We start from the raw sequence: 57,671 nt of genomic DNA on the forward strand, positions 1-57,671 counted from the left end.
AACCCCGATCAGCCCGCAGCGGGTCAGGCCCGGCCTGCACCTGATGCTGAACACCCTCGGCCACGTGCCTGCCTTCGTCCTCGGCCGCCGTGCCGACGTCCTGGCCTCCAACCGCCCTGCCCGCGAGGTCCTGACCGGCGTCGCCCGACCGGAGTCTTCGTCCCCCTACGTCCGGTGGCTGCCCTGTTCACCCCCGCCGGGCCGAGTACGCCTGCGCGGAGCTGAGGCGCTTCGCCACCCGCCCGTCACGGACACCGCCCCTCCCGCCCCCACCGTCCCCGATCCCAAAGTCCATCACGAGGCCCCAGTAGTACCCGGATGAGGCTCAACACCGTCCGTCGCCCACGATCGCAAAGCCGCCGCCCGGCAGAAGGCGACGAACTCGTCCTGCCGCCCTCGCACCAGGACCGCCCCCGCATTCCCCGCACCGGCGGCAAGCCCGTAGACCAGCGGCGGCAGCCGACTCGGACCGACTTCTGGGTCGCTTCGCCCCCGCTTGACCCCAGCTCCTGCGGCAGCACCGTGGACCGAACGCCTGGCGACCGAGCCGGACGTCACTTCTCGCACGACCAGGTCACCAGCAGCGCACGAGGCAGGATCAGCCAGGCTGGACGCGTCCGCGCCAGGCGCCGGATTCGGTGCCTCGGTTCTCGATGTATTCCTTGAAGCGTTGCATGTCTCCCTTGATGCGCCGGTCGATCACACCCAGGGTGTCCCCGACCTTCTCGGCGACCCCGCCGGGCTCGACGTCCATGGAGAGCTCGACACGGGTGTGCGTGTCGTCCAGGCGCTGGAAGTGGACTGTCCCTTTCTGCCGGGTGTCGCCGGTGGTGGTGCGCCAGGTGATCCGTTCGTCGGGGAGCTGGTCGATGATCTCGGTGTCGAATTCCCGCTGGACTCCGCCGATCTTGGTGGTCCAGTGGTTGTGCCGGTCATCGAGCTGCCTGATCTCCTCCACTCCCTCCATGAACTGCGGGAATGTCTCGAACTGCGTCCACTGGTTGTAGGCGGTGCGGACGGGAACGTCGACCTCGACCGCTTCCTTGACCATGCTCATCTGTGCGCCTCCTTCTCTCTGGACGGCTGCGACAGGCGGGCCCATCACGTGGGCCTCGGCACAGCGGACGCATACCCCAGACTTGCCCGTTTCAAGCCATTTTGCGGCGATACATAATGATGCCGCCTCCTGGCGTGTCGGCCATCCCATGACCACCGGGCGCGATCCGGTCAGTTGCTCGCCGCGCGTGCCGCCGAGGCCGACCCTCGCGATGGGCTACGCATGACGGTCCGCCCCGATGCCGATCCAGGTCTTCCCGGCACGTTCGGCGGCTCCGGCGAAGGCCTGTCGGGCCTCGTGCAGCGCGAAGCGGGCCTCGATGACCACCCCGGGCCGGGCCTCGGGGAGTTCGGTGATCGCGGTGGTGAAATCGCCGGGGTGGTCGTAGATCATCGAGCCGCGGAGCACCAGCTGACGGCGGACCACCTCGTCGGTGGTCAATGGAAGCCGGTGGGGATTGAGGCCGATCAGGATGACGGTGGCGCCCGGTGCGGCGCGGTACACGGCCGGGCGCAGGGCCGGTGTGTGGCCTGAGGTCTCGAAGACGTAGGTGAACCCGGTGCGGCCGTCGTCGGCTGTCGCGCCCAGCCGTTCGGCGCGGGCGAGCCGCTTCGGGTGCGGTTCGGTGACGACCGGTTCGATGCCGAGGCGGGACAGGATCAGGCAGACCAGCAGGCCCTGTGCTCCGGCGCCGACGACCAGACAGCGGTCCGCGGCCGTGACGCCGCTGCGGCGTACGGCGGCCCGGGCCACGCTGTACGGCTCGGTGGCGGCGAGGTCGGCGCCTGTGGTCCCGTCGGGGACGGGGTGAGCGAAGTGTGCGGGAAGGGACACGCGTTCGGCCAGGACGCCTGGGGTGTTCAGGCCGACGATGTCCCGGTGTGCGCAGGCCGAGGTGAGGCCGGTGAGGCAGTCCGCGCACTTCAGGCAGGCGTAGTTGGGTTCGATGACGACCTGCTGGCCCACGGAGCGGTCCCGTACGGCGCTGCCGACGGCGGCGATCCGTCCGAAGCCCTCGTGGCCCATGATCCAGGGCATCGTGGGCGGCCGGCGCCTGCCGTGGAAGACGGCCAGGTCGCTGCCGCACAGACCGACACCTTCCATCTCCACGACGACGTCGTACGGGCCGTGGCCGGGCTCGGGCCAGTCGTCGACGGTGTCGATCCGGCCCGGTGCCGTGAGGACAGCTGCTTTCACCAGAACTCCTAGCGGTCCACTAGACGGAACAATCGATCCGCAATGCGGTCAGAATACGGCGTGGGGGGGGCCCCAACAAGACCGGGGGTGCCGCCGACCTCGGCTTCGGTCGGCGGCACCCCCGGGAGGAAGACGCGGGGAACTCAGGCGGTCGCGCTCTCCGTCGCCGCGCTGTGCGGCCGTACCGCCTTGGGGACTCCGGCCGTTTCGTCGCCGCCTCCCATCCGCAGCGCGACCAGGAAGGAGATGGCGCAGCCGAGGGCGAAGTAGCCCGCGACCAGGTACCAGGAGCCGTCCGCCCAGATGACCAGGGAGCCGGCGATGAGGGGGGTGAAGCCGCCGCCGATGGCGCTGGCGAGCTGGTAGCCGACGCCTGCGCCGCTGTAGCGGTACTCGGGACCGAACATGTCGGTGAACAGGGACTGCTGGACGGAGACGGCCATGTCGTGGGCGATGTTCACCAGCAGCACCGCGCAGGCGATGATCAGCACCAGCGAGCCGGTCTCCATGGCCCAGAAGTACGGCACGGCGCTCAGGACGCCGATCGCGGCACCCGAGCAGTAGATCCGGCGGCGGCCGAAGCGGTCGGCGAGATAGGCGAAGGCCGGGATGGTGATGATCGCGAGTCCGCCGACGGCCAGGTTGACGTTGAGCAGGCTGTCGCGGTCCAGGCCGAGTTCGTCGGTACCGTAGGCGAGGCCGAAGGTCGTGACGCCGTAGAAGGTGAACAGTTCCACGAAGCGCAGCCCGATGATGGCGAAGAAGCCCTTCGGGTTGGACTTCACGGCGGCGATCAGCGGCACGCGCGGCTTGACGTCCGCAGCCTTCGCGGCGACCTCCTTGGTGAAGACCTCGGACTCCTCGACCTTGGCCCGGATCACCAGGCCGACGATCACCAGGAACGCGCTGACCAGGAACGGGATCCGCCAGCCCCAGGCACGGAAGGCCGCGTCCGACGTGGAGCCCGACATGACCTTGGTGATCAGGGTGGCGAGCAGCAGGCCGACCGAGGCGCCGACCTGGACACCGCTGCTGTAGAGGGAGCGCCACTTGGCGGGCGCGTTCTCCACCGCCATCAGCGCGGCGCCGCCCCACTCGCCGCCGACCGCGAAGCCCTGTGCGGCACGCAGCACGACGAGGAGCACGGGTGCCCAGAGCCCGGCCTGCGCATAGGTGGGCAGTACGCCGATCAGTGTGCTGGCCACGCCCATGATCAGCATGGTCAGGACGAGCATCCGTTTGCGGCCGAGCCGGTCGCCGAAGTGGCCGAAGACGATGCCGCCCAGCGGCCGGAAGAGGAAGCCGACCCCGAAGGTGGCCCAGGCGGCCAGGGTGCCCACGGCCGGCGAGGCGCCAGGGAAGAACAGGTCGCCGAAGAGAAGGCCGGCGACGATGCCGTAGAGGAAGAAGTCGTACCAGTCGACCACGGCCCCCATGAAGCTCGCGACCGCCGCCCTCTTGGCGACACCGGACCCGGGAGTACCACCGGTATCACCTGCCGTGGCCGCGAATTCTGGGTACTGCTCATCTCACACACTCCATTGGATGCTGCGGCTCTTCCGGCCCGACAGTGCCGCGCGAGCGGCGCGCGGCACGACGAAGGACGGACACGGAGGGCGGCGGTGGGGACAAAAGACATGAACGGCGGCGGGCGCTCCTGGGTGCGGAGCCGACCGTTGCCGGCGAGCCGGGACGTCGCCGAACGGTGCGGGCGGCGACCCGCATCAAGGAGGTCCGTTCAATGGACCGTGCGAACCAAGTAGCGGAAACATACGAGCCACGGTTTCCGCACATCAAGGGTTACGACGAAATTTCTGAGGTTTTACGGTTCCATTGGTCCACCAGGCGGACTACGGTCGTGGTGAGCGTGACGGGCAGCGGTGCTGCGGGTCGCCGACGACCGGTATGGGGAGGACGTCCGTGGAGGACAGAGAAGCACAGGCCGAGACCGGCAGGGAACAGCCGGGCACGGGCGTACGCAGTGTGCGGCGCGCGCTGGACATCCTCAACCTGCTGAGCGAGGAGCGTCCGGTCGTCACCCTGCGCGAGATCACCGACGCCACCGGGCTGGCCAAGACCACGGCGCTGCGCCTTGTGCAGACCCTGGAGGAGAGCGGCATGCTGTGGTCGCACCCCTCCGGCTACACCGCGGGCCCCGGCCTGTGGCGCTGGGCCTACCTGGCGCGCAGTCAGTGGGAGGTGCCGCAGGAGACCCGCAAGGTCATGCGCGACCTCGCCGACCGGCTGGGCGAGACGGTCAACATCTTCGTCGCCCGCGACACCCACCGGGTCTGCGTCGCCCATGAGAAGAGCCCGCACCCCTTGCGCCATGTCGTCGACGTCGGCGACGAACAGCCCCTGTGGGCCGGCGCCTCCTCCAAGATCCTGCTGCGCGACGCCTCCGACACCCTGCTGCGCCGCGTCGCCGCCGCCTCCCCCGAGGGCGCGGCATACGCGGAACGGCTGCGGGACTGGGCGCGGGACGCCGCGCAGCGCGGCTACGCGGTCAGCAGCAGCGAGTGGGACGACGGCCTGACCGCCGTGGCCGTCCCGGTCACCAGCCGCTCCGGCACGGTCATCGCCTCCCTCTCCCTCAGCGGGCCCAGCCACCGCTTCCCGTACGAGGCCGTGGAGCGCTTCGCCACCGATCTCGCCGAAGCGGCCACACTCATCGCGGCCCAGGGCTTCAGCCATCCACTCGGCCAGGACGGCTGACCCCCGGTTGCCCGCGGCGCGCCCGCCGGCACGGTGGGCTCCGCGGCTTTCGCCCGCCTGTCGCGTCAGTTCCGAGCCGGTCTCGGGCCCGCCGTCCCGTCACCCTTCGCGCCCCTGTGTCGCCGGAGCCGTGTCGAGACGGAGGAGTACGGCGGTGTCGGGGCGGGGCAGTGAGACGGTGAGCTGCCCGAGGGCGGCGTCCCAGGCAGCCGTGGCGTCGGCGGTGGCCGGGTAGAGCAGCGTGGGACGCAGGTGGGTGCCGCGCAGGTGGGGGATCTTGAGGGTGCGGGTGCTGTCGTCGGTCCCGTGCTGGTCTCGCGGGCCCGGGACGTGCTCACCGGCGGTCGGCTCCCGTCGCCACAGCGTGAGCCAGGTGGCGTCGTGGCCACGCCGGCCGTAGGCGATCCAGGGGTCTTCCCACACGGGCAGCCCGAGCGGCCAGAAGGGGAGGCTGTCGGGGATCTGTGAGCGTATGGACTTGTGGACGGTGATGCCCTGGCGGACGAGGTCGAACTGCTCCGGGCTCATGCGGTCGAGGAACCCGGACAGGTGGATACGGCCCTGAAGCGCGCCGGTGAGGGTGAAGGCGATCTCGTCGGGGGTGAAGTGCGGCTGCGGGTAGGCCCACACCGCGGCCTGTTCGGGGGTGGCCCCGGTGGCTGCCGCCGCGGCGATCGGCGGATAGCGCAGCGGGTCCTGCTGGTCGCTGGTGGACTGCAGCTGGACGACCGCGAGCTGGGCGTAGTCCATGCGCAGGCCGCCCGAGGAGCAGTTCTCCAGGACCAGGTGGGGGTACCGGTCGAGGAGGGAGCCGAGCCAGTCGAGGTAGGCGCGGTGGTGCCCGAGCAGGCCGGCGCCCGCGCTCTCGGCGCCGCTCTCGGTGCCGGCACCGACGTTGATGTTGTAGTCGAACTTCAGGTAGCCCACTCCCCAGTCGCCCACGATCCGGTCGACGACCTGGTCGAGATGGGCGCGGGCGGCGGGATGGCGCAGGTCCAGGTGGTGGCGGCCGTGTTCCGTCACACGGACTCCGCCCCGGTGGAAGAAGGCCTCGGGCGGGAGGGCACGGGCCAACGGGCTGCGTACGCCGACCACTTCGGGCTCCAGCCACAGTCCCGGAGTCATCCCGTGCTCTCTGATGTCGTCCAGGACCCGCTGGATACCGCCCGGAAAGCGACTCCCCGAGGCTTCCCAGGCCCCGACGGCGTCCCACCATCCCTGGGCGTCGTCGTCGTACCAGCCGGCATCGATGACGAACACCTCGGCGCCGGCCGCTCCCGCCGCTTCGACGAGCGGCAGGAGTCTGTCGGCGGTGGGGTCGCCCATCAGGGTGTTCATGTAGTCGTTGTAGATCACCGGGAGTGCCGTGTGGTCCGGGTGACCGCGGCGGATACGGCGGCGGTAGGTGGTGAGTTCACCGAAGGCGGCGTCCAGACCGCCCGCCTCGACCCCGACGAGGACGGCCGGGACCGTGGTGAACTCCTCGCCGGGGGTCAGGGTCTCGCGCCACTGGTGGTGGGCGTCGTCGGGGCCGAACAGAGCGACGTAGGCGGCGCCTTCCCGTTCACCGGTCTCGTAGCGCCAGCCCGTGCCGGACTCGATCTGCCAGAGCCAGGCGCGGCCCGCCCCATCGGTGAGCGCGGCGGTCGGCAGGTGCCGTCCCGTCGACCAGCTTCCCTGTGAGTACCGCTCGAAGCAGCCGCGCCCTTCGTGGCCGTGGGCGGAGCGGCTCAGGGGGACGATGTGGTCACGGAACGGGGCCTCGCGCCAACGGCACTCGGCGAGCCAGTCGTTGTCCGCCCAGTGCAGGGCCAGGCCGTCCAGGGCTCCCGAGGCGTCCACGATGCCGCCGAGGGCCAGGGTCGACACGCTCTCCAGCCGAAGCGGGGTGCTCCCCTCGTTGACCAGGCGCACCTGCGAGCGGAGGAAGCCCGCGCCGGGGCAGGTCCGCAGGGTGATGTGGGCGGCGAGGCCGGTCTCCGGGTCCGCCAGTCTGATGGTGGTGCACTGCCAGTTCCCGTCCTGGCCCGTCTCGTGGCCGAGGTAGGTCAGTCGGTCGCCGATGGCGGTGTCGATGAAACGCTCTCCCGACCAGGTGCGGCCGTGACCGGTGGCGGTGACCTCGACCAGGGGGAGCAGGCGGTTCCAGTCCTGGCCCGGTGCTCCCAGCCTGACCGACCCGGCGGGATCCGCCATGACGTGCAGTCCGAGGGCCTCGTGGGACCAGAGAAGAGACCTCTCGGCTGCTTCGACGGCAGTAGTCAACGCGGTTTCCCTTCCGTGGAGTGCGATCTTTCGCGGCCTGTCGTAGGCCCGTCGTAGGCCTTCCGTAGGCCTACGACGGGCCTACGGAAGGCCTTTCGCCGACCGCCGTCCGGTGCCGCAGCGGCGGTGCGTGCGGTGGCCCTTGTGTGATCGCCGCGTAAATCCGCGGCTTCCATCTATTGACGACGGTCATGTGACCGGTCACAATCCTCGCATTAATGTGACCGGTCACACAAGCTCCGGCGGCATCCGGGGCCCCGGCCAGGAGCTGCGGAAGACCGCCAGTATTCGCGACGTCGCACAGGCGGCGGGCGTCTCCCACCAGACGGTCTCCAGGGTCATCAACGGCCACCCGAGCGTCCGCGAGGAGACCCGCGAGCGGGTCGAGGCGGCCATCGACACGCTGGGATTCCGGCGCAACGCCACCGCGTTCGCACTGGCCAGCGGTGTGACCCGGGCCGTCACCGTGCTGACCTCGAACACGACCCTCTACGGCTACGCGGCGACCCTGCGGGGCCTGGAGGAAGCGGCCCGCGGCGCGGGCTACACGCTGGGCGTGAAGGTACTGACGCCCGGGGACGACCTGGACCGCACGATCGCCTCGGCATCGGCCGCCGGCGGCGGCGGACTTCTGGTCATCGGATTCGACCGGCTCGGCGCGTCGGCTCTGCGCCGGGTCCCGGCGGACGTGCCGTGCGCCGCGGTCGTCGAAGCTCCCCCACACGGCCGGAGACCTCCCCGTCCAGCCGTGTGGGCGGACGACCGGGAGGCGGCCCGCGCCGCCACCGCGTATCTGCTGGGGCTCGGGCACCGGACCGTTCACTACGTCGCGATCCCGACGTCCGTCGGCGCCCGGCGCTCACAGGGTCCACGGGCGCAGGGCTGGCACAAGGCGCTTCAGGAGGCCGGCGTCACCCCGCCCGAGCCCCACGGCGGCAAGGGCTGGGACGCGCGGGCCGGTTACGAGGTGGGAGAAGAACTCGCCCGCGACCCGGGTGTCACAGCGGTCCTCTGCGGCAACGACGATCTGGCGCTGGGCGTACTGCGCGCCCTGCACCACGCCGGGCGCCGGGTGCCCGAAGACGTCAGCGTGATCGGTTTCGACGACGCCCCGCACTCGGGGTTCGTCACTCCCGCCCTCAGCACCGTCCGTATGGACTTCCGGGGGCTGGGCCGCGACGCCTTCGCGCTCCTGCGCGGCCAGGTGGAGAGCGACTACCCGCCTCCCGCGCGGACCTCCCTCGGTACCGAGCTCGTCGTCCGCGAAAGCTCCGGGGGCTGGGGCGCGTCAGCGGCGGCCGGATCGGTTCCTCCGCCGGACCCGCTGCCGGACCCGCTGCCCTCTCAGCGATCATCCGTCTTCCCGGCACGGCGCTGCCCGGGGCCGCGCCCGCCCGAGCCGTTACCTCAAGGTTCTACGCGGGATCTTGCGCCCGCGGCGGCCCGTGCTTACGCTCCCGACGCCCAATCGATCCGCATCGACGATGGCAGGAGGTTCCAGACCGTGTTCACCAGCAGGGATGTGGCGCGCCTCGCCGGCGTGTCGCAGAGCACCGTCTCGTACGTCATGACGGGCAAGCGCCCGATCTCGGAGGAGACCCGCAGGCGGGTCCAGGCCGCGATCGACCTGCTGTCCTACCAGCCGAACGCCGGGGCGCAGGCGCTGGCCAGCCGCCGTACGCGGGTCATCGGGCTGGTGGTCCCGGTCGGCGGGGATCTGGGCAACACGGGTGTCGTGCCGTTCCTGGAGACGATCACCCAGTGCGCTCGGGAGGCCGACCACGACGTGCTGCTGGTGACCGCGGACGAGGGCGCCGCGGGGCTGACCCGGCTCGACGGCCGGTCGCTGTGCGACGGGATCGTGCTGATGGTCATCACGGCAGACGACGAGCGTCTCCCGGTGATCCCCTCGCTGCGCGTACCGGTGGTCCTGATCGGCATCCCCGAGGACCCCGCGGATTTGTACTGCGTGGACATCGATTTCACCCAAGCCGGCCGGCTCGCGGTACAGGAGTTGGCCGGCACGGGCCACCAGCGCATCGTGGTGATCGGACATCCGCCGCACACGGTGGCCCGCGGCAACAGCTTCATCGGTCAGTTCCAGCGCGGTGTCGACGAGAGGCGGCCTCCGCCGGCATCCGCACCGGGCTCGTCCAGCTACCGGAATCCACGCCGTCGGGCGCCCGCATCGTGGTGGACCAGGCACTGAGCGGCGCCGAGCGGCCCGACGGGCTGATCGTGCCTCACACGTCGGCCATCCCCCATGTGCTGGGAGCCCTTCTCCAGCGGGGAATGGTGCCCGGCCGTGACATCTCGGTCGTCGGGCACTGCACCGACTCGGCGGCCGAGGCGATGGAACCGGCGGTCACGAACGTCTCCCACGCACCCCGTGAGATCTCCGTCGCGCGATGCGCGCCCTGTTCGCCTTACTCGACGACGAAGGCGGGACCCCGCCGCCGTACGGCGTCGAGCTGGTCCCTTCCCGGCTGACCCGCCGTAGGACGACCGTCACCACCCTCAGCCGCTGAACGGCGGACCCACGCCCCGGTAGGGGCGACCCACCGAACGGCTACCTCTGTCACGCCCGTCGTCGATACGGATCGACGACACCGCACACCGCTCCGCACACCGCCGCACACCGCCACTCATCGATCCATCATCGATACGCATCGACGAATCGTCGGCACAGCCCAGACGGCTCTCGGCGTCCGGATCACACCAGCGAACCCAAGTCACCGTCCAGCGAACCCAAGTCACGTCCAGCGAACCCAAGTCACGTCCAGCAAACCAAAGTTGCACTGCAGGTAAAGGAGCCACCAGTGTCCGACCACGACAGCAGAACCCCTTCCCGGCCCGCCCCGAAGCGGCGGTACCTGGCCGCGATAGCTCTCACGACGGCCACCGCTCTGACGGCTGCCGCCTGTAGCTCCTCGGGAGACTCGACCGATGCCGCGGACGGGCCGGTCGAGCTGACGTTCTGGGTGAAGACGCCGTTCCCCGACAGCAAGGTCCTGCTCGATCTGTGGAACAAGCAGCACCCCGACATCAAGATCAAGATGGACATCGTGGCGGCCAGCGGCAACACCATCCCGCAGGCGAAGCTGCTGCTCGACGTCAAGGCCGGCAAGGAGCCCGACGTCGCGGCCTTCGACACCCAGTACCTGCCGCAGTTCGTCACCACGGGGTCCCTGCTCGACCTGAACACCGTCGACGGAGGCAACGCCTCCGCGCTCTCCGCCAACTTCGAGTCATGGGCGTGGAGCACGGTCCACGTCGGCGACGGCCTGTACGGGCTGCCCGTCGACGCCGGCCCGCTGTCGCTGTACTTCCGCAAGGACATCTTCGAGAAGTACGGCCTGAAGGTGCCGACGACGATGGCCGAGTACGTGCAGGTGGCGAAGGACCTGCACAAGAAGGCCCCCGACGTGTACCTGGCCGACTTCCCCACCAACGACGCGTCCGTCTTCAATGCGATGGCCTGGGCCAATGGAGCGAAGCCGTTCAAGGTGAAGGGCGACACCTGGGTGGTGGACATCGCGGGGAAGGAGTCCCTGGAGGTCGCGAACACCATGCAGGAGCTCATCGACGACCAGGTCGTCATGACGCTTCCGCACTTCTCCAGCGAGTGGTCGCAGGCCTACAACACGGGCAAGCTCGCCTCCTGGATGAGCGCCGCCTGGGCGCCCGGCCCGCTGAAGTCGTTCGCGCCGAAGACCGCCGGCAAGTGGAGCGTCGCCCCCATGCCGCAGTGGACACCGGGAGTGGAGGCCAGCGGCAGCTGGGGCGGGTCCTCGACGGTCGTCTTCAAGAAGACCGAGCACCCCAAGGAAGCCCTGGAGTTCATCAAGTTCCTCACCACGAACCAGCAGGTGTGGTCGGACTACTGGATTCCCAAGATCACGGTCTATCCGACGAACCTGAAGGCCCAGAAGTCCGAGGCGCTCACCAAGCCGGACGACTTCTTCGGGGACAGAAGATCTACGACACGATCGCCGCCTCGAACCACGCCGTCGCCCGTGACTACAACTACGGGCCGGTGGCCAACGAATGGTTCACCACCGAGCAGGACTACCTCAGCAAGGCCGTGAACGGGGAGATGACCCTGGCCGAGGCGCTGAAGGCGACCCAGAAGTCGGTCGTGGCCTACATGCGCAAGCAGGGCATGAACGTGACCGAGGCATCCTGATGACAACCACCCTCGACAGCGCTCCTCGTACCCGCGGGTACGAGGAGCGGGGGAAGGGCCGGCCGCCGAGACTGCGCCAGGACCGCCGGCGCCTGCTGGCCGCCTACGGGTTCCTGGCCCCGTTCGCACTCGTCTTCGCCGGACTCTTCTTCTACCCGATCGGCTACGCCGTCTACACGAGCATGTTCCAGCAGGAGTTCAGCGGCCTCGGCTTCGGCGGGTCCGAGCTGAAGTTCGTGGGGCTGAGCAGCTACGTCACCGTCTTCACCACCCCGGAGTTCTACCAGGGCGTGCTGCGCCTCTTCGCGTACGGCGCCGTGGCGGTCCCCCTCATGCTCGGCCTGGCGACCGTGCTCGCGCTCCTGCTCGACTCCCGGCTGGTCGTCATGAAGCGGATGTTCAGGGCCATCTACATCCTCCCCTACACCGTGCCGGGCGTCATCGCGGCTCTGCTGTGGGGATTCCTGTACCAGCCGGGGCTGAGCCCCATCGACTCGGCCACCCGGGCCATGGGATTCGGCGAGGTGAACCTGGTCGGCACCGACCTGATCCTCCGCGGCCCCGCCCTCCTGGCTCGCCCACGAGCATCCCGAGACACTGCCCGTGGACGGCGAGGGCCGCCGGATCGCCTTCGGCTCCCGCTGCCACTACTGCCAGTCCTCACCGGTCTTCCGGCACTACGCGGCGCGGATCACCGAACGGCTGGCCGAGCGCTACGCCGGCCATCCCGCGCTGGCCATGTGGCACATAGGCAACGAGTACATCGGCTTCGGCTGTCACTGCGACGCCTCCGTCACGCACTTCCGCCGCTGGCTCGCCGACCGCTACGGCACGGTCGAGGCGTTGAACGACGCCTGGGGCACGGCCTTCTGGGGCCAGCGCTACGACTCCTTCGACCACGTCGGCACCCCCGCCGCCCGTTCCCGGACGGTGTCGGGCCCCAACCCCGGCCAGCTGCTGGACTTCGCCCGCTTCTCCGACGCCGCGGCGCTGGAGTGCTACCGCGCCGAACGCGACATCGTCCGGCGACACACACCCGAACTGCCGGTCACCACCAACTTCATGGGGTCCTTCAAGCACCTGGACTACTGGCGCTGGGCCGCCGAGGAGGACGTGGTCACCCTCGACGTCTATCCGGGGCCCCAGGACCAGGAGGGCCCGCTGCTCGCCGCCTGCAACTTCGACCTCATGCGCTCGCTGCGCGGCGGCAAGCCCTGGCTGGTACTGGAGTCCGCCACCGGCCGCAATCTCACCGACGTCCGCAACCACGCCCGCCCCGCAGGGCAGTTGCGGCCGCGCTCCCTGCAGGCGGTGGCCCGGGGCGCGGACTCGGTGATGTTCTTCCAGTGGCGCGCCTCGCGGGCCGGCGCCGAGCGCTTCCACTCGGCCATGGTCCCGCACGGCGGCACCCGCACCCGTACCTGGCGCGAGGTGACCACCCTGGGCAAGGACGTGGCACGGCTGGCCGAGCTGTCGGGGGGCGTCCGCGACCGCGCCGACGTGGCGGTGGTCCTGGACTGGGAGAGCTGGTGGGCTCTGGAAGGCCCCGACCACCCCGCCAACGACCTGCGCTTCACCGACCGCCTGCTCGACCACTACCGCCCGCTGTGGGACGCCAACATCGCGGTCGACTTCGTCCGCCCGCACAGCGACCTGAGCGCCTACCGGTTGCTGGTCGTGCCCAACCTCTACCTGGTCGACGACGCGGGCGCGGACAACATCACCGAGTACGTTCGCGCGGGCGGCCATCTGCTGATGTCGTACTTCTCGGGCATCGTCGACGAGCACGACCGGGTACGGTCCGGCGGCCACCCCGGCGCCTTCCGCGATCTGCTCGGTATCGAGATCGACGAGTTCGCGCCGCTGCGGCCCGGCGAGACGTGCGGGCTGCGTCACGCCGGCCACACCGGCACCGCCGTCGAATGGCAGGACGTCATCGACCTGGCCGGCGCCGAAGCGCTGGCCGCCTACACCGACGGCGAACTGAAGGGCGGGCCTGCCGTCACCCGGCACCGTTTCGGCACCGGCACCGCCACCTACCTCGGCACCTCGCCCGACCGCGAGACCCTGCGCCGCCTCGTCCTGGACTGTGTCACCGGCGCCGGGGTCACGCCCGCGCCGGCCACCCCCGAGGGCGTCGAAGCGGTGCGCCGCCGCGCCGCCGACGGCACCGAGCACCTCTTCCTGCTCAACCACACCACCGACGAGGTGACCGTCGACCTCGGCTCCGGGCTGTCCCAGCCCGTCGACCTGCTGGCCGACGACCCCCAGATCGCCGCCACCGGCCGCCTGCGCCTGCCTCCCTACGGCGTCGCCGTCGTGCGCGACGTCCCCCGCAACCAACCCTGAGAGAGGAAGCATGAGACGCCAAGTCACACTCGGCCTACTCGCTGGCATGCTCATGATCAGCGGAATCGTGTCCCCCACCACCAGCTACGCGGCCAACGCCCAACTGGCCGTCGATCTGTCGCAGACCACCGGAGACATCGCGCACGGCGCGTCGGGATTCCTCTACGGCATGGGCAACGCCGGCGTCACGACCGACAACGTGCTCCAGCCGCTGCACCCCCAGCAGGCCGCGCAGAAACCGCAGGGGGGACTTCAGCACCCCAGCGGCGACGCGTTCGACGTGGCTCCCCAGTACCTGCGGGCGGGGACCAAGGAAATCCAGATCTACATGCAGGACATCTACCGGTACTGGCCCTATGAGGAAGCCGGCCTGACCGACTACCTCAGCAAGATCGACGACATGGTCGCCGACGTGAAGGCCGACCCCAACTACGGCAAGTACGTCTACGTTCCGTTCAACGAGCCGGACTGGATCTGGTACAGCGGAATGTTCAGCAACACCACGACGCGGCAGAAGTTCTTCGACGACTGGAAGACGGTCTACAACCACATCCGCGCGCTCGACCCGACAACCAAGATCGCCGGCCCGGGCTTCGCCAGTTACAACAGCCGGACGATGGCAGAGTTCCTGGCCTACGCCAAGGCCAACGACGTCGTCCCGGACGTCATCACCTGGCACAAGCTCCAGAACGACTTCTTCACCGACTACTACAACCACTACGACCACTGGCGTGGCGTGGAGTCGGACCTGGATGTCCCCGAGATCCCCATCGTCGGCCTGGTCGTCGCCGCGGCTCCGTTGGCGTCGATCGCCGTCGCGGCGTTCATGGTGAACGTCCGGCACGTCTTCTACGCCCTGTCCTTCCCCCTGCACCGTGTGAAGGGCCGCGTCGGCAAGGCGTACAGCACCTTCGCGCTCTGCGACGAGGCGTACGCGCTGACCTCGGCCGAGCGGGCACGCTCCTGGTCCAGCCCTCGCATCCTGTGGCTGCAGCTCTTCCTGCACCTGTACTGGGCGGGCAGTGCGACAGCCGTGGCCCTGCTCGGCTCCCTCATCCCCGAGAGCGTCACCGGCCTGGACTTCGCCCTGACCGCCCTGTTCACCGTGCTCGCCCTCGACGCCGTCCGCGATCTGCGCGGCGACCTCCCCACCCCCGTACTCGCCGTCCTCAGCGCCCTGGCCGCCCGGCTCGTCCTCCCGAGCCAGATGCTGATGGTCGCCTTCGCCCTGTTCACCGCCGGGCTGCTGGCCCGGCACTTCGCGGCCGGCAGGAGGCCGAGCCGTGCCTGACGCCCGCTACGCCATCGCCGCGATCATCGTCACCGCCGCCGTCACCTGGGCCCTGCGCGCCCTGCCCTTCGCCGCCCTCGCCCCGCTGCGGGCCAGCGGCACCGTCCAGTACCTCAGCACCCGCATGCCCGCCGGCGTCATGCTGATCCTGGTCGTCTACTGCCTGCGCGACCTTCCCCTCTCCCAGACAGACGCCCTCGCCCCACTGGCCGGCCTGGCCGCCACCGTCGGCCTGCACCTGTGGCGCCGCGACGCCCTGCTGAGCATCCTCGGCGGCACCGCCGTCCACGTGGCACTCGCCAGTACGGTCTTCGCCCGCTGACACCCCGTGCCGTCGCGCCGTCATGCCCCCGTCCCCGACCCGAGAGGGAGCCACCCGTTGAACCCCGGCAGCTACTACGAGCCCATCGACGAGCACCGGTACAAACCCCCCTCGAACGCGAGCGGCGCATGGGACCCCGGCGAACAGCACTTCAGCCCGCTCGGTGGCCTCATCGTCCACGCCATCGACCGCCACCTGACCGCCCGGCCGGACAACGGCCTGTCCCTGTCCCGGACCAGCTTCGACATCCTCGGGCGCCTGGCCCTCGACGAGTGCGAGATCCGGGTGGAGACCCTCCGGCCCGGCCGCACCATCGAACTGCTCGAAGCCGTCGCGCTCGTCGCCGGCCTTCCGGTGGTACGCGCCCGGGCCTGGCTCCTCGCCTCCCACGACACGACCGCCGCCGTCGTCGGCGGCGGCGGCGGCGGAGCCGGCGTGAGGCTCACCCCTCCCTCGGCGCTCGCCTCCTGGCCGCTGACCTCCGTGTGGCCGGGCGGGTACATCGCCTCCCTGGACGTCCGCCCGCTCGCCCCTCCCCGGCCGGGCCGCGCGACCGCCTGGATCTCCACCTCGCTCGACCTCGTCGCCGGGCAGACCGCGAGCCCGCTCGCGTCCTACGTCGCCCTCGTCGACACCGCCAACGGCATCGCGGTGCGCCGGCCGCCCACCGCCTGGATGTTCCCCAACGTCGACCTGACCGTCCACCTCCACCGCCGGCCCGAAGGACGCTGGACCGGACTCGACACGACGGTGACCTTCGGCCCCACCGGCCAGGGCGTCACCAGCACCGTCCTCCACGACACCGCCGGCCGATCCGGCGCTCCCCCCCCAGGTCTTCGCCGGTAGCGTCCGCTCAGGTTCAACCGATACCCAGCTCGGCGATCAGGTCGCGTACGCGGTGCTCGATCGCGTCCCGGATCGGGCGGACGGCCTCGACGCCCTGGCCTGCGGGGTCGTCCAGTCGCCAGTCCAGGTACCGCTTGCCGGGGAAGACGGGACAGGCGTCCCCGCAGCCCATCGTGATCACCACGTCCGACGCCTGTACGGCGTCGGTGGTGAGAAGTTTCGGGCTCTGGGTGGAAAGGTCTACGCCGATCTCCTTCATCGCCTCGACCACCGAGGGGTTGACGGTGTCGGCGGGGGCGGAGCCGGCGGAGCGGACCTCGACCTGGCCGCCGGCGAGGTGGGTGAGGAAGGCGGCGGCCATCTGGGAGCGGCCGGCGTTGTGGACGCAGACGAACAGCACCGATGGGCGCGGGGAGGGGGAGAGAGTGCTCATGGCGGGTGTCTCTTCTCGCGGCGGGGTCAGGGAGAGGCGAGTTCGGGGTTGGCGTGCGGGACGACGACGTCGACGGCTTGGGCTTCGGGTCCGGCACCGGGTCCGGCACCGGGTCCGGGTCCGGCACCGGGTCCGGCACCGGGTCCGGGTCCGGGTCCGGGTCCGGCTTCGGCTTCGGCTTCGGCTTCGGCTTCGGCTTCGGCTTCGGTGGGAGCGCGGCCGTAGACCGCGGTAACGACGCACAGGCCGAGTGCGGCGCCGGCCAGTTGGGCCGCGATGAACGGGGGGACGGAGGCGGGCGCGATCCCGGCGAAGGTGTCGGTGAAGGCCCGGCCGACCGTCACCGCGGGGTTCGCGAACGAGGTGGAGGACGTGAACCAGTAGGCGGCCCCGATGTACGAGGCCACCGCGACGGGGGCGACGGTGGCGCGGCCCACCCGCTCCAGCCCGAAGACGAGCGCGATGAGCCCGGCTGTCGCCACGGTCTCGCCGAGCCAGAGGTGGCCGGCGGAGCGGTCGTGGCCGGAGAACGTGACCAGCGGTCTGGCGAACATCGCGTCGGCCAGCACAGCGCCGCCGATCGCCCCGGCCACCTGCGCGGGGAGGTAGACGGCAACGTCCCGCGAGGTGAGGCCGTCCGCGGTGCGGCGGCCGGTGAACCAGGCGGCGAGAGTGACGGCCGGGTTGAAGTGCGCGCCCGAGACCGGCCCGAACAGGGCGATCAGCACGCCCAGGCCGAAGACGGTGGCGAGCGAGTTGGCGAGCAGTCGCACGCCGACGTCGGGTGACAGCTCGCTCGCCTGGATCCCGGAGCCGACGACGACGGCCACCAGCAGGGCGGTGCCGACGGCCTCGGCGGCGGCGCGGCGGGCGAGCGGGGGCCTCACTCCGTCGCCCCGGCGGCCTGCGGTGTCGTGAGGAAACCGGCCAGGTGGTCCAGAACGCCGGGCAGCACCCAGTAGTACACCCAGGTCCCCCGCCGTTCGCAGTCGATGAGGCCGGCCTGCCGCAGCAGCTTGAGGTGGTGGGAGATCGTCGGCTGCGAGAGGTCGAAGGCGGGCGTCATCTCACAGACGCACACCTCGCCGCCGTCCCTGGAGGCGATCATCGACAGCAACCGCAGCCGCACCGGATCGCCCAGGGCCTTGAACACCTTCGCCAGCGCCGCCGCCCGCTCGTCGTCCAGCGGTGCGGAGGCGAGCCCCTCGCAGCAGGCATCGGCCGTCTCCTGGCCGAGCAGCTCAAGCCCTTGTTTCGACATGGCTCTATGTTGACGTTTTTCGAATCAAGGCGCAAGGTTGCATCAACAAACATCAATACAAGCCGTTCCGGGGCCATGGCACCGCCGTGCCCCGCCATGGCCCGTCACCCAGGAGTGAGTCATGAGCGAGCAGTCCACCGATCTGCGCGAAATCGTCCGCCGGCGGTACGCCGCAGCGGCCGTGCAAGTCACCGAGGGCGGCACGACCTGTTGCGGTCCCCAGCCGGTCGAGGTCGACGAGAGCTTCGGCTCCACCCTCTACGCCGCCGACGACCGCGACGCCCTCCCGGCCCAAGCGGTCGCCGCCTCACTCGGCTGCGGCAACCCCACCGCCGTCGCCGAGCTCCGCGAGGGCGAGCGCGTGCTCGACCTCGGCTCGGGCGGCGGCATCGACGTCCTGCTCTCCGCGCGCCGCGTCGGACCCACAGGCAAGGCGTACGGGCTGGACATGACCGAGGAGATGCTCGAACTCGCCCTGGCCAACGCGGCGAAGGCGGGCGCGACGAACGTGGAGTTCCTCAAGGGCACCATCGAGGCCGTCCCGCTGCCGGCGGACACCATCGACGTGGTGATCTCGAACTGCGTGATCAACCTGTCCACCGACAAGGCGGCCGTGTTCGCCGAGACCTTCCGCGTGCTCAGGCCCGGCGGGCGCGTCGGCGTCTCGGACGTCGTCGCCGAGGACACCCTCGCACCCGAGCAGCGGGCCGAGCGCGGCGACTACGCCGGCTGCATCGCCGGTGCGCTGTCCTTCACCGAGTACCGCCAGGGGCTGGAAGCCGCAGGCTTCAGCGACATCGAGATCACCCCGACCCACCCGGTCGCCGACGGCATGCACTCCGCCATCGTGCGCGCGGTCAAGCCCACCCGCCCCTCGACCACGGTCGCCGAGGCCGAGGCAGCGAGCGGCTGACGGCACGTGCGCCCCCGGCGCGCGGGTGAGGGTTGTTACGCCGTCGGATCCGCTTGGGCGTCGTCTCCGGTGCGTGCTGCGCGGTTTCGGCGTTCGGTGCCCAGGCGGGCGTAGTGGGCGATGAGGTCGGGCTCGTCCACAGTCGCGGGGTTGACGACCTGCTCGACCGGGGCGCCCTGGAGGAGGCGCTTGACCGGGACCTCCAGTTTCTTGCCGGTGCGGGTATGGGGGATGCCCGGGACTTCGAGGATCTCGTCGGGGACGTGGCGCGGTGAGGCGCCGGTGCGGATGGCGTCGCGGATGCGGTCGCGGAGGGTGTCGTCCAGGGTCACCCCGGCGGCGGGGACGACGAAGAGCGGCATCCAGTAGCCGCCGTCGGGCTCCTCGGCGCCGATGATCAGGGCCTCGGTGATCTCGGGGAGGCGTTCGACGACGTCGTGGATGTCGGCGCTGCCGAGGCGTACGCCGTTGCGGTTCAGCGTGCTGTCGGAGCGGCCGTGGACGATCACCGAACCGTGACCGGTGACCGTGATCCAGTCGCCGTGTCGCCAGACGCCGGGGTAGGAGGAGAAGTACGCGTCGCGGTAGCGGGCGCCTTCGGGGTCGTTCCAGAAGGAGAGCGGCATCGAGGGCATGGGGCGGGTGACGACCAGTTCACCGACCTGGTCGGTGACCGGGACGCCCTCGGAGTCGAACGCCGCCAGGGCCACGCCGAGATGGGGTGCGGACAACTCCCCAGCCCAGACAGGGGTGTTGGGCGCACTGCCCGCGAAGCCGGACACCACGTCCGTACCACCGCTGATCGAGGCCAGCAGCACGCGGTCGCCCACGTGGTCGCGGACCCAGGGGTAGGCGGAGGCGGGGAGGGCGGAGCCGGTGCAGCCGACGACGCGGACGGCCGACAGGTCGTGCGGGGAGGGGTCGATGCCGAACTTGGCCATACCGAGCAGGTATTGGGGGCTGGTGCCGAAGACGGTCACCCGGTGGCGGGCGGCCAGCTCCCACAGGACGTCGAGCTTGGCGAAGGGCGCCGGGCTGCCGTCGTACGTGCAGGTCGTGGCGCCGGTCAGCAGCGTCGAGGCGACCAGGTTCCACATCATCCAGTGGGTGGTGGTGTACCACAGGAGGCGGTCGCCGGGGCCCAGGTCCGAGTGCAGGCCGAGGGTCTTGAGGTGCTCCAGCAGCACACCGCCGTGGCCGTGGACGATGCCCTTGGGCAGGCCGGTGGTGCCGGACGAGAAGACGACCCACAGGGGGTGGTCGAACGGCACCGGCGTGCAGATGAGTTCCTCGGTACGGGTGGACGCGTCCTCCCACGGGACGATCAGCGACGGGTACGTCTGCGACGGCCAGGACAGGCCCACGTGACCCACCAGCAGGGTGGCCTTCAACGTCGGTAGCGCGCGGGCCAGTTCGAGGGTGGCGTCACGGCGGTCGTGGGTGGTGCCGTTGAAGAGGTAGCCGTCCGCCGCGATCAGCACGGTCGGTTCGAGCTGGGCGAAACGGTCGGCTGCCGCCTGGGGCGCGTAGTCCTGACCGCACACCGACCACACGGCGCCCAGGCTCGCGGCGGCGAGGAACGCGACGATCGCGTGCGGGGTGTTGGGCAGATAACCGACGACGCGGTCGCCCTGCGCCACACCCAGGTCCCGCAAGGTGGCGGCGACGGAGGCCACTTGGGCGCGCAGCAGCTTGCCGGTCACCTCGTGTCCGGAGCCGGTCTCGTCGAGGGCGACGATCGCCACGTGGTCGTCCGTGAGGTTGCGCAGGGCGTGGTGGGCGTAGTTGAGGGTGGCGCCCGGGAACCAGCGGGCGCCGGGCATGGTCTCCTCGGCGAGGACCCGCTCGTACGGGGTGGCCGCGTCGATGTCGAAGTACTCCCACACCGCGCCCCAGAAGCCTTCCAGGTCGGTGACCGACCAGTGGTGCAGAGCGGCGTAGTCGGCTCCGTCGATCCCGGCGCGGCGGGCGAAGTCCATGATGCGGCTGTCGGCGACGGCCTGCGGATCGGGCGTCGTGAAGGGGTCCGGGTACGGCCTGGTCATCGTGTGGCGCTCCTCAGCGGGCTTTTCTCGACGGTCCGTGGGGCAGGGCGGGGGCTGCGTGTGGTGTGCAGGAGGGACGCCCAGGCGGCGGTGTCCGTGAAGTCGCGGCCGCCGGCCGGGACGACGTCCATGACGACGCGGTCGGGGCGCAGCAGTACGGCGTCCGCCCGGCCGGCCCGCAGCCAGGCGGCGAGCGTGCCGTCGTCCCCGAGGTCGGTCACGGGGACCGCCCGGACACCGAGGCCTTGGGCGAGCGCGGTCAGCGAGGGCCAGGGCTCGCCGGCGGTCAGGACGGTGAAGGAGTCGCCGAGCAGCTCGTCGAGCCGGGTGCGCCGTCCGTCGGCGCGGGCCCACGGTTGCGGGCAGTGGGTGCCCACGAGACCCCGGCGGACGCGGCGTCGCACGAGGGGGCCGGCGGCCAGGGGCGGGCTGAGGTCGCGGCCGGCCGCCCTGGTCAGGCCGGGTATGCGGCAGGCGGCGGCCAGGAGCCTGCGGCGCAGTGCGGCGGCGCCGTCCTGGCCGCCGGTCATGGCCCAGCCCAGGGCGACCGCGAGCCGGATCACATGGCGGGCGTGCGGCTTGCGTTCGCTCTCATATGTGTCCAACAGGCGCTCGTCGCCGCCCTGTTGGAGGACGCGGGCGAGCTTCCAGGTGAGGTTGTAGGCGTCCCGCAGGCCCGAGCACAGGCCCTGCCCGATGAACGGCGGGGTGAGGTGGGCGGCGTCGCCGAGCAGGAAGATCCGTCCGCTGCGCCACCGGTCGGCGATGCGCGCCCGGAAGGTGTACTGCGTCTCGCGGACGATCTCGAAGTCCCCGTCGTACGAGGGCGGCAGCCACGGGGCGACCAGCTCGCGGACCGGCTGCTCGCCGTCCCGCAGGCGGAACTCCCAGCGGTAGCGGTCCTCGCCGACGCGCATGAAGGTGGCCGGCCGGTCGGGATCGCAGACCTGGTCGACCCCTTCCCAGCAGCGGACGTCGGCCTTCGTCCGGACGTCGATGACGGTCCAGTGTTCCTCGAAGCGCAGGTCCTCCCATGCGGCGCCGATGGCGTCGCGGGTGAGGCTGCCCGCGCCGTCGCAGCCAAGGACCGCGTCGGCCCAGAGGTGATGCTCCCCGTCGTCGTCGCGGTAGGTGACGCGCACGGGGCCGGCGGTGTCGGGGCCTTCGATGGCCAGGCCCGCGGTGGCCGGGCCCACCACGCCGGTGCCCTCGACGCCGGTGGCCTCGACGCCGACGGCCTCGACGCCGGTGACCTCCACGCCGCCCCGCAGTTCGCACTCCGGGCGGTCGGCCAGGGCGTCGCGCAGCAGTCGTTCCAGCTCGGGCTGGTCGAACATGCTGGTCTGCGGGTAGCCGTGGTGGCCGTGTTCGGAGCGCCGGAACTCGGCCATCACCCGGTGGCGGGCGTCCAGCAGCCGCAGCCCGGCCGCCGGGCGGGCGATCGCGGTGAACTCCTCGCCGACGCCCGCGGCCTGGAGAATCCTGCGCACCTCGTCGTCGGTGGCGACGGCGCGCGGGAGCGGGTAGACGTCCTGGTGGCGTTCGAGGACGACACTGCGGACTCCGCGCCGGGCCAGGAGCAGGGCGGCGGTCACGCCCACCGGTCCGGCGCCGATGATCACGACGGGGGCGTGGTCGCTCTGTGCCGGCCCGGGCGCTGTGTCCCGAGGTCCGGCCTGGTTGGCGGTCATGTGCGGCTCACCTTTTCGGGTCCTACTTCGCGTCGGTGACGGGCGTGCGCTGCTCGCCGAGGTCGATCCGGCCGTCCCCGGTCGAGATCGTCGCGGTGATCACGTCGCCCTGACGCAGGTAGTGGGGGTTCCTGGCCTGGGACTTGAAGAACGCCTTCCACTTCACTGCCGGCGGCAGCAGCGCGCCGATCTTCTCGACCGCCTTGGGCGGGGCCTTCAGGGCGGTGCCGCCGGGCGTCCCGGTGAGCAGCAGGTCGCCGGTGTCCAGGGTCTGGAAGCGGGCCAGCAGGGTCAGCGCCTGTGCCGGGCGGACGATCATGTCGGCGAGGGTGCGGTCCTGGCGCGGCTCGCCGTTGACCGACAACTTCAGCCGCAGGTCCAGGAGACGGTCGAAGTCCGCCGGCTCCAGCAGGGTCAGGTAGGGGCCGGTCGGGGTGAAGGTCGGGTACGACTTGCTCTCGTAGAACTGCGTCTTGGTCAGCTGTACGTCGCGGCCGCTGACGTCGTTGGTGATGACGAGCCCGGCGACGTACGAGGGCAGGTCCCGCTCCTCGACGACCGTACCGACGGGCAGGGACGCGCCCATGACCAGGCCGAGTTCGATCTCGTAGTCGAGGAACTTCACATGGGAGGGCCGGACGACGGCTTCCGTGGGGCCGCTGACCGAGCCGGACGCCTTGCGGAAGAAGGCGGGCGGGATGTCGCCGGTGAAGCCCGAATCGCGTGCGTGGCTACGGTAGTTGACCATCTGAGCGACTACCCGGCAGGGGGTGGTGACCGGCGAGAGTGCGACCAGGTCGGCGACGGGCGTGCCCGTGTCGTCCGACAGGGCCGCCTCTCGTACGGCGTCGCGGTCGGCGAGCAGCTCGGCGGTGGTGACGGCCTTGGTGTCGACGGCGACGGCGCGGCCGTCACACACCACCCACCAGCCTTCGGCGGTGCGCAGGACGTTGGTGCTCATGAGTTCACAGCTTTCAGCAGGCCCAGCAGACGGGCGGGGTCGAGTTCGTTGTCACCGCGCAGGGCGTGCAGCACCTCGCGGAGCTTGGCGGGGGAAGGTGTGGCGCCGAGGAAGTCACGGGTGGCGGGCGGGCCCCACTGCGCGAGGCCGCTCGTGGACATGGGCGCCCAGCCGGGTTCGAGGTCGTGGGAGAACAGGTCGCCGTCGGCGAAGTGCTCCAGCATGAAGTGGTCGGGGTCGCGCCAGTAGTCGAACAGCTGACTGCCGTGGATGTGCCGGCCTATCCCCCAACTGCGCTTGTAGCCACGCTCGTTCAGGTACTCGCCACCGGTCGCGAGCGCGTCCAGGTCGGTGACCTGGTAGGCGGAGTGGACATAGCCCGTCCCCGGTCCCAGGTGCATGGCCACGGTGTGGTGGTCGGCCGCCACGCTGCCCAGATCGCAGCGGATGAACGCCATCGTCGGACCCCGGTCGCGCTGGCCGTCCAGGAACAGGAAGTCGGACACGATCATGCCGAGGGTGTCCAGATACCAGTCCAGGGCGCGGGTGAACACCCTTGTCTCCAGCACCACATGGCCCAGCCGCTGGATGCGGGAAGGCTCGCGCGGAGGGCGCTGCATGACGTTGACGCGACGGTGATCGGTGCCGAAGTTGAGCAGCAGCGGCTGCTGTCCGGGCAGCTCGGGCAGCCGTTCGGCGCAGTGCACCACCCGGACCGGGAGGCCCGAGGGGTCGAGCAGGTCGACCACCTTGCCGCCGCCGGGCACGTCCGCCTCCCGCACGTCGGTGCCGGTGGCGCGCGCCAAGCGGTCCAGGTCGGCCCGCTCGGCCGCCCGGAACGCGGGGCCGATGAACCGGGACGTACGACCGCGCCGGATCACCATGCAGGGCGAGCCGGCGAAGGTGCCGCGCAGCCAGAGCTCCCGCTCGGTGCGCGCGGCGATCTGGAAGCCGAAGTCAAGGGCGAAGACCTCGGCCCGGTCCAGGTCCGGCTTCTCGAACTCCAGCCAGGCCAGGTCCGCCACCTTGATCACGGGATTCCGGGATCTGCCCGGATGCTCGCCGCGCAGGGCGCCCTGCTCGCTGTGGAGGTCCTGGTGGGCCGTCTTGACATCGGCCCCGGTGACGCGGGTTTCAGACACGGTGCCCTCCAAGCAACATTGCCGTAATGAGGAAATCATCAACTGTGACAGTTCTGTCGTCAAGTCGTTCGCGACAGGAAATGATGAATTCATCAGGGCTGCGACCTCCATCACGCCACTGGGCGCATTCTGCGCACGCCTACGCCGGCTCCGCCCGGCGATCGCCCGGATGCCGGCACTCGCGCCCCCGGCCCGCGGCCGAGCGGATCGCGTTCGCGGCGGCTCGGCCAGACCTCGATGCGACCCGCCGGCGTTACGGATGCGTTCCGAACTCTTGACGTCCGCCTTATGACTGCGTAGACATGCCCCCGTAACACATGACTGCGCAGTCATGACTACGCAGTCATAAACGGCACAGGCAGTACAGAAGCCACCGGGAGACACCATGACGCGAGGAACGGGACGGGGCGCGAGCTCCGGTGCGCCGCGCAGCGTGGACGTGGCCCGCTTGGCCGGGGTCTCGCAGAAGACGGTGTCGCGGGTTTTCAACGACGAGCCGTACGTCTCCGCCGAGGTGCGCCGACGCGTCCTCGAAGCCACCGAGCGGCTCGGCTACCGGCGCAACAGCGCCGCCCGGGCACTGGCGTCCGGGCGCACCCGCTCGATCGGCGTGGTGACGCTCGGCACGGCCCTGTACGGCCCCGCCTCGCTGCTCATGGGTGTCGAGCGGGTCGTCCGGGACACGGGATACGCGCTCCGCGTGGTCAACACGATGGAGGGCGACCCGGCGGGCATCGCCGGCGCCGTGAGCTCGCTCCTCGACCAGGGGGTGGACGGCATCGTCATCTCCGAACCGATCGACGAGGACGCGGACCACGCGCGAACCGGGAGCGCCGGAAGCATCGAGGGAATCAGGGAAGTCTCGCCCCTCCGCCTCGACGTGCCGGTCCTCGTCCTCGGCGCCCCACCGCCGGTCACCGCCCCCACGGTGCTGACCGCGGGGAACGGCGCCGATCCGATGGCCCGCACGGCCACCGAACACCTCCTGGACCTGGGCCATATGACGGTCCATCACCTAGCCGGTCCGCAGCGGTGGTACGCCGCCAGGGACCGTCTGGAGGGATGGCGCAGGACGCTGGCCGCACGGGGCAGGGACGTGCCCCCGGCGGTCGAGGGCGACTGGTCGGCCGCGTCCGGGTACCGGGCGGGGCGGGAGCTGGCCGAGGCCGGTGACGTCACCGCGGTGTCCGCCGCCAACGACGACATGGCGATCGGCCTGATCCGCGCGCTGACCGAGGCGGGCCGGCGCGTGCCGGAGGACGTCAGTGTCATCGGCTTCGACGACGTTCCGGTGGCCGCCTACGTCACCCCTCCCCTCACCACGGTGCGACAACCGTTCGACGCCGTCGCGCAGGAGGGGCTGAAACGCCTCGTGCACGCCATCGAGAACCCCGACGCGGACCCCATGCCGACGACCGACCCACCGGTCGACCTCGTCGTCCGCGCCTCGACCGCGCCCCCTCCCCCGCACCCGCCCCGCCGGACGCCCCCGGCGCACGAGCGGCCCACCGCCTCCCGCACCGACGGAGGCGCCCCGGGTCCACCCCTCGCGAACGGAGGCCCGCCCAGTCGCCACCACCTCAGCTGATCAGCGAGCCGCCGCTCCACTGAGCGCGGAGCCCCGCGCGTGACCGACGGTCGAGCCGCCGCACCGATCACGCCCGCGCCGCCCGCGCCCCGCACCTCGTCGCCCGCGCGCCCATCGGGCCGCCCCTGAACGCAGCGGGCCCCGAGACCGGTCCCGTACCCGTCTCCGCGTCACCCCACCGTCTCCACGGCTCTGCCCTCTCCACCGCCTCCACCCTCTCCACGGCCTCCACCCTCTCCACCGCCTCCACCCTCTTCCCGAGGACGCGTCCCTCGACCACGTCGGCGGTCCCCGCCCGGTCGTCGCGTCCCCGCCTTTCTCCGAACCACCCCATCCCCGCACGCCCTCGCCCCGCGTGCCCTCGTCTTCGCCACCGGCGGGAGTCCACCATGTCCATAGCCCGATCCACCTCCGCATCCGCATCCGCGTCCGGCCCTTCTCGCATGAGCCGACGGCTGTTCCTCTCCACCACAGGAGCCCTGTCGCCGGGCGCCGCCCTCACCGCCTGCGGCGGCGGTGACTCCGACGGTTCCTCCGGCTCCGCCGCCGCGAAGCCGGTCAGTCAGGCCGACATCGACAAGGCGATGAAGACGCCGACCGAGCTGACGTTCTGGACCTGGGTCCCGAACATCGCCAAGGAGATCGCCCTCTTCGAGAAGAAGTACCCGGCGATCAAGGTCAAGGTCGTCAACGCCGGTCAGGGCACCCCGCAGTACACCAAGCTGCGCACGGCGCTGAAGGCGGGCAGCGGCGCCCCCGACATGGTGCAGGTCGAGTACCAGGCCATCCCGACCTTCACCATCACCGACAGCCTGCTGGACCTGCGGCCGTACGGCGCCGCCGCACTCAAGTCCACCTTCGTCGACTGGACCTGGGGCCAGGTCAGCGGCAGCAATGGCGAGGTGTGGGCGATCCCGCAGGACACCGGCCCGATGGGCATGCTGTACCGCAAGGACATCTTCGACAAGCACGGCATCGACGTGCCCACGACCTGGGACGACTTCGCCGAAGCGGCCCGCAAGCTCCACAAGGCGGACCCGGACGTCTACCTCACCAACCTCGCCGCGAACCAACCCGCCGCCTGGCACGGCCTGTTGGGGCAGGCGGGCGCCAAGCCGTACGTCACCTCGGGCAAGAGCGACATCGCCATCAGCGTCGACGACTCCGTCTCGAAGAAGCTCGGCGCGTACTGGGGCGGGCTCGCGAAGGAGGGCGTCATCGGGGTGGAGCCTGACTTCACCGACTCCTGGTACGCGGCCCTGAACAAGGGCAAGTACGCCACCTGGCTGACCGCTGCCTGGGGCCCGGTCTTCCTCTCCGGCTCGGCCAAGTCCACCGCCGGCCGGTGGCGGGCGGCCCCGCTGCCGCAGTGGGACGCCGCCAAGCCCAGCTCCGGCAACTGGGGCGGCTCGACCACCGCGGTCATCCGGTCCACCAAGAACCCGGTCGCGGCGGCGTTGTTCGCGCAGTTCCTCAACACCGACCCGGCCAGCGCCAAGATGTTCGCCACCGAGCAGTTCTTCTTCCCGGCGACCAAGGCGCTGCTCTCGGACGCCGAGTTCACCGGGGACTCGCCCTCCTTCTACGGCGGGCAGAAGGTCAACGAGGTCTTCGCCGACATCGGCTCCACGGTCAACTTCTCCTTCCAGTGGCCGCCGTTCCTCGACCAGGCGGCGACCGATTATGCGCGCTCCTCGACGAGCAGTTGACACCCCCGCACCCAGGACGACGGCGTCTTCGTCCACTGGCTGCTCAGCATGTCACCGTCATCCGGGTCGGCGAGTCGGTGTGGTCGACCTGGGAGCCGGAGAACGGCCGCTTCGACCTCGACTGGCTCCAGCCGGTCCTCGACGGTGCCCATGAGCGCGGCATCTCCGTCGTCCTCGGCACCCCGACGTACGCCGTACCGCCGTGGCTGGCCCGCCAGTACCCGGAGATCACCGGTGAGCGGCGCACCGGTGAGCGCATCGGCTGGGGTGCCCGGCAGGAGGTCGACTTCACCCACCCCGCGTTCCGCTTCCACGCCGAGCGGGTGATCCGGAAGATCGTCGCCCGGTACGCCGACCACCCGTCCGTCATCGGCTTCCAGGTCGACAACGAGCCGGGCAACGAACTCCTGCACAACCAGGGCGTGTTCCAGCGCTTCGTCGACCATCTGCGGGAGAAGTACGGGGACGTGGAGACCCTGAACCGCGAGTGGGGGCTCGTCTACTGGTCCCACCGGCTGTCCACCTGGGCGGATCTGTGGACGCCCGACAACAACGCGCAGCCGCAGTACGACGTGGCCTGGCGGGAGTTCCAGGCCCGGCAGGTCACCGAGTTCATCGGCTGGCAGGCCGACATCGTCCGCGAGTACGCCGGCCCCGAGCACTTCGTCACCACCTGTATCTCCTACACCCGGCCCGCGGTGGAGGACGACGAGCTGACCGAGCCGCTCGACATCGCGTCCGGCAACCCGTACTACGGCATGCAGGACAGTCTGCTGCTTCCCGACCCCACGCCCGACGACCATCAGCAGAAGTGGCAGACCGCCGGTGTCTGGTCGCTCTACCAGACCGCCGAACTGGATGTTCTCCTCCCGCCAGGAGCCGTTCCTGGTCACCGAGACCGACGCGGGTTCCATCGGCTTCCCCTGGGACAACCGGCCCGCCTACGACGGGCAGTGGCGGCAGGCCGCGTGGGCGCTCGTCGGCCGCGGGGCCCGCATGATCGAGTACTGGCACTGGCACACCCTGCACTTCGGCGCCGAGACCTACTGGGGCGGCATCCTCCCGCACACCGGCCGACCGGGCCGGACGTACGGCGAACTCGCCGGGCTGGGAGCCTAGTTCGAGGCGGCCGGTCCGCTCGTCGCGGGGTTGGAGCCGGACGCCGACATCACGATGGTCTACTCGACGCCCAGCAAGTGGCTGATGCAGAAGTACCCGCCGCTGGCCACGGCGGACGGCGAGCCGGACCCGGCGGCCTACCACCGGATCTTCGACCCCTTCTACCGGGGTGCCTTCGACGCCGGCCGCCAGGTGCGCATCGTGCACGCCCGCCAGCTGCACGACCCGCGCGGGGAGCGGACGGGCCCGACCCCCGAGGAGGCGGTCCGCCGGCACCCGGTCCTGGTCGTCCCGGGGCTGTACCTGGCGGCCGACTCGATGCTCGACTGGCTCGCGGCCTACGCCGAGGCGGGCGGCCATCTGGTCCTCGGACCGCGCTCCGGCTACGCCGACGAGGAGGCACGCGCCCGCGCCGAGGCGGGCCCCGGCCGCCTCACCGACGCCGCGGGGGTCAGCTACGACGAGTTCAGCAACCTCGTCCGCGAGGTGCCCGTGCGGCAGACGCCGGGCGGGCCGCTGGACCTGCCCGAGAGAGCGACGGCGACGCGGTGGGCGGACGCTCTGACCGTCGCCGACGCCGAGGTGCTCGTCGGCTACGACCATCCGCACTTCGGCCGCTGGCCCGCGGTCACCACCCGCCGCCACGGCGCCGGACGGGTCACCTGCGTGGGTACGGTGCCCGGCCGCGACCTGGCCCGGGCGCTGGCCGAGTGGCTGACGCCCACCGCCCGCCACGCCTGGCGGGACCTCCCGGCGACGGTCACCGCGACGACGGGCACAGCGCCCGACGGACGCCGTGTCCACATCGTCCACAACTGGAGCTGGCAGCCCGCGAGCGTGCCCGCGCCGGTGGACCTCTCCGATGCCCTCAACGGCGAGTCCCTGCCCGCCGGTTCGGCGCTGGAGCTCGGCCCCTGGGACGTACGCGTACTCGCCTCTGACGACACCGAAGACCACTCCTGATCCGATCCCCGAGGAGGGGCTGTGCAGAGAAGAAAACCGGCCAGAGCACTGGGTGGCGCCGTCGCCGCGGCGTCGCTGCTCCTGATCCCCGCGTCCAGTGCCCAGGCGTACAACCCGACGGGCGGCATCCTCTACCAGCTCGGCAGCGAGCCCTGTCTGAAGGGGCGGGGCAACTGCGCGGTCTACCCCAAGTCGGCGCAGCTGCCGAGCGGCCGGCTGATCGCGTCGTTCGAGAAGTCGACGGTGGTGCCGGCGTCCGGCAGCGCCGACGGGCAGACGCTGCCCGTCCACAAGAGCGACGACCACGGCACGACCTGGCAGCCGCTGTCGGAGGTCAAGGCCCCGGCGTACCTATCCGACGACCCCAAGTACCCGAAGTACACCAGCAATTGGACCAACCCCTACCTGTACACCCTGCCGCAGGACGTCGGTGACCTGAAGCAGGGCACGCTGCTCCTCGCGAGTGTCGTCTCGGGCGACGACTACTACTACAAGGAGCACAAGGCAGCCGACCCGAACTGGACGCCGTCCAACGACGGCGACCGCAGGGACATGGCGATCGCCCTGTACTCCAGCACCGACGACGGGGCGACCTGGAAGATCCTCAACGTCGTCGCGACGGGCGGCTGGCAGGGCGGCAGCGCGGGCGCGACCGGCCAGAACATCGCCGACGCGAACACGAACAAGCAGGTGGATCCCCTCAGGGAGCCGTACCTGATGGTCTACAAGGGCAAGCTCGTCTGCTACTACTCCGACGAGAACGACTACACCGGCTTCAACGCGACGACCGGCGTCCCGACGCTGGACCCCGCCAACGACACCGCCAAGGACTCGCTCGGCCAGATCCTCGTCCACAAGACGTGGGACGGCCGCAGTGCGCAATGGGGCAGCCCCGTCGTCGACCTCGCGGGCCTGACCGAGGACATGGGCGGCGGCAAGTCGGAGATCGGCGGCGGCCGACCCGGCATGACGAACGTCGTCCGGACCACGGACGGCAAGTGGCTCCTGCCGTACGAGTACTGGGGCGGCGGAGCCAACACCCGCTACCGGATCGCCGACAACCCGCTGGAGTTCTTCCGCGGCTCCGCCACCGGCGAGGGCGTCGCCTCGCTGCCCGTCGACACCGGCTCCCGTCCGCTCGCGACGGGCGGCAGCCCGGTCGTCATCAGGCTTCCCGGCGGGCGCCTGGTCTACAACGCCGCCGGCAGCGGCAACGTCTGGGTCAACGAGAGCGGCCGCAGCGACGGAGTGTGGAAGGAGTACCAGACGACCTCACGCGCCGGCTACAGCCGCAGTCTCCAGTACGTCGAAGGCACCGGCCGCATCTCGATCCTCAACAACCAGGGCACGTCCACGCTCGCCTACGCCGAGGTCGATCTCGGCCACTCGGACGGCGCCTACGTCCAGCTGGTGAACCGCAGGACGGACCAGGTGATCGGGACCGGCGGCAGGACCAACGACGCGAACATCGGCAACGGGGACGTCCCCGACGTACGTCTGGAGGACGCCGGCTCGGCGGCGAACCCGGACACCCAGTACTGGCACGTGGTGACGGAGCCGCAGGGCGGTGTGACCCTGCTCAACAAGTCGGGCGGCCGCGCGGCGGCCGTCTGGACCGGCAACGCCACGGCCGGCCAGCGGATCGGCCAGTGGGTCGACAACAGCCCCACCGGCAGCTGGAACCTCGTCAAGACCGCCGACGGGTTCTTCCGGCTGCAGTCGGCGAAGAACACGAGCCTGTACCTGACCGGTACGTCCGCCGGGGCGCCGCTCACCCTGCAGACCAGCGTGAGTGACGGCTCGCAGGAGTGGGAGCTCGTCCCCTAGCGGACGCGCGCCGGGCGGCCGGGCGGCCGGGCGGCGCATGACGAGTGGGGCGACGGTCGGCGGAATAGGCTTCACCACCGAGAAATGAGGAAGAAGTGAACCGTCGTGACAGCACCCCGCCGACCGTCCGCCCGGCGACCTCCTCGGACCTCAAGGCCGTGGCCGACATCTACGCGCACTACGTCCGCCACACCGTGGCCACCTTCGAGGAGACACCGCCGACCCTCCCCGACTGGGAGCGGCGGCTGGCCGATCTCGCCGGACGGGGCCTGCCCTTCTTCGTCGCCGAGTCGTCCGGCGCGGTGATCGGCTTCGCCTACGCGGGCCCCTGGCGCCCCAAGCCGGCCTACCGGTTCGCGGTCGAGGACACCCTCTACCTCGCACCCGACGCCACCGGCCGGGGAGTGGGCGCGGCGCTGCTGGAGGCGCTCATCACCGAGTCCACCCGGGCCGGCATGCGGCAGATGATCGCCGTTGTCGCGGACACCGGCAGCGAGGCCTCCCTCGCCCTGCACCGGCGCTTCGGCTTCACGGCCGCCGGCCACCTGGTCGAGGTCGGCCACAAGCACGGCCGCCCGGTCGGCACGCTTCTGCTGCAACGGTCCCTGAGCGCGGGGCGGTCCGAATAACCGCCGAGACCCCAGGCAGAAGGCCAAAAAAAGGAGGGCAGGGAGTTCATCGACTCCTTGCCACTCTCAACATATAGCGCACCGGGGGCCTTGCGGCAAGGCCCGGGTCGTGCTGCAAAATCTCCGGTCGAAGCCAGGACCTGCGGAAATCAGGACCTATCTCATCGCCTGGGGGATTCATGATTGACGTGATCATTGCCGGCGGCGGACCGACCGGCCTGATGCTGGCCGGCGAATTGCGGCTGCACGGCGTGCAGGTGCTCGTACTGGAGAAAGAGGCGGAGCCCACGGTGCAGTCCCGTGCGCGCGGCCTGCACGCGCGCAGCATCGAGGTGATGGACCAGCGCGGTCTGCTGGAGCGTTTCCTCCCGCTCGGTCAACAGTTCGCGGTCGGCGGATTCTTCGCCGGCATCGGCAAGTCGTGGCCGGACCGGCTGGACACCACGCACTCGTACGTCCTCGCCATTCCGCAGCAGGTCACCGAGCGGCTCCTGACCGAGCGCGCCATCGAGTCGGGCACCGAGATCCGGCGCCGCCACGAACTGGTCGGGCTGAGTCAGGACGACGACGGCGTGACCGTCGAGCTGGCCGACGGCACGCGGCTGCGCTCGCGCTACCTCGTCGGATGCGACGGCGGCCGCAGCACCGTGCGCAAGCAGCTCGGCGTCGGCTTCCCCGGCGAGCCGAGCCGGGTCGAGACGCTCCTTGGCGAGATGGCGCTGACCGTGTCCCCGGAGGAGCTGGCCGCCGTGACGGCCGAAGTCCGCAAGACCCAGCTGCGGTTCGGCGCCATCCCCGAGGGGGACGGGGTGTACCGCGTCATCGTGCCCGCCGAAGGGGTGGCCGAGGACCGTGCGACCGCGCCGACCCTGGAGGAGTTCAAGCAGCAGCTGCGGGCGTTCGCCGGCACCGACTTCGGCGCGCACTCACCGCGCTGGCTCTCCCGCTTCGGCGACGCCACCCGCCTCGCCGAGCGCTACCGGGTCGGCCGGGTGCTGCTGGCGGGCGACGCGGCCCACATCCACCCGCCGACCGGGGGTCAGGGACTCAACCTCGGCGTCCAGGACGCCTTCAACCTCGGCTGGAAACTGGCCGCCGAGGTGCGCGGCTGGGCACCGGAAGGTCTGCTGGACAGCTACCACACCGAACGGCACCCGGTGGCGGCCGACGTGCTGAACAACACCCGCGCGCAGATCGAGCTGATGTCCACCGAACCGGGGCCCAAGGCAGTGCGCCGGCTGCTGGCGGAACTGATCGACTTCGAGAACGTGAACCGGTACCTGATCGAGAAGATCACCGCGATCGGGATCCGCTACGACGTCGGCGAGGGCCACGAACTGCTCGGCCGGCGACTTCGGGACGTAACTCTGAAGCAGGGACGCCTCTACGAGCTGATGCACGACGGCCGTGGACTGCTGCTGGACCAGACCGGCCGGCTCTCGGTGGCGGGCTGGGCGGACCGAGTGGACCACGTGGTGGACGTGAGCGAGGAACTGGACGAACTCGACGCGCCCGCGGTGCTGCTGCGACCGGACGGCCACGTGGCGTGGGTCGGTGACGATCAGCGGGAACTGCTCGGCCGACTGCCCAAGTGGTTCGGTGCCGCCGCCGGTTGAGCATCCGGCAGCGTGTCGTCACCACCCATGATCGAAGCCCGTGTCCCACGCCTCCGGCATGGCGAAAAAGACCTCCGCCATACGGGTGAAAACCGGGCAAATGCTCGTGATGTTCCGACTGTCCGCACATGCTGGGCAAGCCATCGTGATTCCCCTCGTACGGCCACGCACCTGAGCGCTTCCGGGTGCGTGGCATCGCGTACGCGCAGCAGTGAGGAGTGGGCACTTGCCTGAGGAGCAGTCGGGTACAAGCACGGGACAGATCAGCTTGGGAGCACAGATCTCCCGGCAGTCACGCGACGAGGTGACGGTACCGGAGCACGAGGAGTGGGAGCTGACGAACGGCTTCGCGTGGGCCTTCCCCGGCCTCAACGGCGGCGGAATGGCCCGGCCGGTGATCATCGCTGACGGGTTCAACCTCGGCCCGAGCGAGCTGGACAAGTTCTACCAGGGGCTGGAGGCGGACTTCCCGTTCATCAGCACCCTGCGCGAGCGCGGTCAAGCGGTGGTCCTGCTCGGTTTCAGGGACCGCACCGCCTCCATTCTGGAGAACGCCAAGGCCGCACGCGAGGCCGTGATCCGCGCCAACGTCCTGCGAGGTCCCGGCGGAAACCTGACCGTGGGCGGGTTCAGCATGGGCGGGCTCATCACCCGCTACGCGCTGGCCAAGATGGAGTCCGAAGGGGAGAACCACGGGACGGAGATGTACTTCTCCTACGACAGCCCCCACCGCGGCGGTTTCCTGCCCGTCGCCGCGCAGGCCCTCACCCACCACACCGTCCCCTCCCCGTTCAACTTCCTGCGCGCGATGGTCGACAGCCCCGCCGCGCACGAGATGCTCCAGTACTGGTACGACCCCGAAACCGAGGAACTGATCACGCATCCGGACCGGGAGGACTTCCTCAACGCCCTGGGGGACGTGGGGTGGTGGCCGCGCAGGCCTCGTCTGATCGGGGTGGCCAACGGCGCGGGCAACGGCACCGGCACCGTCCTCCCGGCCGGCGCGCCCGCGCTGGACATCAACGGCGGGGCGTTCGCCGACACCACCCTGTTCATCCAGGACGAAGGCGACGACGTACTGGTCGCCGACATCAAACGCTCGGTCCCCGCGCCCCCGATCACCACATTGGTCACCACCAGCGGTCTGACCGAGCTGGACGCCGCACCCGGCGGCACCCTGGACACCTACCAGATCATCGCCACCCTCATGGAGCCCGCGGGAGCGGCGGCCACCGTGCACTTCCCCGACGTGTGCTTCGTCCCCTCCGTCAGCGCCCTGGACCTGCGCGACCCCGACAGCCGCGAGCACCTCTTCACCCCGGTCAAGAGCATCAACCCGGACGACAGCGGCCTCGATGAGTTCGCCTACGCCGACTCCACCACGCCCCACACCGAGATCGTCCCGGATCTGTGTGTCTGGCTGCTGGAACGCCTCCAGTGATTCAGCTAATTGACGGGGCGTCACCGTAGGGCGGCGCCTCACCCGGGGACCGGAGACGCACCCTCCTGTCAGTCGTGGTGGTATTCCGTCGCCGCGTCGAGGAGCCAGTCCGCCAGGTAACCGGCGAAGGACGAACGGACCAGGACCCAGAATCCGGCTCGGGGTTCGTCCCGGGCGACCAGGACGATCTGGGTACGGCCCAGTGTCGTCTGGGCGCAGCGGCCCGCGTCGAAGGCGCGGGGGTGCAGGTCCAGTGGGCAGCCGTGGGCCAGGAGGTCACGGGCGCGGGGGCCGGTGACAAGGACGGTGGTGCGCTGGGCGGAGACGTCGGTGACGGAGACGGGTTCGTCCGCGGCGGCCTCCCGGATGCGGCTCTCCAGGTCGCGCTGAGCGCCGGGCGGGGCCACCAGCAGCCATTCGTCGGGGCCCTGCCACAACGCGGTCAGCTCTCCGGCGCGTACCACGCTGTTCGGTTCGAGGGGCAGGGCCAGGTCCAGCGCGAGTCCGACGGCGTCCGCCGCCGCTCCCTTGGCGTCGAGGCGCACGTTCAGCTGGGTCAGGAAGGGGAGTTCGGCCAGCCGGACCGCGCCCCCGGAGGTGCGGGTGGCGGCGGCCAGGCGGTCGGCGGCGTGCGACAGCGGGCTGCGGGGCGGAGCGGTGAGTACGGTGTCAGCCATCGCGGCGGGCTCCCTCGGGGTCGTAGAGGACGGGGCTCGCCACGGTCACCGGGACCAGCCGGTCACCCACCGGGGCGTAGAGCCGCTCACCGATGCGGTCCCGGCCGCCCTTGATCAGGGCGAGCGCGAAGGTCCGGCCGAGGGCCGCGCTGCGGTAGCTGGAGGTGACGTGGCCGAGCATCGGGACGGGCGGGGCGGGCAGTTCGCTGTCGGCGACCAGGTGTGTGCCTTCGGGGAGGAAGACGGCCGGGTCCACCGGGAGCAGGCCGACCAGGTGCTTGCGGTCGGGGCGGACGGTGTCGGCGCGGGCGTAGGAGCGCTTGCCGACGAAGTCGGGCTTCTTCTTCGAGACCGCCCAACCCATGCCGAGATCCTGGGGGGTCACCGTGCCGTCGGTGTCCTGGCCGATGATCGGGTAGCCCTTCTCCGCGCGCAGGACGTGCATGGTCTCGGTGCCGTACGGCGTGATGCCGTACGGGGCGCCGGCCTCGTACAGCGCCTCCCACAGGGCGAGGGCCTGCCAGGGTGACACGTTGATCTCGTAGGCCAGTTCGCCGGAGAAACTGATCCGGCACACCCGGGCCTCGATGCCCGCGACCGTCGTGTCCCGCCACGCCATGAACGGGAAGTCGTCGTTCTCCACGGCCAGTTGAGGCGCGAGCGCGCCGAGGACCGCGCGGGAGCGGGGGCCGACGAGGGCGACGGTGGCCCACTGCTCGGTCACCGAGGTGCAGTGGACGCGGAGTTCGGGCCATTCCGTCTGGAGCCACTCCTCCATCCAGTCCAGTACGGCGGCCGCGTTGCCGGTGGTCGTGGTGACCAGGAAGCGGTCCTGGGCGACGCGGATGACGGTGCCGTCGTCGAAGATCATGCCGTCCAGGCGGCTCATGACGCCGTAGCGGATCATGCCGACCTTCAGGGTGCTCATCATGTTGGTGTAGAGCCGGTCCAGGAAGACGGCGGCGTCCGGGCCCTGGACGTCGATCTTGCCGAGGGTGGAGGCGTCCATGAAGGCGACGCTCTCGCGGGCGGCGGCGCACTCGCGCAGCACGGCCGCTTCCATGTCCTCACCGCCTCGCGGGTAGTACCAGGGGCGCTTCCACTGGCCGACGTTCTCGAACAGTGCGCCGCGCGCGACATGCCACTCGTGCAGGGCGGTCGTACGGACGGGGTCGTGCAGCGCGCCCCGGTGGCGGCCCGCGAGGGTGGCGAAGGAGACGGGGGTGTAGGGCGGGCGGAAGGTGGTCGTGCCGAGCGCGGAGACATCCACGCCGAGGAGTTCGGCGACCACACCACTGGCCAGGACGCCGGAGGTCTTGCCCTGGTCGCCCGCGGTGCCGGCCGTGGTGTAGCGCTTGGTGTGCTCGACCGAGCGCATACCGGCGCCGGTCGCCCGGGCCAGGTCGTCCACGGTGACGTCGCGCTGGAGGTCGACGAAACGGGGGGCGTCCGAGGCGCCGAAGACGACGTACACATGCATGGGTGGCGTCGTCCGCGGCTGTGCGGCCGTGGCGGGGAGGCGGGGTGCCTCGGCGGTGTAGCCCTCGGCCTCGACGGCGCGGGCGCCGGCGGCGGCGCCCTGGGCGAGGACGGTGGGCAGGTCGAAGGCGCCGTTCGCACTGCCCACGACCTCGACCGCCTGACGGCAGGTGTCGGGCACGAAGGAGCCGAGCGCCTCGTCGTGGCGCAGCTTGCCGCCTGCCTGGCTGAACAGGTGTGCCACCGGGTTCCAGCCGCCGGAGACCAGCAGCAGGTCGACGGCGAACTCCCGCTGTCCCGTGGACTCTCCGTACGGGGCGACGGTCACGGCGGTCAGACGTGTCTCGCCCGCCGTGCCGGTGACGGCGTGGCCGGTGAGCACCTCGATACCGGCCGCCCGGGCGCGCTCCGCCCACTCCCCCGCCTCGGAGCGGGTGTCGACGATCGCCGCGACCGCCACGCCGGCTTCGCGCAGGTCCAGCGCCGCCGCGTAGGCGCTGTCGTTGGTGGTGAAGACGACCGCGTGGCGGCCGGGCAGGACGCCGTGGCGGTTGACGTAGGTGCGGGCGGAAGCGGCCAGCATCACGCCGGGGCGGTCGTTGTCCGCGAAGGCGAGGGAACGCTCGTGGGCGCCGGTGGCGAGGACCACGTGGCGGGCCCGGATGCGCCAGACGCGTTCGCGGGAGACGTTCTCGGGGGCGTCGGCGCCGAGGTGGTTGGTCCGGCGTTCCACGGCGAGGAGGTGGTTGTCGTCGTAGTAGCCGAAGACGGTGGTGCGGCGCAGGACGCGTACCTCGGGGGCGGTGTCGAGTCGGCCGGTGACCTCTTCGACCCAGTCGAGGTGTTCGCCGGCCCCCAGGAGGCTGCCGCCGGGCTCCGGCCGGTCGTCGGTGAGGATGACACGGGCGCCGCTCCTCGCCGCCGCCGTCGCCGCGGCGAGGCCGGCCGGGCCCGCGCCGACGATCAGCAGATCGCAGTGGGTGTGGACGGCGTCGTAGCGGGCGGGGTCCGGTTCCGTGGCGAGGCGGCCCTGGCCGGGGAGGCTGGTCGCCACCAGGCCGTCGTAGAGCTCGACCGTGGTCGCGGGGAGCATCGGTTCGGGGAACGGGGCCTCGATCTGGATGACCGCGTTGGGCTCTTCGACGCCGGCCGAGAAGATGCCTCGGGGGCGGCCGAGTTTGATGCTGGTGCCGGTGTGGATGACGCCGTTGGCGAGCAGGGCGCAGGCGAGGGTGTCGCCTCGGTGACCCTGGTATTCGGTGCCGTCGAAGGTGAAGGTGAGGGTTTCGGTCCGGTCCGCGTGGCCGCCGGTGGTCAGGCGGAACGGCTGGGTTCCTTTCCCGATCCCGCCCCTTCCCGAGACGAGGGGCCCGCCCGTCGACCCCGCTGGGGGCTCCGCCCCCGGACCCCCGTCGCCCTGAACGGGCTCGTCCTCGAACGCCGGACGGGCTGGGGATGCCGGACGCGGCTCAGAAGGGACTGAAGTCACTGGAGTTACGGAAGTTGCTGGCGTTACAGAAGCAGCCGTGACCGGCCTCTCCTCCCCCGCCCGGTACACCGTCACCAGCTCGTTCGTCGCCGTGTTCCGCACCGCGTTGAACCAGCGACGGCAGCCCGCCGCGTGGCTCCAGCGCTCGGCGAACGGACCCTTCGGGTTGTCGCGGAAGAACAGGTAGCGGGCCCACTCCTCGTCGGTGAGAGACGCCGGGTCCTCCGGGTACGGCACATGGGCCTGGCCGCCGTAGTGGAACTCGGCCTCGTCACGGGGCCCGCACCACGGGCAGGGGATGAGCAGCATGGTTCGGCTCCCTAAGCGGATTGGGGCAGCGCCCCCAAGGGGCGCGAGGAACTGCGCGACCAGCCACGACGGCGCCGCAGACGATCGACGGCCCATGGCGGCACTTCTGGCGGAGCGCTCAGTGGGCCACCGCGGCGGCGCCGTGTTCGTCGACGAGCGCGCCGGTGGTGAAACGGTCGAGCGAGAAGGGGGCGTTGAGCGGGTGGGGGGTGTCGTGGGCGATGGTGTGGGCGTAGACCCAGCCGACACCCGGCGTGGCCTTGAAACCGCCCGTGCCCCAGCCGCAGTTGAGGTAGAGGTTGTCGACCGGGGTGAGGCCGACGATCGGTGAGGCGTCGGGGCTGACGTCGACGATGCCGCCCCAGGTGCGCAGGACGTGGGCGCGGGCGAAGACCGGGAAGAGTTCCAGGGCCGCCGACATCTGCTCTTCGATGATGTGGAAGGCGCCGCGCTGGGTGTAGGAGTTGTACGAGTCGATGCCCGCGCCCATGACCAGCTCGCCCTTGTGGGCCTGGCTCACGTAGACGTGGACCGCGTTGGACATCACGACCGTCGGGTGGACCGGCTCCAGGAGTTCGGAGACCAGGGCCTGCAACGGGTGGCTCTGGAGCGGGAGTTCGATGCCCGCCATCGCCGCCAGTACCGAGGTGTGGCCCGCCGAGCAGAGTGCCACCTTGCCCGCCGCGATGGGGCCCAGGGTGGTCTGGACTCCGACCACCCGGCCACCGACCACGTCGAGACCCGTCACCTCGCAGTTCTGGATGATGTCGACCCCTGCCGCGTCCGCCGAGCGGGCCAGGCCCCAGGCCACGTGGTCGTGCTTGGCGATGCCGGCACGGGGCTGGTAGGTACCGCCGAGGACCGGGTAGCGGACGTCCGGGGAGATGTTGACGATCGGGCAGACCTCTTTGACCTGCTCGGCGTCGAGCCACTCCGCGTCCACGCCGTTGAGGCGGTTGGCTTCCACCCGGCGCACGCTGTCGCGGACGTCCTGGAGGCTGTGCGCCAGGTTCAGCACGCCGCGCTGGGAGAACAGGATCGGGTAGTCCAGCTCCTCCGCCAGGCCCTCCCACAGCTTGAGCGCGTGCTCGTAGATGCCGGCGCTCTCGTCCCAGAGGTAGTTCGAGCGGATGATCGTCGTGTTGCGGGCCATGTTGCCGCCCGCCAGCCAGCCCTTCTCCAGCACGGCGACGTTGGTGATGCCGTGGTTCTTCGCCAGGTAGTGGGCGGTGGCCAGGCCGTGGCCGCCACCGCCCACGACGATCACGTCGTACGACCGCTTCGGCTCGGGCGTGCGCCACAGCCAGTCGGGGTGCTCGGGGAGTTCAGCGCCAGGGGTACGGGGGTTCATCGGACGGCTCCGTCCTCTGGAAGGGACAGGTTCATACGGCGTTCGCGTTCCGCTCGGTGGCCTCGACGACGTTGGCGAGCAGCATCGCCCGGGTCATGGGGCCCACGCCCCCGGGCATCGGCGCGAGCCAGCCCGCGATCTGGGCGGCGTCCGGGTGCACATCGCCGACCAGGCCCTCGTCGGTGCGGGTGATGCCGACGTCCAGGACGGCCGCGCCGGGGCGCAGCATGTCCTTGGTGATCAGTCCGGGCGAGCCGGCGGCCACGATGACGATGTCGGCCTCCCGGACGTGCCAGGCCAGGCCCTGGGTGCCGGTGTGGCACAGGGTGACGGTGGCGTTCTCGGAGCGGCGGGTGAGGAGGAGGCCGATGGGGCGGCCGACAGTGATGCCCCGGCCGATGACACACACCCGCGCGCCCGCGAGGGGCACCTCGTAGCGGCGGAGGAGTTCGACGATCCCACGCGGGGTGCACGGCAGCGGAGCCTCTTCGCCCAGGACGAGCCGGCCGAGGTTCACGGGGTGCAGGCCGTCGGCGTCCTTGGCCGGGTCCATGCGTTCCAGCACCGCGCCCGAGTCCAGGTGGCGCGGGAGCGGGAGCTGGACGATGTACCCGGTGCAGGCCGGATCGGCGTTCAACTCGTCGATCACGTCCTCGACCTGCTGCTGCGAGGCATCGGCCGGCAGATCCCGACGGATGGAGGCGATACCCACCTGAGCGCAGTCACGGTGCTTCCCGCCGACATAGGCGTGGCTACCCGGATCGTCACCGACGAGGACGGTCCCGAGCCCGGGCGCCCGCCCACCGTCGGCAATCAACTTGCCCACGCGCTCAGCGAGTTCAAGACGAATGGCGGCGGCGGTCGCCTTACCGTCAAGCAGCTGTGCGGTCACCGACGGTGCTCCTTCCAAGAACCTGAACTGCGGCGCCCCAAAAGGGGCGCGGGGCAGTGTCCATATGCGGCTCCGCCGCGGGGCGCGACCAGCCACGATGGCGCCGCAGACGATCGACCACCCATCGCGGCACCCACTGCCGACAGCTCAGCCACGGAGCCGGGACATGGCCGGATCGAACAACGGCTCCTCGGCCACAACCGCCTCCACCCGCTGGTCGAAGTAGCCGATCTGCAACGCCGTACCAGGAGCGGCCAGCTCAACCGGCAGCCACGCATACGCGATCCCCTTGCCGATCGTGTAGCCATAGGCCGCGCTGGTGACGTAGCCGACCGCCCGGTCACCGTCGTACACCGGCTCCTTCCCCATGACGACCGACCCCGGCTCGTCGATGGTGAGGCAGGTCAACTTCCGCCGTACGTCGAGCCTGCGCCGCTCCAACGCCGCTTTGCCGATGAAGTCGTCCTTGTCGAGCTTGACCGCGAAGCCGACGCCGGCCTCGTAGGGATCGTGCTCGTAGGTCATGTCGGTGCCGAAGGAGCGGTAGCCCTTCTCCAGGCGGAGGCTGTTGAAGGCGCCGCGCCCCGCGATGACGCCGCCGAGGGGCTTGGCGGCCTGCCACAGCGTGTCCCACAGTTTCAGGCCCTGGTCGGCGGTGGTGTAGAGCTCCCAGCCGAGTTCACCGACGTACGACAGGCGCATCGCGGTGACGGGCACCGAGCCGATGTAGGCGTGCTTGGCGCGGAAGTACTTCAGGCCGTCGGCCGAGAAGTCCTCGTCCGTCAGGGGCTGGAGGACCTTGCGGGCCAGCGGGCCCCACAGGCCGACGCAGCAGGTACCGGGGGTGATGTCGCGGACCTGGACCGTGCCGTCGGCGGGGAGGTGGCGGGTGAACCAGTCGAGGTCCAGGTTGCCGTTGGCGCCGACCTGGAAGAGGTCGCGGGCCAGCCTGGCGATGGTGACGTCGCTGCGGATGCCGCCGTCGTGGTCCAGGAGCAGGGTGTAGGTCACCGAGCCGACGGACTTGGTGATCTTGCCGGTGCACAGTCGGTCCAGGAAGGCGCCGGCACCGGGGCCGGCGACCTCGATCCGCTTGAGGGCCGTCATGTCGTACATCGCGACGGTCTCGCGGGTGGCCTGGGCCTCGGCGCCGACGATGGGCGACCAGAACTGGGCGGCCCAGTCGTTGGGAGTGGGAATGCTGCGGCCCTCGACCAGTGGCGCGTTGGCCTCGTACCACTGCGGGCGCTCCCAGCCGTTCGCCTCCATGAAGACGGCGCCCAGCTCCTGCTGGCGGGCGTGGAAGGGGCTGGTGCGGATCGGGCGCGGGTCACCGGACGGCTGGAGCGGATGGAGGATGTCGTAGACCTCCTCGAAGTTCCGGCAGTCGCGGGCCAGGACGTACTCCGGGGACAGCTGGTGCGGCTCGAAGCGGTTGACGTCGCACTCGTGCAGGTCGAAGGAGGAGCAGTGGCCGTCGACCAGCCATTCGGCCATGGCCCGGCCGACGCCCGCGGAGTGCGTGACCCAGACGGCCTCGGCGACCCAGAAGCCCTGGACGTCCGGGGATTCGCCGAGGAGCGGGAAGTTGTCGGTGGTGAAGGAGAACAGGCCGTTGATGCCCTCCTCGACCTTGGCCTCCCGCGTCGAGGGGAGCAGGGACTGGGTCTCGGCCCAGGCGTCGGCGAAGTCGTCCTCCGTGAACTTCATGACCGACGGCATGTCGTCGGCCTCGTCCACGGAGAGGATGTCGTCGACGGAGATGGGCATCGGGCGGTGCCCGTAGTAGCCGATGCCGATGCCGTCGAAGCGGTCGCGGTAGTAGAGGTCGGCGTCCTGGTGGCGCAGGATCGGCCGCACCGCCTCCTCGGTCTGGCCGGCCAGGGCCGGGACCGGGCCGGTCCAGGCGAGCTGGTGGGCGAGCGGGGTGAGCGGCAGGTTCATGCCGACCATGCGGGCGATCTTCTGGCCCCAGATGCCGGCACAGCACACGACGATGTCGGCGGGGATCTCGCCCTGGTCGGTGAGGACACCGGTCACGCCGCCGCCGGCCTGCTGGACGTCGAGGACCTCGTGGCGAGCCAGGAAGCGCACACCGCGCTCGGTGGCCCGGCGGATCTGCGCCTCGACGGCGAGCACGGCCTTGGCGAGCCCGTCGGTGGGGACCAGGAGGCCGCCGAGCACCCGGTCGGGGTTGACCAGCGGGTGCTGCTCGACGCACTCGGCGGCGGTCAGCAGGCGGGCCTCGACGCCCCAGGCGGTGATCCAGCCGTGGCGCCGCTGGATCTCGGTGAGGCGCTCGGGGGTGGTGGCCACTTCGAGGCCGCCGACCTGGAGGAAGCACGGCTTGCCGTCGACGTCGAGGGAGCAGAACTTCTCGACGGTGTAGCGGGCCAGCTCCGTCATGGTCTTCGAGGAGTTCGTCTGGAAGACCAGGCCCGGGGCGTGCGACGACGACCCCCCGGTGGCGGGCAGCGGGCCCTGGTCGACCACGGTCACTTCGGTCCAGCCTCGCGCGGAGATCTCGTCCGCGAGTGCCGCGCCAACGACACCCGCTCCGATGATGACCACTCGGGGTCCCGCCATCGCCGCACCTCCGGTTTGCAAATCCGTCCAGCCGATCGAGTTGCTTCGTGCGCAACATGATTCAGGTTGCGCAACTCAATGTGCCTGCCGCGCAGGTGGGTGTCAAGAGGGCTGATGACGCCCGGGAACGGCCGGGAGAACGAGTCGCCGAGCGGCCCGGGAAACGGGCCGTGACCATGGCGAGGGCGGCCATGATCGACTGGCTGAGCCCATGACCATGGTCCGCCTGGACATCGGCAGCAGGGACTGCCGCCGGGTCGCGCCCAGCGAGTCGGCCGCCTCGACCGTGGTCTCGGGGACGGACCGGATGGCGTGCACCGCCAATGAGGAAGAACAGCCGTCAGCGGGGCCGGTCGACCCGGGGCGGAGGCCCGCGAGATCAGTTCCTGGACGAAGGTCACCAAAGTGTCGACGACCAGGCGGATCTCGTTGAGGAAGTGGAGAAAGAGCGGGGTGGAGTTGCGGTTCGCGCCGATATGGAACCCGGTGCCCACCCGGCGCGACAGCCGGGCCGCCGGGATGCCCATCCTCAGCCCGGACAGCCGAAGCGGCCCCATCAGAGAGATGGGCAGACCGTCACGAAGAGTCTCGACAAGTGAATGGCAAATATTCTACAAAAGGATCTCGGGGGCGCCCAGTGAATGCGCCCCTGAGATAGGATCCTACTCGGAATGGGAACACGGCAAAATTGACCGAGTTCCATTCATCCACGGGGAGGAATGCGCCATGGCGCGTATTTTCAGAATCAGTCACCGGCCTGCGCTTCACGCGGCCGTCTTCGCGGTCGCGGCTGCGGTCGCCCTGGGCACGGCCAGCCCTGCCAGCGCGGCGGCGAACAACCGCCTGGCCAATGGGAAAAAGCTCAAGGCGGGGCAGTGCATCACCGATGGCCCCGCGTCACGAAAGGCCAGGTTCTGCGTCGGGAAGAACTACAACATTTACATGACCTACAAGGCCTTGACCTGCTCGGTATACAAGGCCAAGGGGCATCTCAGCGGCCCGTCCGCGTATGTACAGGTCGCCAAGAACGGCGATGTGCGGTTCTACCAGTATTCCGGTGGCCGGGTCCTGTGGCACTCCAAAACCACGCAGTTCAAGGGCGCGGACCTCGTCGTCGGCAGCTCAAGGCCCGGAGGCCAGGGAGTTCTTGGTGTGGACAAGCCCGGAAAAGCATTCTTCATCATCAAGAAGTGCCCCTTCAATGGCTGATGCGGATTGTTGCGCGCTGAGCCATTCGGCCTGACCGACGCGCAATTCCCAATGGGGGCCGACAGCTCGCTGTCGGCCCCCATCAGTGAGGTTTTCTCAGTGAAGGTCATTTCCAGTGACCGTTGAGAACGAGTGCGGCGCGGGCTATGTCGCCGATTCTGCTGGGGCTGAGGGTGACGTGCTTGAGGGTTCGCCAGCGTTCCTTCAGTTCCGCCGCGGTCCACTCGCCGCGCACCCTCACGTGTCTGATCAGCGCATTCGTGGCGCGAGTTCCTCGGTCCAGGGCGGTCTCGGAGTGGCCTTTGGGGCGGCGTACGGGCACGTGAATGCCGATGCCAGCACCGATGTAGCCCTTGTCGGCGAGCGTGGGAAGCCCGTCGGCGGCGGCCTTGTACAGCGCGGGCAGCACGTGGATACGGGCCGCGGTGATATCCGGGGCAGAACCCGGCTCGACATCGGAGACCCACAACGGGGTGCCGTCCGGCGCAGCCAGGAACTGAATGTTGCCGCCGAAGCTCTTGTGCTTCTGGGAGAACCACAGGTCGTTGCCGTTCTCCCGGACCCCGGCCAGCCGGTCGCAGGAGATCAGCGTGCCGTCCAGCACCACGTGTGTCATCCCCTCGGCGCGGCAGTGGTCCAGCACCTCGTGCAGATCAGGAACTTGGGCGGCCAGCACGCCGATGCCCTCATGGAGGTAGCGGTAGCCGGTGGCCTGCGAGATCCCGGCGTCCCGGGCCAGGCAGTGTGCACGCAGCCGTGTTCTCGGAACCAGCGCAGCACCAGTACCGCCTGGCGGAACGGGCTCAGGGCGCGAGAGCCCTTCGGCGTGCCGATCCCGCGCCGGTGGGCGGCCAGCAACCGGGCGAGGAACTCCACGATGTGGCGCGGGACGTCGAGCGCGGCAGCATGGGTGACCAACGTGAAGCCTCTGGTTCGAGCGAACATGATTTTGGCGGACCAGTCCTACCAGGGCTTCACGCCTGCCCGGCCTGGTGGCTCTTACCCACTGGTGAAGCCTCAGTGGGTAAGAGCCACGCTGGGCTCAGCCCCAGGTCTTGCCGGCCGGTTCGTTGATGGTGCGGTTGATCCGGTTGAAGAAGTTGGTCATCGCGATCTCCAGGTTGATCGCGCCGATCTGCTCCTCGGTGAAGTGGGCGTTGACCTCTTCCCAGATCTCGTCGGTGACACCCGGCGCACCGTCCTGCAGCCGGGTGGCGGCCTCGGCCAGCGCCAGTGCCGCGCGTTCCGCGTCGGTGTAGAACGGCGCCTCGCGCCACGCTGCGACGTTGTGCAGCCGCTCGTCGGTGTCACCAGCCTTCTTCCCTCCGGAGACACTGGCGTAGACGCACGCCGAGCAGCTGTTGATCTGGCTGGCGCGCAGGTGGACCAGCGCGAGCAGCTTTGGGTCGACGCCCCCGGCGGCGATCGCCTTCTGGAGGTGCTGGACCGCGGTCCACACATCGGGGTTGTTGGTGTTCTTGTTCTTGAGCCGGTTTTCCATGTGGGAGTGCTCTCCTTCATCGGGTTACGTTGCGGCGCCTGTGTGCGTCATCCCTATGACGGAGCAGCTTCCAGGGAGGTAACAACATGGCCGGCACTCATCCCGCGGACCCGATCGTCGATGCCTTCGAGTCCCACCGTGACCGGCTCCGCGCCGTCGCCTACCGCGTGCTCGGGTCACATGCCGATGCGGAAGACGTGGTCCAAGAGGCGTGGCTGCGTCTGTCCCGACAGGACACCGACACCATCGACAACCTCGGCGGCTGGCTGACCACCGTGGTCGGCCGCATCAGCCTCGATGTCCTGCGGTCGGGCCGGACGCACCCAGAAGTCTCCTTCGACGACCAGCTACCCGAATTCACCGTCACGCTCGACGACGCTCCCGCTCCGGAAGAACTCGCGGCACTCGGGGACTCCGTCGGCCTCGCGCTTCTCACGGTCCTCGACTCGCTGCGCCCGGACGAGCGACTGGCGTTCGTGCTGCACGACGTGTTCGCCGTGCCCTTCGCGGAGATCGGCACCATTCTTGGCAAGTCCGCCGACGCGGCCAAAATGCTCGCCAGCCGAGCCCGCAGGAAGGTACAGGCCACCCAGCAGCCGGCAAGCGCCGGACGACAACAACGCGAGGTGGTCCAAGCCTTCCTGGCCGCGGCCCACGACGGCCGGTTCGAGCAGCTGCTGCAGGTTCTCCACCCCGAAGTGAAGTTCACCGTCCACACCCCGAACGGCACGTTCGTCACGCTCGGGGCCACCGAAGTCGCCACCCGCGCGCGAGTGGCCGGCAGCGCGGCACGAGGACATGCGGCGACCGTCAACGGCCACCCCGGCGTCATCTCCTGGCGCGAAGACGGCACCCCGCTCTCCCTCCTCGCCTTCACCGTCGCCGATGGACACATCACCGCGATCACCGCCGTGGTCGACCCGGCCAAACTCGCGCTCATGGACCTGCCGGACCCGGTGTGACTCCATAGCCTCTGAGAAAACCTCAGTGTCTCGTGACCCGGTTCGCGTTACTTCGATTTGTCATTGACGAGTTTCTTCACCCAGGTCTCGACGAGTCGGACCTTCGCGAGTATTTCGTTGGCGGTCGCGATCCAGGTGACGGCTGTGCGTTCGCGTTCAGTAGTCGATGAACACAGCGATGCCCGGTGGGCGGTGCGCGCGGGATGCGCACCGCCCACCGGGCGTGGGCGACCGGTTCTTGGCGTCCGGCCTCCGCTGCTACTTCAGCCAGGCGTCCACCTTGTCCTGGTTGGCCTCGACCCACTTCTCCGCCGCCGCCTCGGGCGTCATCTTGTCCACCGCGATGTACTTCGCCACGACGTTCTGGTCGTCGTTGGTCCAGGTGAAGTTCTTGACCAGGTCATAGGCCGGGCTGCCCGACTTGGCGAACTTCGCGCTGACGATCTTGTCCAGCTCGTACACGGGGTAGTCGCAGGCGATCTTCTCCGCGTCGGCGTCGCAACCCGCCTTGTAGTCGGGCAGCTTGACCTTGACGAGCGGCACCTCGGACAGGAACCACTGCGGCTCATAGAAGTAGCCGATCAGCCACTTCTTGTTCTTCTCCGCGTCGCGGAAGGCCTGGATGAGCGCGGTCTCACTGCCTCCGTACACCACCTTGTAGTCCAGCTTAAGGTTCTTCACCAGGGCCTCGTCGTTGGTTTCGAACGACGGGTCACCGTCGAGGAGCTGCCCCTTGCCGCCGGACTCCGAGGTCTTGAACTCGGCCGCGTACTTGTTGAGGCTGTTCCAGTCGGTGATGTCCGGGTGCTCCTTGGCGAGCCACGGCGGCACGTACCAGCCGATCAGCCCCTTGTTGCCGGTGAGACCCGCGTCGACGGCGGTCTTCTGGTCGGTGATGTACTTCTTCTTCAGGTCGTCGTGGCCCCAGTTCTCGACGACGGCGTCGACCTCGCCCGTCCCGAAGCCCTGCCAGGCGATCTCCTCCTTGAGGTCCTTCTTGACGACCTTGCAGCCGAGGTCCTTCTGCGCGACGTACGCGATGACCGCCGCGTTGGCCTCGTAGCCCACCCACGGGTTGACCGCGAGGTTGAAGGTGCCGCACTCGGCGGAGCCGCCCGAGCTGTCGGACCCCGAGGAGTCGTCACCGACCTTGGCCCCTCCGCAGGCCGTGAGGGCGAGTGCGAGGACGGCTATGCCGGCCGCGCCGACTCTCCAGTGTTTTACGTGTCCTGCCATGGTCCGTAGCTCCTTATGCGCCGGCACGCCGCGCCGCTGCCTGAGTGATCCTGTCGAACATGACTCCGAGAAGGACGATGGCCAGCCCCGCGGCCAGCCCCTTCCCGTACAGCTGCCCCTGCGAGAAGCCGGCTACGACGTCGTAGCCGAGGGCTCCCGCGCCCACCAGACCGCCCACGACCACCATCGACAGCACGTAGATGAGGCCCTGGTTCGTGGCGAGGGTCAGGGCACCACGTGCCATCGGCAGCTGGACCTTGGTGATGATCTGCCAGCTGCTGCACCCGGCAGCGGTGGCCGCTTCCACGGTGGTCGCGGGCACGTTCCGTACCCCGTCCGCGATGATCTTCACGGCGACTGGGGCCGCGTAGACGACGGCAGCGACGATCGCGGTGAAGCGGGTCGGGCCGAACAGCGCGAGAAACGGGACGAGATAGACGAACGGCGGCATGACCTGGGCCGCGTCCAGAGTGGGGCGCAGCAGCCGGTCGACCAGCGCGCTGCGTCCCATCCACACGCCGAAGAAGACGCCGACCAGCATCACCAGCACCGTGGCGACGAGGGTCAACGCCATCGTCGTCATGCCGTCCGACCACACACCGGTGCCGACCAGCAGGCCCACGCACACGGCCGTGGTGAGCCCGGCGCGCCAGCCGCCGAACACGACGCCGAGAGCGATCAGCACCGCGCCGACGAGCCACCACGGGGAGTCGGTGAGCAGCGACTGGAAGGGGTTCAGGAGGCCGTTGGTGAGGGTGTCACGGACCGCGTTGGTGAGGCCCGAGAGCTCGTCCTGCACCCAGGTCGCCGTGGTGTCGGCCGCGCTCGCGATGGAGCTGCCCGCGCCGCCCTCGCCGGGGAACTCGGCCGCCCAGACGTAGGTGTGCGACATGTAGACGAGGACCGCCGTGACCACCGCGCCGGCGCCCAGGAGGGGACGCCGCCAGGCGAGGAAGCGATTCTTCGAACTTCTGGCCGCCTCCGCGCGGGTGCTGGCGGCGGTCGTGACCCGGTCCAGGACGATCGCCATCACGACGATGGAGAGGCCCGCGTTGAAGGCCGTACCGACGTCGAGGGACTGCAGGGCCTGGACGACGGTCCTGCCGAGGCCGGGCGCACCGATCAGGGCCGCGATGGTCACCATGGCCAGGGCCGCCATGATCGACTGGTTGACGCCCATCACCACGGTCCGTTTGGACATCGGCAGCAGGACCTTCAGCAGTGACTGCCGCCGGGTCGCGCCCAGCGAGTCGGCCGCCTCGACGGTGGTCTCGGGGACGGACCGGATGGCGTGCGCGGTGATCCTGATCGCCGGCGGGGCCGCGTAGATCACCGTGGCGATCGTGGCGGAGGCGCCGCCGATGAGGAAGAACAGGGTCAGCGGGGCCAGATAGACGAAGGTCGGCATCGTCTGCATGAAGTCCAGGAAAGGCGTCATGATCCGGTTGACCCGGTCGGACAGCCCCGCCCACACACCGAGCGGGATGGCGAACAGCAGCGCCACGAGGACCGCGGAGAGGGTGAGCGCCAGGGTGTCCATGCTCTCCTGCCACAGGCCCTGGAGCCCGAAGAAGGTGAAGCCGGCCACGGTCAGCAGCGCGACCCGCCAGTTGCCCACGGCCCAGGAGACATAGCCGGCGATGCCGACGACACCGAGCCAGCCGATCTGCGGGAGGGGGCGGTCGGCGGACGCCTGCGAGATCAGTTCCTGGACGAAGGTCACCAGGGTGTCGATGACCAGGCGGATCTCGTTGAAGAAGTAGAGGAAGAGCGGGTTGGAGTTGCGGTTCGCGCCGATCGAGTCGTTGACGTCGTTGAACCACCGGTGCAGATCGGTCAGGTCCGCCGCCGCCAGGGTCAGGGTCTGCTTCCCGCGCAGTACGGCGAACAGCACCAGCCAGAGGAGGAGGATCGCGGCCACCGCCATGCCGCGACCGACTCTGCGCCCTGCGGCGGCGGAGGCGGGATCCGGCGCGTTCGCCGGCCCGTCCACCTTTCCCAGCCCGTCCGTCTTCTCCATGACGGCGGCCATCACGCGTCGCCTTCCCGCCCGGCGACGACCGCGAGGATCTCCTCGTCGCCGACGATGCCGAGCAGCTTGCCGTTCTCGACGACCTTGACCGGCTTCTCGGCGGCGAGCACCGCGCGGGTGGCTTCCCGCACCACGACGTCCGGGCCCAGCTCGGGGCCGTCCAGGGCGTCGCCGTCCGCCGCCGGGCGCATGATCCACCGCAGCGTCAGTACGTCGGCGCGCGGCACGTCCTTGACGAACTCGCGGACGTAGTCGTCCGCCGGGGCGCCCACCAGCTCGTCGCCGGTGCCGCACTGGACGGTCTTGCCGTCGCGCATGATGAGGATGCGGTCGCCCAGCTTGAGCGCCTCGGAGAGGTCGTGGGTGATGAACACCATGGTCTTGCCGACCTCGTGGTGGAGGCGGATGACCTCGTTCTGCATGTCCCTGCGGATCAGCGGGTCGAGCGCCGAGAACGGTTCGTCGAAGAAGAGCACGTCCGGGTCGCCGGCCAGCGCCCTGGCGAGGCCGACGCGCTGCTGCATACCGCCGGAGAGCTGGTCGGGGTAGGAGTTCTCGTAGCCCGCGAGGCCGACCAGTTCGACGACTTCCTGGGCCCGCCTGGTGCGTTCGGCCTTGCCCATGCCGCGGATCTCCAGTCCGAACGCCACGTTGTCGACGACGCGGCGGTGGGGCAGCAGACCGAAGTGCTGGAAGACCATGGAGAACTTACGGCGCCGCAGTTCGCGCAGGCGTCTGTCGTCCGCGTCCCTGATGTCCTCGCCCTCGAAGACGATCTCGCCGGCGGTCGGTTCGATCAGCCGGGTCAGGCATCGCACCAGGGTGGACTTGCCGGAACCGGACAGGCCCATCACGACGAACACTTCGCCGGGTGAGACGTCGAAGTTCACATCGCGGACGGCGGCGGTGCATCCGGTGCGGTCCATGAGCTCGCGGCGGGTGAGACCGCACAGCTCCTCGGACTCCGGTATCCGGTCGGCCTTCGGCCCGAACACCTTCCACAGATTGCGCACGGACACGACGGGGGTGGGGGCGGAGTCCTGGGGCGCGCCTCGCCGCTGCGGGACCTCGGTCGTGGTTGGGGTCATGATCGACCTCTTTTCGGCGTTCAGCCGCGAAACCAGTGCTGCGGCCGGGGTTGGATGTTCTGCCAGATGTGTTTGGGCTCTCGGTACTCTTCCAGGCCGGTCGGTCCCAGCTCCCGGCCCACGCCCGAGTGCCCGAAGCCACCCCACTCCGCCTGCGGCACATAGGGGTGGTAGTCGTTGATCCACACCGTGCCGTGGCGCAGCCGCTTGGCGACCCGCTGGGCCTTGCCGGCGTCCTGCGTCCAGACGGCTCCGGCGAGTCCGTACTCGGTGTCGTTGGCGATGCGTACGGCGTCGTCCTCGTCGGTGAAGCGCTCCACGGTGAGCACGGGCCCGAAGGACTCCTCGTGCACCACGCGCATGTCCTGCCGGCACTCGTCGAGCACGGTCGGCGGGTAGTAGTGGCCGTCGGCGAGGGCCGGGTCGCCCGGCCGGGCGCCGCCGCAGCGCAGTACCGCGCCCTCGGCGATCCCCGCGGCGACGTACGCCTCGACCTTCGCCAGGTGCCCTGCGGAGATCAGCGCGCCCGTCTCGGCCTCGGGGTCGAAGGGCCCGCCGAGCCGGATCTGCCGGGCGCGGCGGACGACCTCGTCGACGAAGCGGTCGTGCAGGGAGTCCTCGACGATCAGCCGGGCGCCGGCCGAGCAGACCTGGCCGGAGTGCAGGAAGACGGCCGTGAGGGCGAAGTCCACGGCTGTCTCGAAGTCGGCGTCGGCGAACACGACGTTGGGGTTCTTGCCGCCGAGTTCGAGCGCCACCTTCTTCACGCTCGCCGCGGCGGTGGCCATGATGTGTTTGCCGGTCTCCAGGCCGCCGGTGAAGGAGACCATGTCGACGGCCGGGTGCTCGGAGAGCGGGGCGCCGACCTCGGGGCCGGTGCCGAGGACGAGGTTGGCGGCGCCTGCCGGGAGCCCGGCCTCCTGAAGTGCCTTCATCAGCAGGACGGAGGTGGAGGGGGTGAGCTCACTGGGCTTGAGGACGATCGTGTTGCCCGCGAGGAGGGCGGGGGCGACCTTCCAGGACGCCTGGAGCAGCGGATAGTTCCAGGGAGTGATGAGGCCGCACACGCCGATCGGTTCGTACACGACGCGGCTGACGGCGTCGTCGCGGCCGGTGTCGATCACCCGGCCGGCGTCGGTGCCCCCGATGCCGCCGTAGTAGCGGAAGCAGGAGACGACGTCGGCGATGTCGTACTCGCTCTCCACCAGGCGCTTGCCGGTGTCCAGCGATTCGGCGCGGGCGAAGTCCCTGGCGTCCCGCTCGAGGATGTCCGCGGTGCGCAGCAGCAGCGCGCCGCGCTCCCGCTCGGGGGTGCGGGGCCAGGGCCCCTCGTCGAAGGCCTGGCGGGCCGCGGCGATCGCCGCCTCGGTGTCGGGACGTGTCCCCTCCGACACGGTCACCGTGAGGGTGCCGTCGGCGGGACAGCGGATTTCCCGGCGACCGCCGGCCACCGCGTCCCGCCATTCACCAGCCACATACAGGTCTGCCACGCGCCAAGCCCCTCAGCTGAATTACGTTGCGCATTATGCATTCAATTGCTTGTGGTGGAACACCATGACGAATGCCATAGACGTACGTCAAGGGGTTGGATGATGACGATTTCGCCAGGCGGGCACTTGCGCGGCCACCCTTGACCGCGGGCGACGGCACGCCGACCATGTTGCGTATCGCTCACCATGTTGTGCAATACGCACCATCGGAGGCTGTCATGTCCCCTCGATCGCAATCCGGCCGTGAGTACGTCCTCACCCTCTCGTGTCCTGACAGTGCCGGACTGGTCCACGCAGTGAGCGGCTTTCTCGTCAGGAACTCGGGCAACATCCTTGAGAGCCAGCAGTTCGATGATCGACTCCAGGGCCGTTTCTTCATGAGGGTCCACTTCGACGTCTCCGATCCGGACGCGAATCTGGAAACTCTTCGTTACCGATTCGGTCCCGTGGCGGAGGCGTACCGCATCTCGTGGACCCTGAGCGAGGCGTCGACGCCGACCCGGACGCTCATCATGGTGTCCAGGTTCGGCCACTGCCTCAACGATCTGCTCTTCCGCCGGCGCACCGGCGCCCTGAACATCGAGATCCCCGCGATCGTCTCCAACCACCGGGACTTCGAGGGTCTGGCGGACACCTACGGCATCCCCTTCCACCACATCCCGGTCACCAGGGACACCAAGGCCGAGGCCGAGGCACGCCTGCTGGAGCTGGTGCGCGACCTGGACGTCGACCTCGTGGTGCTGGCCCGCTACATGCAGGTCCTCTCCGACGACCTGTGCAAGCAGCTCGAAGGCCGCGCCATCAACATCCACCACTCCTTCCTTCCCAGCTTCAAGGGCGCACGCCCTTACGACCAGGCCTACGACCGTGGTGTGAAGCTCGTCGGTGCGACAGCGCACTATGTCACCTCCGACCTGGACGAGGGGCAGATCATCGAGCAGGACGTGGTCCGGGTCGATCACTCTCGCGACCCCCGGGACCTGGTCACGGTCGGGCGGGACGTGGAGGCCCAGGTCCTCGCCCACGCGGTGAAGTGGCACAGCGAGAGCCGCGTGATGGTGGACGGCAACCGCACGGTGGTCTTCCGCTGAGCGACACGGCACGAGGGCGGGCGGGCCGGCCTCCACCGGCCCGCCCGCCCTCGTAGTCGTATACGAATGAGACGGCCACTCCGCCCCCGAGAGGTGCGTGTCAGCCGCCCAGCCGGTCCAGCAGGGACCGCCGCCACAGTTCCGTCTCGGCGATCTGGTTGAAGGTGAACAGATGCAGGCCCGCCACCCCGGCCGAAGGGGTGGTGAGAGCGCCCTCGGTGCGGGTGAGCAGCTTCTCGGGTGAGTAACCCCCGGGTGCCGCGAAGCGCAGGAACCAGGAGGCGTGCCTGGTCAGGAAGCGCGTCGACTCCCCCACGCCGATCTTCGTCGCCATGGACAGCAGTTTCGCCCGCTGCACGGGCCCCGCGACGCCCACATGGAGGGGCAGCGTGATGTCCCGGCGCCGTATCCGGGCGATCCACTCCCCCAGCGTCCGCGGGTCGAAGCAGAGGTTGCTCACGACGTACGTGGCGTGCTCGCGCTTGTCCCACATCGCCTGGACGGTGACGTCGTCGTGGATGAGGGGATGGCTCTCGGGACAGCCGGTGACGCCGACGTGCGCGAAGGGCCTGCCCAGCTCGCTCAGCCGGCGCAGCACCGGCAGCGCCCCGTCGTAGGCCCCGGCCGACGGGTCGGCGTCGCCCGCCGGGACGAAGACGTCGTCCACCCCCGCCTCGAGGAGCCGGTCGACCACCTCCTTCAGGTGCGCGTCGTCCCGCAGCAGCCGCGCGGGCACGTGCGGGACGACGCGGTAGCCGTGCGCCGCGAGCCGGGTGGTGAGAGCGAGGGTCGGCTCCAGGCCCTTGACCGGCGACGCCGTCACGGTGACGACGATGTCGCGCGGGACGTGGGCGAGCACCTTGTCCTCGGTCGCCCCGGCGGGCAGCACCTCGTGGCGGACGCTGCCCAGCAGCGTCCGGAGTCCTTCGGCGCCCAACGTCTACCCGCCGGCCTGCTGGGCGTCGTGGTGGCGGTAGTACGCGGCCTTGGAGGCGGGCAGCGGCTCCTTGCCGAGGATCAGGTCGGCGGCCTTCTCGGCGATCATCATCACCGGTGCGTAGATGTTGCCGTTGGTGACGTACGGCATCACCGACGCGTCCACCACACGCAGGCCCTCCACGCCGTGCACCCGCATGCTGGCCGGATCGACGACGGACATCTCGTCGGTGCCCATCTTGGCGGTGCAGGACGGGTGCAGGGCGGTCTCGCCCTCCTTGGCGACCCAGGCGAGGATCTCCTCGTCCGACTCCACCTTCGGGCCGGGCGAGACCTCCCCGTCGTTGTACGGGGCCATCGCGGGCTGGCTGAGGAGCTTGCGGGCGACGCGGATCGCCTCGACCCACTCACGGCGGTCCTGCTCGGTGGAGAGGTAGTTGAAGCGGAGCGCCGGGTGTTCGCGCGGGTCCTTGCTCTTGATCTTCACCGAGCCGATGGCGTCGGAGTACATGGGGCCCACGTGCACCTGGTAGCCGTGGCCGCCGGCCGGCGAGGAGCCGTCGTAGCGGACCGCGATCGGCAGGAAGTGGAACATCAGGTTGGGGTACTCGACGTCCTCGTTGCTGCGGGCGAAGCCGCCGGCCTCGAAGTGGTTGGTGGCCGCCGGGCCCTTGCGGAAGAGCCACTGGAGTCCGATGAAGGGGGCCCGCCACTTCGCCATGTACGGCTGCATGGAGACCGGCTGCTTGCAGGCGTACTGGACGTAGACCTCCAGGTGGTCCTGCATGTTCTCGCCGACGCCCGGCAGGTCGTGCACGACGTCGATGCCGAGGGCGCTGAGCTCCCGCGCGTTGCCCACGCCGGAGAGCTGGAGCAGCTGCGGGGAGTTGATCGCGCCGCCGCAGAGGATGACCTCCTTGGCGCGGACCTGCTGGGGCGCGCCCTTGCCGCGCCGGTACTCGACGCCGACGGCCTTCTTGCCCTCGAAGAGGACGCGGGTGACGAGGGCGCGGGTTTTGACGGTGAGGTTGGGGCGCTTCGTCGCGGGTTTGAGGTACGCCTTCGAGGCCGACAGCCGGCGCCCGCGGTGGACGTTGCGGTCGAACTTGGCGAAGCCCTCCTGCCGGTAGCCGTTGACGTCGTCCGTGGGCGCGTAGCCCGCCTCCTCGGTGGCCTTGAGGAAGGCGCCGAACAAGGGGTTGATCGCGGGGCCGCGCTCCAGGACGAGGGGCCCGTCATGACCGCGGAACTCGTCGTCCGGGTCGGCCGCCAGACAGTTCTCCATCCGCCGGAAGTACGGCAGACAGTGGGCGTAGTCCCACGTCTCCATCCCGGGGTCGGCCGCCCAGCGCTCGTAGTCCAGGGGGTTGCCGCGCTGGAAGATCATGCCGTTGATGCTGCTGGAGCCGCCGAGCACCTTGCCGCGGGCGTGGTAGATGCGACGGCCGCCCATGTGGGGTTCGGGCTCGGACTCGTACTTCCAGTCGTAGAACCGGCTGCCTATCGGGTAGGTCAGCGCCGCGGGCATGTGGATGAAGACGTCCCACGGGTAGTCGGACCGGCCGGCCTCCAGTACCAGCACCCGGTTCGCCGGATCCGCGGAGAGCCTGTTTGCCAGTGCACTGCCGGCCGATCCGCCGCCGACGATGACGAAGTCGTACTGCAAGGGAGCCATCATGTCTCGTCTCGCTCGCGCCGTAGATGTGCGAGGCATGCTAGTACCAGTGCGCAATATGCACCAGGTTGCGAAGCACGCAACCTATAAGGCCTTCGTCTC

41 protein-coding genes and 6 pseudogenes are annotated in these 57,671 nt (G+C 70.1%); 22 read left to right on the forward strand and 25 right to left on the reverse strand.

Features of this window, described 5'->3' with window-relative positions:
- The coding region (locus I8N67_RS42215) for an MmyB family transcriptional regulator (protein WP_443729038.1) at window positions 1–322 on the forward strand (322 nt) is incomplete at its 5' end.
- Between the two features lie 276 nt (window positions 323–598).
- On the opposite strand, the gene I8N67_RS02935 is transcribed toward I8N67_RS42215, so the two are convergent.
- From I8N67_RS02935 to shiA, 3 genes and pseudogenes are all read right to left on the reverse strand, one after another.
- Window positions 599–1,057, reverse strand: coding sequence for an SRPBCC family protein (locus I8N67_RS02935; protein WP_200300969.1), 459 nt, complete (start codon window positions 1,055–1,057; stop codon window positions 599–601).
- Window positions 1,058–1,273: 216 nt separating this feature from the next.
- Window positions 1,274–2,254 carry a zinc-dependent alcohol dehydrogenase gene (locus I8N67_RS02940; protein ID WP_200300970.1) on the reverse strand — a complete coding sequence of 327 codons (981 nt, stop codon included), beginning with the start codon at window positions 2,252–2,254 and terminating at the stop codon, window positions 1,274–1,276.
- Between the two features lie 143 nt (window positions 2,255–2,397).
- Window positions 2,398–3,723 (reverse strand): annotated as a pseudogene (gene shiA, locus I8N67_RS02945) (shikimate transporter); the annotation flags it as partial.
- A gap of 451 nt (window positions 3,724–4,174) precedes the next feature.
- Here shiA and I8N67_RS02950 point away from each other — a divergent pair.
- Complete coding sequence (locus I8N67_RS02950; RefSeq protein ID WP_307835131.1) at window positions 4,175–4,969, forward strand: IclR family transcriptional regulator; 795 nt, start codon at window positions 4,175–4,177, stop codon at window positions 4,967–4,969.
- Window positions 4,970–5,068: 99 nt separating this feature from the next.
- Here the strand turns inward: I8N67_RS02950 and I8N67_RS02955 are convergent, their stop codons facing one another.
- Window positions 5,069–7,165: an alpha-galactosidase gene (locus I8N67_RS02955; protein WP_200301107.1), complete on the reverse strand. Its 2,097-nt coding sequence runs from the start codon at window positions 7,163–7,165 to the stop codon at window positions 5,069–5,071.
- Between the two features lie 289 nt (window positions 7,166–7,454).
- On the opposite strand from I8N67_RS02955, the gene I8N67_RS44105 reads away from it, so the two are divergent.
- The 9 genes and pseudogenes from I8N67_RS44105 (at window position 7,455) to I8N67_RS03000 (ending at window position 16,228) form a co-directional block, all read left to right on the forward strand.
- A complete protein-coding gene (locus I8N67_RS44105; RefSeq protein WP_307835132.1) occupies window positions 7,455–9,443 on the forward strand; it encodes a LacI family DNA-binding transcriptional regulator in 1,989 nt (662 codons plus the stop codon).
- Complete coding sequence (locus tag I8N67_RS02970) at window positions 9,371–9,724, forward strand: substrate-binding domain-containing protein (RefSeq protein WP_307835139.1); 354 nt, start codon at window positions 9,371–9,373, stop codon at window positions 9,722–9,724. The genes I8N67_RS44105 and I8N67_RS02970 overlap by 73 nt, the downstream gene beginning before the upstream one ends.
- A gap of 329 nt (window positions 9,725–10,053) precedes the next feature.
- Window positions 10,054–11,322, forward strand: a complete 1,269-nt coding sequence (locus tag I8N67_RS02975) for an ABC transporter substrate-binding protein (protein WP_200300973.1) — start codon at window positions 10,054–10,056, stop codon at window positions 11,320–11,322.
- Window positions 11,271–11,420, forward strand: coding sequence for a hypothetical protein (locus I8N67_RS02980; protein ID WP_200300974.1), 150 nt, complete (start codon window positions 11,271–11,273; stop codon window positions 11,418–11,420). Before I8N67_RS02975 ends, I8N67_RS02980 begins: the two co-directional genes overlap by 52 nt.
- 564 nt (window positions 11,421–11,984) lie before the next feature.
- Window positions 11,985–12,869, forward strand: a pseudogene (locus I8N67_RS44960) (beta-galactosidase); the annotation flags it as partial.
- Window positions 12,870–12,926: 57 nt separating this feature from the next.
- Complete coding sequence (locus I8N67_RS44965) at window positions 12,927–13,769, forward strand: beta-galactosidase (RefSeq protein WP_504740360.1); 843 nt, start codon at window positions 12,927–12,929, stop codon at window positions 13,767–13,769.
- A gap of 10 nt (window positions 13,770–13,779) precedes the next feature.
- On the forward strand, window positions 13,780–15,060 hold the full coding sequence (locus tag I8N67_RS44475) for an AzlC family ABC transporter permease (RefSeq protein ID WP_372443616.1): 1,281 nt from the start codon (window positions 13,780–13,782) through the stop codon (window positions 15,058–15,060).
- The gene (locus I8N67_RS02995) at window positions 15,053–15,382 is read left to right on the forward strand and encodes a branched-chain amino acid transporter permease (RefSeq protein WP_200300976.1); all 330 of its coding nucleotides are present in this window, start codon (window positions 15,053–15,055) and stop codon (window positions 15,380–15,382) included. The genes I8N67_RS44475 and I8N67_RS02995 overlap by 8 nt, the downstream gene beginning before the upstream one ends.
- A gap of 57 nt (window positions 15,383–15,439) precedes the next feature.
- On the forward strand, window positions 15,440–16,228 hold the full coding sequence (locus tag I8N67_RS03000) for a thioesterase family protein (RefSeq protein WP_200300977.1): 789 nt from the start codon (window positions 15,440–15,442) through the stop codon (window positions 16,226–16,228).
- A gap of 13 nt (window positions 16,229–16,241) precedes the next feature.
- Here I8N67_RS03000 and I8N67_RS03005 read toward each other — a convergent pair whose 3' ends face one another.
- The 3 genes and pseudogenes from I8N67_RS03005 to I8N67_RS03015 form a co-directional block, all read right to left on the reverse strand.
- Window positions 16,242–16,661 (reverse strand): arsenate reductase ArsC, encoded by a 420-nt coding sequence (locus I8N67_RS03005; protein WP_200300978.1) that lies wholly within the window; start codon window positions 16,659–16,661, stop codon window positions 16,242–16,244.
- A gap of 197 nt (window positions 16,662–16,858) precedes the next feature.
- A pseudogene (locus tag I8N67_RS03010) lies at window positions 16,859–17,539 on the reverse strand (aquaporin); the annotation flags it as partial.
- 5 nt (window positions 17,540–17,544) lie between these two features.
- Entirely contained in the window at window positions 17,545–17,922 is a 378-nt protein-coding gene (locus I8N67_RS03015; RefSeq protein ID WP_200300980.1) for an ArsR/SmtB family transcription factor, read from the reverse strand.
- Window positions 17,923–18,043: 121 nt separating this feature from the next.
- On the opposite strand from I8N67_RS03015, the gene arsM reads away from it, so the two are divergent.
- Window positions 18,044–18,835 carry an arsenite methyltransferase gene (gene arsM, locus I8N67_RS03020; protein ID WP_200300981.1) on the forward strand — a complete coding sequence of 264 codons (792 nt, stop codon included), beginning with the start codon at window positions 18,044–18,046 and terminating at the stop codon, window positions 18,833–18,835.
- A gap of 35 nt (window positions 18,836–18,870) precedes the next feature.
- On the opposite strand, the gene I8N67_RS03025 is transcribed toward arsM, so the two are convergent.
- The 4 genes from I8N67_RS03025 to I8N67_RS03040 are packed head-to-tail and all read right to left on the reverse strand — an operon-like array spanning window position 18,871 to window position 24,674.
- Window positions 18,871–20,880, reverse strand: a complete 2,010-nt coding sequence (locus tag I8N67_RS03025; protein WP_200300982.1) for an acetoacetate--CoA ligase — start codon at window positions 20,878–20,880, stop codon at window positions 18,871–18,873.
- Window positions 20,877–22,571 carry a bifunctional 3-(3-hydroxy-phenyl)propionate/3-hydroxycinnamic acid hydroxylase MhpA gene (gene mhpA / locus I8N67_RS03030; RefSeq protein WP_200300983.1) on the reverse strand — a complete coding sequence of 565 codons (1,695 nt, stop codon included), beginning with the start codon at window positions 22,569–22,571 and terminating at the stop codon, window positions 20,877–20,879. Before mhpA ends, I8N67_RS03025 begins: the two co-directional genes overlap by 4 nt.
- A gap of 22 nt (window positions 22,572–22,593) precedes the next feature.
- Window positions 22,594–23,532, reverse strand: a complete 939-nt coding sequence (locus tag I8N67_RS03035) for a fumarylacetoacetate hydrolase family protein (protein ID WP_200300984.1) — start codon at window positions 23,530–23,532, stop codon at window positions 22,594–22,596.
- Complete coding sequence (locus tag I8N67_RS03040; RefSeq protein WP_200300985.1) at window positions 23,529–24,674, reverse strand: VOC family protein; 1,146 nt, start codon at window positions 24,672–24,674, stop codon at window positions 23,529–23,531. The genes I8N67_RS03035 and I8N67_RS03040 overlap by 4 nt, the downstream gene beginning before the upstream one ends.
- Window positions 24,675–25,059: 385 nt before the next feature.
- Here I8N67_RS03040 and I8N67_RS03045 point away from each other — a divergent pair, with 385 nt between their 5' ends.
- The 7 genes and pseudogenes from I8N67_RS03045 (at window position 25,060) to I8N67_RS03075 (ending at window position 35,566) form a co-directional block, all read left to right on the forward strand.
- Window positions 25,060–26,262 (forward strand): LacI family DNA-binding transcriptional regulator, encoded by a 1,203-nt coding sequence (locus I8N67_RS03045; protein ID WP_200300986.1) that lies wholly within the window; start codon window positions 25,060–25,062, stop codon window positions 26,260–26,262.
- A 443-nt stretch (window positions 26,263–26,705) separates the two neighbouring features.
- The gene (locus I8N67_RS03050) at window positions 26,706–27,971 is read left to right on the forward strand and encodes an ABC transporter substrate-binding protein (protein WP_234044930.1); all 1,266 of its coding nucleotides are present in this window, start codon (window positions 26,706–26,708) and stop codon (window positions 27,969–27,971) included.
- 44 nt (window positions 27,972–28,015) lie between these two features.
- Window positions 28,016–30,053: pseudogene (locus tag I8N67_RS03055) on the forward strand (beta-galactosidase); the annotation flags it as partial.
- A gap of 21 nt (window positions 30,054–30,074) precedes the next feature.
- Window positions 30,075–31,880, forward strand: coding sequence for an RICIN domain-containing protein (locus tag I8N67_RS03060; RefSeq protein WP_200300987.1), 1,806 nt, complete (start codon window positions 30,075–30,077; stop codon window positions 31,878–31,880).
- A gap of 95 nt (window positions 31,881–31,975) precedes the next feature.
- On the forward strand, window positions 31,976–32,509 hold the full coding sequence (locus tag I8N67_RS03065; RefSeq protein WP_200300988.1) for a GNAT family N-acetyltransferase: 534 nt from the start codon (window positions 31,976–31,978) through the stop codon (window positions 32,507–32,509).
- 179 nt (window positions 32,510–32,688) lie between these two features.
- The gene (rox, locus tag I8N67_RS03070; protein WP_200300989.1) at window positions 32,689–34,125 is read left to right on the forward strand and encodes a rifampin monooxygenase; all 1,437 of its coding nucleotides are present in this window, start codon (window positions 32,689–32,691) and stop codon (window positions 34,123–34,125) included.
- 268 nt (window positions 34,126–34,393) lie between these two features.
- Complete coding sequence (locus I8N67_RS03075; RefSeq protein ID WP_234044932.1) at window positions 34,394–35,566, forward strand: lipase family protein; 1,173 nt, start codon at window positions 34,394–34,396, stop codon at window positions 35,564–35,566.
- A gap of 68 nt (window positions 35,567–35,634) precedes the next feature.
- Here the strand turns inward: I8N67_RS03075 and I8N67_RS03080 are convergent, their stop codons facing one another.
- The 6 genes and pseudogenes from I8N67_RS03080 to I8N67_RS44480 form a co-directional block, all read right to left on the reverse strand.
- Window positions 35,635–36,243, reverse strand: a complete 609-nt coding sequence (locus I8N67_RS03080; RefSeq protein WP_200300991.1) for a sarcosine oxidase subunit gamma — start codon at window positions 36,241–36,243, stop codon at window positions 35,635–35,637.
- On the reverse strand, window positions 36,236–39,520 hold the full coding sequence (locus I8N67_RS03085; protein ID WP_200300992.1) for a sarcosine oxidase subunit alpha family protein: 3,285 nt from the start codon (window positions 39,518–39,520) through the stop codon (window positions 36,236–36,238). Before I8N67_RS03085 ends, I8N67_RS03080 begins: the two co-directional genes overlap by 8 nt.
- 118 nt (window positions 39,521–39,638) lie before the next feature.
- Entirely contained in the window at window positions 39,639–40,871 is a 1,233-nt protein-coding gene (locus tag I8N67_RS03090) for a sarcosine oxidase subunit beta family protein (RefSeq protein ID WP_200300993.1), read from the reverse strand.
- A 31-nt stretch (window positions 40,872–40,902) separates the two neighbouring features.
- Window positions 40,903–41,763, reverse strand: coding sequence for a bifunctional methylenetetrahydrofolate dehydrogenase/methenyltetrahydrofolate cyclohydrolase (locus I8N67_RS03095; protein WP_200300994.1), 861 nt, complete (start codon window positions 41,761–41,763; stop codon window positions 40,903–40,905).
- A 147-nt stretch (window positions 41,764–41,910) separates the two neighbouring features.
- Window positions 41,911–44,349: a GcvT family protein gene (locus tag I8N67_RS03100; protein WP_200300995.1), complete on the reverse strand. Its 2,439-nt coding sequence runs from the start codon at window positions 44,347–44,349 to the stop codon at window positions 41,911–41,913.
- Window positions 44,350–44,518: 169 nt separating this feature from the next.
- A pseudogene (locus I8N67_RS44480) lies at window positions 44,519–44,825 on the reverse strand (hypothetical protein); the annotation flags it as partial.
- A gap of 250 nt (window positions 44,826–45,075) precedes the next feature.
- Here I8N67_RS44480 and I8N67_RS03105 point away from each other — a divergent pair.
- Window positions 45,076–45,558 carry a hypothetical protein gene (locus I8N67_RS03105; RefSeq protein WP_200300996.1) on the forward strand — a complete coding sequence of 161 codons (483 nt, stop codon included), beginning with the start codon at window positions 45,076–45,078 and terminating at the stop codon, window positions 45,556–45,558.
- Window positions 45,559–45,664: 106 nt separating this feature from the next.
- Here the strand turns inward: I8N67_RS03105 and I8N67_RS03110 are convergent.
- Window positions 45,665–46,476, reverse strand: a pseudogene (locus tag I8N67_RS03110) (transposase family protein).
- Between the two features lie 124 nt (window positions 46,477–46,600).
- On the reverse strand, window positions 46,601–47,059 hold the full coding sequence (locus I8N67_RS03115; protein WP_200300997.1) for a carboxymuconolactone decarboxylase family protein: 459 nt from the start codon (window positions 47,057–47,059) through the stop codon (window positions 46,601–46,603).
- A gap of 86 nt (window positions 47,060–47,145) precedes the next feature.
- Between I8N67_RS03115 and I8N67_RS03120 the strand changes: the two genes are divergently transcribed.
- The gene (locus I8N67_RS03120) at window positions 47,146–48,021 is read left to right on the forward strand and encodes a sigma-70 family RNA polymerase sigma factor (RefSeq protein ID WP_200300998.1); all 876 of its coding nucleotides are present in this window, start codon (window positions 47,146–47,148) and stop codon (window positions 48,019–48,021) included.
- Window positions 48,022–48,279: 258 nt separating this feature from the next.
- Here the strand turns inward: I8N67_RS03120 and I8N67_RS03125 are convergent, their stop codons facing one another.
- The 4 genes from I8N67_RS03125 to I8N67_RS03140 are packed head-to-tail and all read right to left on the reverse strand — an operon-like array spanning window position 48,280 to window position 53,867.
- Entirely contained in the window at window positions 48,280–49,257 is a 978-nt protein-coding gene (locus I8N67_RS03125) for an ABC transporter substrate-binding protein (protein WP_200300999.1), read from the reverse strand.
- 13 nt (window positions 49,258–49,270) lie between these two features.
- The gene (locus tag I8N67_RS03130) at window positions 49,271–51,289 is read right to left on the reverse strand and encodes an ABC transporter permease (protein WP_200301000.1); all 2,019 of its coding nucleotides are present in this window, start codon (window positions 51,287–51,289) and stop codon (window positions 49,271–49,273) included.
- Complete coding sequence (locus I8N67_RS03135) at window positions 51,289–52,377, reverse strand: quaternary amine ABC transporter ATP-binding protein (protein ID WP_200301001.1); 1,089 nt, start codon at window positions 52,375–52,377, stop codon at window positions 51,289–51,291. Before I8N67_RS03135 ends, I8N67_RS03130 begins: the two co-directional genes overlap by 1 nt.
- A 20-nt stretch (window positions 52,378–52,397) precedes the next feature.
- A complete protein-coding gene (locus tag I8N67_RS03140) occupies window positions 52,398–53,867 on the reverse strand; it encodes an aldehyde dehydrogenase family protein (RefSeq protein ID WP_200301002.1) in 1,470 nt (489 codons plus the stop codon).
- Between the two features lie 218 nt (window positions 53,868–54,085).
- Here I8N67_RS03140 and purU point away from each other — a divergent pair, with 218 nt between their 5' ends.
- The gene (gene purU, locus I8N67_RS03145) at window positions 54,086–54,958 is read left to right on the forward strand and encodes a formyltetrahydrofolate deformylase (RefSeq protein WP_200301003.1); all 873 of its coding nucleotides are present in this window, start codon (window positions 54,086–54,088) and stop codon (window positions 54,956–54,958) included.
- A gap of 100 nt (window positions 54,959–55,058) precedes the next feature.
- On the opposite strand, the gene I8N67_RS03150 is transcribed toward purU, so the two are convergent.
- A complete protein-coding gene (locus I8N67_RS03150; protein ID WP_200301004.1) occupies window positions 55,059–55,895 on the reverse strand; it encodes a methylenetetrahydrofolate reductase in 837 nt (278 codons plus the stop codon).
- Between the two features lie 3 nt (window positions 55,896–55,898).
- On the reverse strand, window positions 55,899–57,569 hold the full coding sequence (gene betA / locus I8N67_RS03155) for a choline dehydrogenase (RefSeq protein WP_200301110.1): 1,671 nt from the start codon (window positions 57,567–57,569) through the stop codon (window positions 55,899–55,901).
- Between the last annotated feature and the right edge of the window lie 102 nt (window positions 57,570–57,671).

It is taken from the genome of Streptomyces adelaidensis, assembly GCF_016598475.1.
Lineage (GTDB): Bacteria > Actinomycetota > Actinomycetes > Streptomycetales > Streptomycetaceae > Streptomyces > Streptomyces adelaidensis.

Coding starts and splice junctions, on each gene's coding strand:
- I8N67_RS02935 (WP_200300969.1), bottom strand. CDS start 1,057: ATGAGCATGGTCAAGGAAGCGGTCGAGGTCGACGTTCCCGTCCGCACC.
- I8N67_RS02955 (WP_200301107.1), bottom strand. CDS start 7,165: ATGGCGGATCCCGCCGGGTCGGTCAGGCTGGGAGCACCGGGCCAGGAC.
- I8N67_RS44475 (WP_372443616.1), top strand. CDS start 13,780: ATGAGACGCCAAGTCACACTCGGCCTACTCGCTGGCATGCTCATGATC.
- I8N67_RS03005 (WP_200300978.1), bottom strand. CDS start 16,661: ATGAGCACTCTCTCCCCCTCCCCGCGCCCATCGGTGCTGTTCGTCTGC.
- I8N67_RS03015 (WP_200300980.1), bottom strand. CDS start 17,922: ATGTCGAAACAAGGGCTTGAGCTGCTCGGCCAGGAGACGGCCGATGCC.
- arsM (WP_200300981.1), top strand. CDS start 18,044: ATGAGCGAGCAGTCCACCGATCTGCGCGAAATCGTCCGCCGGCGGTAC.
- I8N67_RS03025 (WP_200300982.1), bottom strand. CDS start 20,880: ATGACCAGGCCGTACCCGGACCCCTTCACGACGCCCGATCCGCAGGCC.
- mhpA (WP_200300983.1), bottom strand. CDS start 22,571: ATGACCGCCAACCAGGCCGGACCTCGGGACACAGCGCCCGGGCCGGCA.
- I8N67_RS03035 (WP_200300984.1), bottom strand. CDS start 23,532: ATGAGCACCAACGTCCTGCGCACCGCCGAAGGCTGGTGGGTGGTGTGT.
- I8N67_RS03045 (WP_200300986.1), top strand. CDS start 25,060: ATGACGCGAGGAACGGGACGGGGCGCGAGCTCCGGTGCGCCGCGCAGC.
- I8N67_RS03050 (WP_234044930.1), top strand. CDS start 26,706: ATGAGCCGACGGCTGTTCCTCTCCACCACAGGAGCCCTGTCGCCGGGC.
- rox (WP_200300989.1), top strand. CDS start 32,689: ATGATTGACGTGATCATTGCCGGCGGCGGACCGACCGGCCTGATGCTG.
- I8N67_RS03080 (WP_200300991.1), bottom strand. CDS start 36,243: ATGGCTGACACCGTACTCACCGCTCCGCCCCGCAGCCCGCTGTCGCAC.
- I8N67_RS03085 (WP_200300992.1), bottom strand. CDS start 39,520: ATGCTGCTCATCCCCTGCCCGTGGTGCGGGCCCCGTGACGAGGCCGAG.
- I8N67_RS03090 (WP_200300993.1), bottom strand. CDS start 40,871: ATGAACCCCCGTACCCCTGGCGCTGAACTCCCCGAGCACCCCGACTGG.
- I8N67_RS03100 (WP_200300995.1), bottom strand. CDS start 44,349: ATGGCGGGACCCCGAGTGGTCATCATCGGAGCGGGTGTCGTTGGCGCG.
- I8N67_RS03105 (WP_200300996.1), top strand. CDS start 45,076: ATGGCGCGTATTTTCAGAATCAGTCACCGGCCTGCGCTTCACGCGGCC.
- I8N67_RS03115 (WP_200300997.1), bottom strand. CDS start 47,059: ATGGAAAACCGGCTCAAGAACAAGAACACCAACAACCCCGATGTGTGG.
- I8N67_RS03120 (WP_200300998.1), top strand. CDS start 47,146: ATGGCCGGCACTCATCCCGCGGACCCGATCGTCGATGCCTTCGAGTCC.
- I8N67_RS03125 (WP_200300999.1), bottom strand. CDS start 49,257: ATGGCAGGACACGTAAAACACTGGAGAGTCGGCGCGGCCGGCATAGCC.
- I8N67_RS03130 (WP_200301000.1), bottom strand. CDS start 51,289: ATGGCCGCCGTCATGGAGAAGACGGACGGGCTGGGAAAGGTGGACGGG.
- I8N67_RS03135 (WP_200301001.1), bottom strand. CDS start 52,377: ATGACCCCAACCACGACCGAGGTCCCGCAGCGGCGAGGCGCGCCCCAG.
- purU (WP_200301003.1), top strand. CDS start 54,086: ATGTCCCCTCGATCGCAATCCGGCCGTGAGTACGTCCTCACCCTCTCG.
- betA (WP_200301110.1), bottom strand. CDS start 57,569: ATGGCTCCCTTGCAGTACGACTTCGTCATCGTCGGCGGCGGATCGGCC.